This is a genomic window from Pseudomonas sp. PDM24, assembly GCF_019218905.1.
GTDB lineage: Bacteria > Pseudomonadota > Gammaproteobacteria > Pseudomonadales > Pseudomonadaceae > Aquipseudomonas.
Genome location: NZ_JAHUWR010000013.1, coordinates 1 through 56365 on the forward strand (window position 1 = coordinate 1; position 56365 = coordinate 56365).

A 56365-nucleotide genomic window follows, 5' to 3' on the forward strand; every position below is an offset into this window, starting at 1 on the left:
AGTGAAACGATGCATCGCCGATGGTAGTGTGGGGTTTCCCCATGTGAGAGTAGGTCATCGTCAAGATTAAATTCCGAAACCCCTATCTGCGTATGCAGGTAGGGGTTTTGTTTTGTCCGCAGGAAAAGAGCACTCTGGCGACAATACAAAATTGCACAGTTATTTTCGAGTCAGGACACTAGAATAGGTCCAACTTTTTTGGAGCCAGAGCCTTTATGCCAGATCCGGTTGACGCCCCAGGGCTGTCAGATTTACCGCTGGACGACTTGGTAGCGTGTCATGAGTGCGACTTGCTGATGCGCAAGCCTGAGCTTGCTCATGATGAGAAAGCCATCTGTGTACGCTGCGGTTATGAGCTGTATGCCCATCGACACAATGTCGTGCAGCGTAGTCTCGCCTTGGTCATTGCCGCGCTGTTGTTGTTCATCCCGGCGAACTTTTTACCCATCATGCAGCTCCATCTACTCGGACAGTCGTCGCACGATACTGTCTGGAGTGGCGTTGTCGGTCTGTTCGATACCGGTATGCGAGGCGTAGCGGCAGTGGTATTCCTTTGCAGCATGGGGATTCCGCTGCTCAAGCTGCTTTGCCAGCTGTTCGTGCTGCTGAGTATTCGCTTCGATATCGGACGCAGTTATGGCCTGCTGCTCTACCGCATTTATCACCATCTACGGGACTGGGGGATGCTCGAGGTTTACCTCATGGGCGTACTGGTTGCGATCGTCAAATTGGCCGATATGGCGGCGATCACCGTAGGTCTTGGTCTGGCGTGCTTCATCAGTTTGTTGTTGGTTCAGGTCTGGCTGGAAGTAGTGATGTCACCGCACCAGATCTGGCAGGCTCTATCAGGAGAAGATGCCCATGCGGGCGATTGATGCAGGCATTTTGATTTGTGCCGAATGCCACGAGTTGAATAAACAGGAAGCCGATACCGACGAGCAGGTGTGCACTCGCTGCGGTGCGCTGGTTCACGCCCGCCGCCCGAACAGTCTGATGCGTACTTGGGCGTTATTAATCACGGGCGCGATTCTCTACATCCCGGCCAATGTACTACCGATCATGACCGTCAATTCCCTGGGGCAGGGCGATCCGAGCACCATTATGTCCGGTGTGATCCAGCTGGTTCAGCACGGCATGATTCCAATCGCTGCCGTGGTTTTTATCGCCAGCATCCTGGTACCCACGTTCAAGCTGGTGGGCATCGCATTGCTGCTGTTTTCGGTGCAGCGCCGTCAGCCGCTTTCGGCACGCCAGCGCATTCTGATGTACCGCTTTATCGAGTTCATCGGCCGCTGGTCGATGCTGGATATTTTTGTAATCGCCATTCTGGTGGCGGTTGTGAATTTTGGACGGCTTGCCAGCATCGAAGCCAATCTTGGCGCCATCGCCTTCGCCAGTGTGGTGATTCTGACGATGCTTGCCGCAGTAACTTTCGATCCCCGACTGATTTGGGATAACACGGAGTCGGACGACGACCATGACTGATTTGCCTAAAGCGAAAACCCGACCGGCCTCGAACTGGTCAGCTATTTGGGTGTTGCCCCTGATCGCCTTGATCATCGGCGGCTGGCTCGGCTGGCGTGCCTACAGCGAGACGGGCATCGAGATTCAGGTGCGCTTCGAAAGTGGCGAAGGCATTCAGGCCAACAAGACCGAAGTTGTCTACAAAGGCATGTCGGTCGGCAAGGTGAAAGCCCTCAAACTCGATGACGAAGGCAGCTCCAAAGGAGTGATCGCTACCATCGAGATGAATAAAGACGTGGAGCAATACCTGAGGACCAGCACGCGGTTCTGGCTGGTCAAACCGAGCGTGACCCTGGCCGGTATCACGGGCCTGGAGACGCTGGTTTCGGGTAACTACGTGGCCGTTAGCCCAGGCGAAGGCGAGCCGACCCGCAAGTTCAAGGCCCTGGCCCAGGAGCCTCCGCTATCGGACGCGCAACCCGGCCTGCACTTGACCATCAAGGCTGATCGCCTGGGCTCGCTGAATCGGGGCAGCCCGGTGTTCTACAAGCAGATTCAGGTCGGTCAGATCAAAAGCTATGTGCTGTCCGCAGACCAAAGCACTGTCGAACTCAAAGTCTTCATTGAACCGACCTACGCCAGCCTGGTGCGTAAACACACGCGTTTCTGGAATGCCAGCGGCATCAGTATCGACGCCAACCTTTCTGGTGTGAAAGTACGTAGCGAGTCCCTCGCCAGCATCGTCGCTGGTGGTATTGCATTTGCCACTCCGGAAAATCGCAAGGACAGCCCGCCTACCGATCCAAGCCTGCCGTTCCGTCTCTATGAGGATTTCGATGCGGCTGCAGCCGGTATTCGGGTCAAGGTCAAACTCAGCGATTTCGAAGGCCTGCAGTCCGGTCGTACGCCGGTGATGTACAAAGGTATCCAGGTCGGCAATTTGAAAACGCTCAAGGTTGATCCCGACCTGTCCAGTGCGACTGCCGAGTTGACTCTCGACCCGCTGGCCGAGGACTACCTGGTCACCGGCACTCAGTTCTGGGTGGTAAAACCATCGATTTCGCTCGCCGGTATTACAGGCCTGGAAGCGCTGGTCAAAGGCAACTACATTGCCGTGCGCCCAGGCGACAAGGGCGGTGCGCCGCAACGCGAGTTCGAAGCACGGCCCAAGGCCCCGCCGCTGGACCTGCGTTCGCCCGGCCTGCATTTGGTGTTGTTCACCGACAACCTTGGTTCTCTGGAAGTCGGCAGTCCGATTCTCTACAAACAGGTCAAGGTCGGATCGGTTCAAAGCTATCAATTCTCCCGCACCAAAAAGCAGCTGGTGATCGGGGTGCATATCGAGAAGGAATACGAAGGGCTGGTCAACGCCTCGACGCGTTTCTGGAATGCCAGCGGCATTACGCTCACCGGTGGATTAACCGGCGGCATCCAGGTCAAAAGTGAGTCGTTACAGAGCCTGATGGCCGGTGGCATCGCCTTCGAAACCCCGGAAGCCAAAGCGCCGTTGCAAAAGCGTATTCCGCGTTTCCGCCTGCATGCCAACCATGATGAGGCAACGCAGAAAGGCACTATGGTGACAATCAAGGTCGATCGCGCCGATGGCCTGCGCAGTGGCACGCCGGTTCGATTCAAAGGCCTGGACGTTGGCAAGATTGAGGACGTCGACCTCAGTGATGACCTGCAATCAGTACTGCTGACCGCGCGGATCACCGAAGTGCCGGAGCGTATCGCTCGGGTCGGCAGTCAGTTCTGGGTGGTCAAACCTGAGCTCGGTCTGATTAAAACTTCGAACCTCGACACTTTGGTCACAGGGCAATACATCGAAGTACAACCGGCACCGAAGAACCTCGGCCCACAGAAGACTTTCGTGGCCTTGACCAATCCTCCGGAAATCGCCAAGGAAGAGGCTGGTTTAAGCCTGGTGTTGAGCGCTGCTCGTCGGGGTTCGCTGAAGTCAGGCGTCCCTGTCACCTATCGCGAAATCACGGTAGGCAAGGTGACCGGCTATGAACTGGGCCAGACGGCTGATCGAGTGTTGGTGCACATCCTGATCGAGCCGAAGTACGCGCCGCTGGTGCGCAGTGGCACGCGGTTCTGGAACACCAGTGGTTTTGGTTTTGACTACGGCTTGTTCAAAGGCGCGACAATACGTACCGAATCGCTGGAGACGCTGGTCCAGGGCGGCATTGCGTTTGCCACACCGGATGGCGACCGCATGGGGGCTCCGGCGCGGCCCGAGCAAACATTCCCGCTGTTCGACCAGTTCGAAGATGAGTGGCTGACCTGGGCGCCGAAGATTTCGATCGGCAAGTAGTTATTGCGTCTGTGATGACGCCTTCGCGGGCAAGCCTCGCTCCTACAATGAAAAGATAAAAAAGGCCGCGATCCATTGGATCGCGGCCTTTTTATTGGCTTCGATTAAAGCGTCAAACCGCGTCCAGCTCCGGTTCATCCGCCTGCACGTTGATGGTTGCCTTCACTTCATCGTGGCGACGAATGTACTTCCAGTCCGCCTCGTCGATGTAAATGCCGTTCGGGCCGCTGCCGCCTTCCAGGTCGATGGCGACACTGGCGCAAACTTGCGGCTTCACACTCGCCAGAATCGGCACGAAACCCAATTGCAGGCTGGTTTCCAGCAGTGCTGCCTGGTTCTTCTCGTCGATGTCCGCCGCTTCGTCAAGGTAGTACGGCAGGCGCACGCGACCGGCCTGATCGCGGTCCATCAAGTGCAGCAACAAGTACATGTTGGTCAGCGCCTTGATGGTCATGGTGGTGCCGTTGGACGCCGCGCCGTCGATGTCGGTGTGGATCACCGGTTGGCCGTTGACCTTGGTGATCTCGAACGCCAGCTCGAACAGATCCTTGAGGCCGAGCTGGTTGTGGTTCGCCGCCACCAGCCGCGCCAGGTATTCCTTGGCCTCTTCGTTCTTGTTGTCTTGATCGGCGCTTTGGCTCAGGTCGAAGACGGAAAGGGTTTCGCCTTCTTCGTACTGACCGGCGCTGTGGATGATCTGGTCAATGTGCTTGAGCGCTTCCTTGTTCGGCGCGAGCACGATGCGGAAGCTTTGCAGGTTGGAGACCTGACGCTTGTTGATCTCGCGGTTGAACAGCGCCAGTTGATGTTCGAGGCTGTCATAGTCGCTGCGAATGTTACGCAGGGTCCGGGCGATGTCGGTGACGGCTGCACGACGGGCCTTGCCGAGAGTCAGGGCTTCGTCGGTGCGGTGTGCGTACGCGTTGATCAGCAGTTGCAGGCGACGCTCCATATCGTCTTCGCTGTCGAACTTGGCCACGCCCTTGAGGCGAACCTGAGCATAGAGCGCGTCGATCTGCCCGTCGCTGCGCAGCAGGCCTTGCCAGCTGTCCTGATAGTCGTTGAGCAACGGCAGCAGGTTGTCCATGGAGTCGTCGACCGGGTCCATGAACGGCGTGCCAAATGGCAGGTCCGCCGGCAACAGCTGACGACGGCGCAGGGCGTCGTCGAGGGTGCGTTGCTTGGCTTCCATATCGCCGATCTGCCGGCCGACCAGTTGCAGCTTGGCCGACAGTTGCTGGACGCGCTCGGTAAAGGCATCGCTGGAACGCTTCAATTCGTCCTGAGCAGCTTCCATCTGCGCCAACTGCTCAAGCTTGTCGCCTTCCTCGGAGCTCAGGGTTTGCGCGCGGCGGAAATCTTCCAGGGCTTTCTGCGCATCCAGCACTTGCTGGTACAGCGCTTCAGTCTGGGTCTTGCTGGCCGCGCGGTCGGCTGCCACGGCGGCTTGAGTTTTCAGCTGCTTTAGTTCTTTTTCCAGGCGGTCTTTCTGATCGCGCAGCGCCGCGCGGTCAGCCAGGGCTTGCAGGGCTGGAGGCTCAATGTGCGAGATATCGATGGACAGGCCCGGCACTTCGAAGCGCTCGCCTTTGAAGCCATCGAGGATCAGTTCCATGGATTTGACCCACTGACCGTCCTCGTCCAGCGTAATGCCGTGTTCACCCAGCGGGAGGCTGAACAGTGCGCTGTTGAACAGGCGCATCAGGCGCTCGACGTCCTGCTGTGAAAACTCTTCGCGCAAACGGGCGTAGCTGTTGTTGTCGGCGTGATCGAGTTGTTGCTTGACCGACTTCAGGCGTTTTTCCAGATCCCGCAGACGCTCTTCGAGGTCTTCGGCACTGAACTGCCGCGACTGGGCCAGTGCACCGGCCAGTTCGTCGTGCGCGTCTTTGGCGGCGAGCAGTTGCTGCTCGAGGACTTTGACGTCATCGACCAGCGCGAAGCGATGCTTGAGCACCGACAACTCGCCGAGCCAGCGCTGGATGCCGGTGATTTCCCGCTCCAGACGCATCAGCTCCTGAGTGCCGCCGCGCTGATCGTTTTGCAGCGCGTCCTGCTCGTTGCGGTAGTGCTCAGCCTGAATCGTCAGTTCTTCCTTGCGAGCACTGGCGTAGTCCGACCAGGTGCCGAGCAGGGAGTCGAGCAGCGGCGACAGGCGATGCAGTTTGCCGCGCAGGATGTCCCGCTGTTTCACGCCGTTTGCCAAGGCTTCAACCAATGGGCCGGCAGCGACCAGCGAGTTGTAGTCCTGCTCCATGCGGCGAACATCACGGAAGGCTTCCTCGCACGCGGCGATGTAATCGACGCTGCCGGAACGCAGGCTGTGTTCGAAGGCGTCGAGGAACAGCTGCTTGAGTTTGGCCGCGGTGATTTCGCGCATGTGCAACAAGTTGATGAACAGCGCGCGGAAGGTCTTCAGGCTCTGCTCGCTGGTGGAGCGCAGCGGGATCAGCGTCAGGTCCAGCGGAATAGAGGTGTGACCGCCCACCAGCAAACGACGCAGTTCATCCGGCTTGAGTTCATAGGCTTTCAGGCCTTCGCGCTCAAGGTTGGTGAACAGCTCTTTCTGCCGCAGGCAGGTATCGTCTTTCTGGTAATGGGCCAGATCGAGTTTGCCGGCATAGGCAAAGAACTGGTGACCGAAACCGCCGCCCGGGCCGCGTCCGACCACGCCAATCACGTGCGGGCCGTGGGGCAGGGAGACTTCCACCAGGATGTAACTGGTGTCCGAGGCGAAGTAGAAACGCCGGGATTGTTCCAGGCTGTACTTGCCGAAACTCATGTCCGACATGCGTGCAAGAATCGGGAACTGCAAGGCGTTGATCGATGCGGATTTACCGAGGTTGTTCGCCCCGTAAACCGACAGCGGCTCTTCCAGCGGGAACAGGCCGAGGCTGTAACCGGCGGTGTTCAAAAGGGCAAAGCGGCGAATGCCGTAGCGTTCCTTGCTCATGCGTCGGTCTCCTGTTCTTCGGCAATGGCGCGGGCCAGGGCGTCTTCTTCGCTTTCTTCAGCGAAGTCACTCAGATCCAGCGGGTCGTCTGTTTGCAGCAGTTTTTCATCGCTGTCGTCATCGATCAGCACGGGCACCGGCAATGGCAGGACGCTGTGCAGGCTGGCCGCCAGATCACGGTCCTGCTGAACCGACAGGCAAACATCAAGGAAGCGATGCATCGGCGGCAGGAAACGGTAAACGCCGTTTTCTTCGCTGGCGAAACCGAGCTGAGTCATGCGGCGCATGATTTTTTCTTCGAGTTCTTCGACGGTCTGCACTTCTGCCTGGATAAACAGGTCGCGGTATTTCTCCAGCAACGATGGCAACTCATCGCGGCCGAGGCTGCCGCCGTCGAGCACGGCGACCGGGTCACGGCCCTGATCGGCCAGATGCTCGACAAGGATGAAGGTAAACAGCGCCAGACGTTGCGCGGTCTTGTTTACCGCCGCAGCGGCAAGGTCCGGCACAAAGTAGTAGAAACCCCGGGTGTCGCAGACCAGTTCAAAGCCCAGTGCCTTGAACAGCGTGCGGTACTGGTCCTGGAAGTTCGACAATTGCGCGTACAGCTCCGGGTCGCGGCGGCTGACGTGGTAGCCCTTGAACAGCTCGCGAAAGATCGGCGCCAGCTGGGACAGTTCGGATAGATCAAGATGCATGTGGGATGCTCGCAGAATCCTCGGCGGCGGTGTCGCCGGCCGAGAGCAGGGCGAAGGAGCGCAGGCTGACCTGATGCTCGTGAGTGTGGTAATCGCGGCGTTCCAGACGCTCGCGTTTGAAGCGCTTCTCCCGCGACAGGCGCGAGAACCAATAAAGCAATTCGTCGGTAGCACCGTCCGGCTCCTGTTCCAGCAGCCAAGTCATCAGGTCCGGCATTGGCAGGGCGTCTTCGCAACGTTCGAGCATTTCCCGAACCGTGCGTGGCGCGCGCGGGGCTTCGCCTTTCTGGGTCTTGTGCGCCTTGGGGAAACGCGCCGGTTTTGGTTCGAAACGGGCCAAGGCGTACACGTAGGCTTCGACTTGACTGGCGCTGCCGAGGAAGGTGCTTTGCGGCCGGGTGAACATCGGCATCGCGGCTTGCGGTACCGCATCGATGCCTTTACGACGAATGGCCGACAGGGCCAGCGCCGCGCCACGGGTCACGGCGTTGTGGCGGCGGGCTTCTTCACGTAGCGGCAGGAGCAGTTCGCGGGCGTGACGCAAGGTTAGCTGGGCGCTGGTCTGCATTTCGAGGATGCGCGCGTGGGTGCGCAGCAGCATGTCATCGTCAACCAGATGGCCGAGGCGCTGCTGTTCGGAGAGCATCTTCAGCAGGACCGTTTCGACCTTACGCACGCCTTGTTCGAAGGCGCCGTCGGCGTTCACCAGTTCAATCATCGGCTCGACGTATTCGTCCCAGGTCGCCAGCACTTCAGCGTAGCGCTGACGCAGCGGGATCTGCCGATCGCTGGTTTTCGCCCGTTCGGCGACGGCCACCAACGCCTGTTCGTCGTTGTCGAGTTTTTTCAGCACATCGCGCACGCGCATGTCGAGCAGGCGCAATTGACGCGCCAGGTCGTTGCCGTCGCGAATGTCGAAGGCGTCCTGAATGTAACCGGCCAAGCGCTCAAGGTGACGCAAATAGGCTTCGATTTCCAGACACAGGCCCAGACGGTGCTCACGGCGCAGGTAAGCGAGGAAGTCGTGGATCTGCGCATTGAGCTCGAAACGGTTCGGGCTTTTCGCCACGGGAACCAGAATGTCGAGGCGGATCCACACGTCCAGCAGGCTGGTGATGTCCTGCGGCGTACTGTCGAGTTGCTGGGCGGCCAGTTGCGTGCGCAGTTCGTTGAGGCTCAAGGTGCCTTGGTCGAAGTGCTCGCACAGTGGCTCCAGAAGTGCCCAGTGTTCAGCGAGGGCGCGCAAGACGCGCTTGGGTTCGATCATCGGAATGGCCGGCTGGTTGGCGATTAAAAGTCGCGATTGTACTGCATCACGCCCGTTGCGATTCACTCTCGGGACGGACAGTTGGCTTTCTATCGATCAAGCGCGGGCGATCTTGAGCGAAGGGCGGTAGAATCAACGCACTTTAGTTATCCACAAGTGGCCGACCTTTGCTTATCGAGTCCCGTCGCCGCGCTTATTTGACCGCCATGCAGGTGGTCAACTGGCTGCCGCGCACCGAATTGCCCTTTGCTGCGCCCTCGCGCCCCGAACTGCTGGAGATGCCCGAGCCATTGGTCGTCGCCCCGGTTGCGCCGGCTCCCGTGGCCGAGGCACCGATGGAGCCCGTGGTCAAACCGGCCGAACGGGTAAAAATCGAGGTGCCGCGGCCATCGTTGGCCAGCACCCGCACGAACGCCAAGGTCGAAGAAGAGGAGGCCCCGGTCGCGGTCAAGGCGCCGGTCGTGCCGCCACCGCGTTTCGCCCTTCAATTGCTGCGCGCAGGTCGTTGCCTGTTGCTGGTGGAATTACCCACAGGCGAAAGCTTCCAGACCCGCGATCCGGCCTATCTGTTGCTCAAGGACATGCTGCGCGCTGCCGGTCTGCCGGACAGCCCACAGATTGTCGGCGAGCCGGTGCGCTGGCCACTGCTGGCTCGCGGCACCATGGATCAGGGGCCGGAAGCGGCTCGGGATTTCGTACAAGGCTTTCTGTCGGCCCGTCTCGAAGATGCTCCATGCGTCTGCCTGTGGCTGATCGGCTTGCCGGCGGTGCGTTTTGCCGGTGAGGCGAACGCCGAATCCTTCAACCGTGAACTTCAGGTCGAAGGCCTGGGTTCGGTCTGGGCCCTGCCGGGTCTGGAATTATTAATGGAACAGCCACAGCGTAAGGCTGATGTCTGGCAAGCCATGCGTCGGCTGATGGCGCGCTGGAAAGAATCGAATGAGTGACGCTGTATCGTTCCGCCCGATGACCGAGGCGGACTTGGACACTGTACTGAAAATTGAATACGCGGCTTACAGCCACCCCTGGACCCGCGGGATTTTTCTCGATGGCCTGGGCAAGTACCAGATCTGGCTGATGTTTGAAGGGCAGCAGCAGGTCGGTCATGGGGTGGTGCAGATCATTCTCGACGAGGCGCATTTGCTGAACATCACCGTCAAACCGGAAAATCAGGGCCGAGGCCTGGGTTTGACGCTGCTGGAGCACTTGATGTCGATTGCCTGCAAGGCAGAGGCACGGGAATGTTTTCTGGAAGTGCGCGACAGCAACCGGGCGGCATTTCGGTTGTATGAGCGGTATGGGTTCAACGAAATCGGGCGTCGGCGCGATTACTACCCCGCTGTTGGCGGGCGCGAAGATGCCGTGGTCATGGCCTGTACATTAGTGGATTGAGCCTTAAAAGCTTCGCGGGCAAGCCTCGCTCCTACGAGCAGAACACATGAACGGCCCAGAACCCGTAGGAGCGAGGCTTGCCCGCGAAGGTGTCCTCCCCGACGACAACGATCAACGCTTGCCATCCATTGGATCGCGCTGCGCCATCTCTGCTTCGTCCAACCCGTTGCCCCCGCCGATGTCGTCTTCATCGACAATGCTCAAATCCCAATCCGCCTGGCCGCCTTCACCCTCTTCGTGGGCATCCCGTGCGCCGTCTTCATGGATCAGGGTTTCCGGGCTCATGTCATCGTCGGTGGACTCATGGTCATTGGTCGAGCCTCCGGTCATGCCAGCTTCACGGACGCGTTCGTCGGACATCTTCTGCGCACGCTCGCGTTCGGGGATCAGGTCGCCGATTCTGGTGCCCGGTTCTTCCTCGTCGAAATCCAGCTCATGCACTGAGCCCATGCGGTCTTCGTTGTCGTCGATGGGCTCGGGTTGCGCCTTATCGAACGGACGTCGTGAATCAGTCATGGCATTCCCTCATACTGTAGGCCTTACTACAGTTGACCCACTGGGCTTGCGAGAATTCCACCGGCATGGAGCATCGGATAGCCATTAAATGCATCAGGGCATCATGGGGGATCTGCATCTTGCGCGTGACCCGGACAGACGGTTGTCTGTCAAACCAGCGCATCATTATCGAGGCTTCATTGCATGAACGAATTACAAGATCTGATTGATAACAATGAGCGCTGGGCCGACGCGATCACCCAGGAAGATCCTGATTTCTTCGCCAAGCTGGCCCGTCAACAAACCCCGGAATACCTGTGGATCGGTTGCTCCGATGCCCGCGTGCCGGCCAATGAAATCGTCGGCATGCTGCCGGGCGATCTGTTTGTGCACCGCAACGTGGCCAACGTTGTACTGCACACCGACCTCAATTGCCTGTCGGTGATTCAATACGCGGTCGATGTACTCAAGGTCAAACACATCCTGGTCACCGGCCACTACGGTTGCGGCGGTGTACGCGCCTCGATGCAGGACCGTCAGTTGGGCCTGATCGACGGCTGGCTGCGTTCGATTCGCGATCTCTATTATGAAAAGCGCGACGAACTGGCCAAGTTGTCCACCGAAGAGGAGCGGGTCGACCGCCTCTGCGAACTCAATGTGATTCAGCAGGTGGCCAACGTCGGTCATACCAGCATTGTGCAAAACGCCTGGCACCGCGGGCAGAGCTTGTCGATCCATGGTTGCATCTATGGCATCAAGGATGGACGCTGGAAAAGCCTGAACGCCACCATCAGCGGTTTCGAACAGTTACCACCGCAGTACCGTTTGCGTCCGGTCGAGGCGTTGTAAAGCCTTTTAGATGAGACTTCGTCGACGCCAGTGTTGAAAAAACTGTTCTCCATTGGCGTTCGGCGACTCGTCATAGCCGATGATCCAGCCACGGCAGGACGGACAACCGCAGCGGCAGGCGAACTGCCGCAGCAGCTTGTCTTCTGTTGCGGCGAAATCCATCGTCAGCCGGTCACCCTTTTTGATGTCCTTGAGCGCCCATATCCACAGTTCGCTCATGTCGAGAAAGACGTTGGGGTCGCAGGAGTGGTTCAGTAGACCGCAGAAGCGCGGATCGTGGACGTGGATGCCTGGCGCCAGCTGCCGGGTGTGTCGGCAGCGATAGGGCAACAGATGTCCGGAAACCCTGCAGATTCGGCTGATGCGGGGGAACTCGCGCAGTGCCATGACAGCTATTGCCGATCCCTGAGTGTTGCAGATGATTTCAAAGTCGTCTTTGGAGGGGAATCCAAGGCGAAGGGGCAACTCTACAAACGGATAGATGCCATTTGATGGCGGTGGGGGTATTGCCTGTTCTGCATGAGCTCTCATAACAATCCTTGTCAGTCGAGTGCTACGACCGCCGTCTACTGACATCCTGTCAGCCCTGCAGCACATGGGTATGCCCCAAGGCTCTCGCAAATGAAACCATCAGTCTACTGTCAAATATGACAGGCGAAAAAGGCTCTTTCCCGCGTCAGCCATGGCTCACGCGGGAAAGACTTTCATCGTTTACAAGTGTGGGGCAGGAGCAGAGGTCGCAAGAGACGGGCTCTTCAGCTGTTTCAGCTGGGATTTGACCGTCGTTGTTGCGCATTTGGCCACGGCCTGTTCAGGCGTCAGGTTGCGGATCGAGGTGTAGAACAGTTCGCAGGTTTTTTCTTTCTGGGTCACTTGCCAGGACTGAGTACAGCTTTTCAGCTGAACGGTAGGGTCAGTGCCCGGTTTGCTGCCCATCCCGGCCTGCCAGCACGCGGCGCTCAAATCCTGGCCCATGACTTTCAGCCCTGCAGCGTCCGCCTTGGCCTGGGCATCGTTGCCGCTGTAGGCTTCGGGATCGGCGGCGTACCAGATGTAGCTCGGGTGATTGGAACCCAGTACGGGCACCTTCACACCCTCGCTCGGGCTGATGATTGCCAGACCGAGCACGTCCACGGTCGGCCCGTATTGTTGCTTGATCCAGTTACGCACCGGTGCGCCGAAAGCAACCATTGGCAACGCAGCGCCGCTGGCGTTCTGGCTGACTTCCTTGACCATGGTGGTCTGGTAATCCTTGAAGTAGTCGTAGACGCCTTCAAGGTCCTTACCGGCGCTGGATGGCGCGGCAATCGGCGCGATGTCGATGATGGTCTGATAGCCCGGTGTCTGGTCGGCAGGGATGCCATTGGCAGTCAGCAGCGTGGCCCAACGGTCGGTCGTCTTGGACTCCAGGTAGTCCTGGGCCTGGGTCAGCGAGTAATCCGGCGGGAAGTGCAGCAGTTCGACGCTTTTGCGATTTTCCAGCGCCATGCCCAGCGGAAGGAACAAGTACCAGTTGTAGGTCCATTTGCCATCGGCACTCAGTTTGCTGGCGCCGTTGTAAGCCAAATCCCCAGCCTGGAGCAATGCGGTCAGTGGCTTGTCATAGCCTTTGGGCACACCGCTGATAGTGGCGTAGAGCTGCTTGTTGTCGGTTTTGACCACTACTTTTGCGGTGTTGTAGCCATCGCGTTGTACGCTTTGAGTCAGGTAGTGCTCGACGGTCTGTTCCAGTGTCCAGTTGCGATAGCAGATGACGTTGCAGTTGTTGGGATAGGCGAACAGTCGGGTAACACGTTCGGTACTGCCCAGATTCAGATCGACATCGGCGTGAGCGGCGGCACTCAGGGTGAGTGCGGCCAGGGTGAGTCCTGCGAGTTTGAACATGCTCAGATCCTTTTCAGCGTGAGCCCTCGGAGGCAGGGCGGGTACATCTTGAAACTACTTGTGTCGAGCGGTCTAGTGCCCATCTGAAAACATTTCCAGTCCAGGAGTGCCCTTCATACTGGAAGGTACGCGCTAGCAGCGCGGTATGGCATTGGGATTCCAGGGCTAGCGGGTTGTCCACAAGCGCATTTGCGTAGACCATGGGCGCCTTGGTTTTTTGCCTGCCAGAGTTCTTTTCCATGACTGCCAACACAGATGCGCGCCCGGCGCCCTTCACCCGCTCGGACTACAAAACACTGGGGCTAGCAGCCCTTGGCGGCGCGTTGGAAATCTACGATTTCATCATTTTCGTATTTTTCGCGCTGACCCTCAGCCAGCTGTTCTTCCCACCCGAAATGCCTGAGTGGCTGCGTCTGCTACAAAGCTTCGGGATTTTCGTTACCGGCTACCTGGCGCGGCCGTTGGGCGGGATCCTGATGGCACATTTCGCCGATCGACTGGGGCGCAAGAAGGTTTTCAGCCTGAGCATCCTGATGATGGCGTTGCCGTGTCTGCTGATCGGGATCATGCCGACCTACGCCCAGATCGGTTATTTCGCACCGTTGTTGCTATTGGGCCTGAGAGTCCTGCAAGGCGCGGCGGTAGGCGGTGAAGTGCCGAGTGCCTGGGTGTTCGTGGCCGAGCATGCACCGGTCGGGCATCGCGGCTATGCCCTCGGTTTCCTACAGGCGGGGCTGACCTTCGGCTACTTGATCGGAGCCCTGACGGCGACATTTCTGGCACAGACGTTCACCCCGGCGGAAATTCTTGATTACGCCTGGCGCTACCCGTTTCTGTTGGGCGGTGTGTTTGGCGTCATCGGTGTCTGGCTGCGTCGCTGGCTTAGTGAAACCCCGGTATTCATGGCGATGCAGGCCCAGCGCGAGGCTACTGTGGAACTGCCGCTGCGCACGGTCCTGCGGGAGCACCGCCTGGCGATGCTGCCGGCAATGATCCTCACCTGCGTGCTGACCTCGGCCGTGGTGGTATTCGTGGTCATTACCCCGACCATGATGCAAAAAACCTTCGGCATGACCGCCAGTCATACCTTCGCCCTGAGTGCCTTGGGCATCGTGTTTCTGAACATCGGCTGTGTGCTCGCGGGGCTGCTTGTCGATCGCATCGGCGCCTGGCGCACGGTGATGCTGTATAGCCTGCTGCTGCCTCTGGGTATTGGCGTGCTCTATACCTGCCTGATCATTGAAGGCCAGTGGCTCGGTCTGGCCTATGCAGTGGCAGGCCTCTCTTGCGGGGTAGTCGGCGCAGTGCCGTCGGTGATGGTCAGCCTGTTTCCGGCGCGGATTCGCGTCTCGGGGATTTCCTTTACCTACAACATTGCCTACGCCGCCTGGGCCAGCGTCACACCGCTGTTGTTGATCGGTCTGATGCCGTGGAGTCCGTGGATTTGTGTGATTTTCTGCGCAGTGATGGGGGCGGTGGGCATCAGCAGTGCGGCGTACTTTGGCGCGCGAGTACCGCGAATTGGGCGCTGTTCGGTAGCCGGCGCGGTATAAAGATGTTCGTGTTACCACTATTTTTGTAGGACAACCCTGAGACACTCTTCAGAAAATATCCCCAAGGCCGATGGCTAGGCTGTATGCAGCTTTTTATCCCTGTCCATCGGTGCTTCCCATGTTCAACAAACGCTTGAAGCAGGAGCTGTCGGCTCTTCGCGAAGAACTCTCCAGCCTTCAGCAAGTCAAGGAGAGCCTGGACAGCGAGATGCTGGTCCTGACCCTTGATTCCGATGGCAGGATTCAATCGGCCAACCAGAACTTCATGGGTGAAATGCTCTACAAGGGCAACGAGCTGGACGGCCGGCACATCGAAGACATCGTCCCGGCTCATGTGAAGTCGGACGAATTCCACCGCCGCTTCAAGACTGCACTGACCCGTGGCGAGCATTTTGCCGGCACGGTTCGTTTATTGCGGGGCAATGGTGCCGAAGCCTGGTTGCGGTCGATCGTGCAGCCGGTGCGCTCCGCGGATGGCCGGATCAAACACTTCTCGATTTACTCCAGCGACCTGACCCGCACCATCGAGGCGTCTCGTGAACATGAGAACCTGATCGGCGCGCTAGTGCGCTCGACGGCGGTCATCGAGTTCGACCTCAATGGCAACGTGCTGACGGCCAACGAGCGGTTTCTCAACGGCATGGGTTACAGTCTGGCGCAGGTTCAGGGCAAACATCACCGCACCTTCTGTGAATCAGAGGAATACAACAGCCCCGAGTATCAGAACTTCTGGCGCCGCTTGAACGCCGGCGAATTTGTGGCCGATCGTTTCAAGCGTATCGATAGCCACGGTCGCGTGGTCTGGCTGGAGGCTTCCTACAACCCAGTTGTCGACGCCAACAACAAGCTCTACAAAGTGGTCAAGTTCGCTACGGTGATAACCGATCAGGTCAATCAGGAGCAGGCCGTCGCCGAAGCGGCCAACATCGCCTACAGCACCTCGTTGCAAACCGACAGCAGCGCCCAGCGCGGTACCACTGTAGTGACTCAAGCGGTGGACGTCATGCGTGACTTGGCCAAACACATGCAAACTGCTGGCGAAGGCATCGAGGCGCTGAACGAGCAATCACTGGTGATTGGCACCATCGTCAAAACCATCAGTGGCATCGCCGAACAAACCAACCTGCTGGCGCTCAACGCGGCCATCGAAGCCGCTCGCGCCGGTGAGCAGGGTCGAGGTTTTGCCGTGGTGGCTGATGAAGTCCGGCAACTGGCCTCGCGAACCAGCCAGGCGACCGACGAAATTGTCGGCGTTGTGCGCCAGAACCAGGACATGGCGCGCAATGCCGTGGCCCTGATGACCGATGGCAAACTCCAGGCCGAACAGGGGCTGGCGCTGGCAGCGGAGGCGGGCACAGTGATCGTCGAAATCCAGGACGGGGCGCAGAAAGTGGTTAACGCGGTTGGGCAGTTTGCCAATCAGTTATCGACTTGATGCTCGCTGTGCGGCGTGAATAGCCCTAAAAAGGCCAGGCCTGCTTTTGCGGCTTGATCAGACCAGGATTCTTCGCTAACAAAAAAAGGCCTACCTCCCGGTAAGCCTTTTCTTATTCCTGCGTACGACTCAATCCCCCAACGCTTCTCCCTCACGTCGCGGATCGGCCCCGCCGGCCAACGCGGCTTTGCCCTGTGCATCCTTGACCTGAACAATCGCCTGAGTCCCGCTGGTCATGTCGATCTCGTTCACGTTGTGCCCTTTGTCCTTCAGTGCCTGAATCAGCTCTGTGCTGAACTGACCCTGTTCCAGTTCGGTCGGGCCGTTACGGCTGCCGAAATTGGGCAGGCTGATGGCCGCTTGCGGGTCGAGGTTCCAGTCGAGCAGGCCGATGGTGGATTTGACTACGTATTCGATGATCTGCGAGCCGCCGGGGGAGCCGACGGTAGCCAGGAACTCGCCGTTCTGACGGTCGAAGATCAGCGTGGGTGCCATGGACGAGCGCGGGCGTTTACCCGGTTCGACCCGGTTGGCGACTTTTTGCCCGTTTTCTTCGGGAATGAACGAGAAGTCGGTCATCTGGTTGTTGAGCAGGAACCCCTGGACCATCAGGTGCGAGCCAAATGCTGCCTCCACGGTGGTGGTCATGGACACGGCGCCGCCTTCGTCATCGACTGCTACCACTTGCGAGGTGGAGATGCGCAGTGGCGAGCGGTCCGGCGCATAGGCAACCCGAATGCCCGGCGGGGTACCGGGTTTGGCCTGCCCCATGCTGCGATCGCCAATCAAGGAGGCGCGGCTGGTCAGATAAGTCGGGTCGATCAGACCTTTTACCGGCACAGGTACGAAGTCGGTGTCGGCGACGTACTGCGCTCGGTCGGCGTAAGCCAGGCGCTCGGCTTCGGCGATCAGGTGCACCGCTTCTGGGGCGGGTTCGATGCCTGCCGGTTTGCTGGTCTTGAGCGGTTTGAGTGGTGCCAGGGCAAAACGCGGGCCGCGGGATTCCAATGCCTGCAAGGTGCCAAGAATTTGCGCCACGGCGATCCCGCCCGACGACGGTGGCGGCATGCCGCAAACCTGCCAGCGTTTGTAGTCGGTGCATAACGGCGCGCGTTCCTTGGCCTTGTAGCCTTGGAGGTCGCTCAGCGACAGGCTGCCGGGGTTGGCGTGGCCCTGAACCTTGGCGATGATCTCTTTTGCAATTGGCCCTTTATACAGGGCATCGGGACCTTCCTTGGCGATGCGCTTGAACACTGCGGCCAGTGCCGGGTTTTTCAGCTGTGTACCGATGGCTTTCGGGCTGCCATCGGCATTCAGAAAGTAGGCGGCCATGTCTGGTGAACGGTGTATGAACGCGTCTGCCGCGATCAGTTGATGCAGGCGTGGCGAAATGGCGAAGCCTTGTTCCGCCAGTTCGATGGCGGGCTCGAACAACTTCGCCCACGGCAGACGACCGTGCTTTTGATGGGCCAGCTCCAGCGCCCGCAATACACCCGGCGTCCCCACCGAGCGCCCGCCGATCTGTGCCTGGGTGAACGGCATCGGTTTGCCGTCGGCTTGCAGGAACAGTTTCTCGGTGGCGCCGGCCGGAGCGGTTTCGCGCCCGTCATAGGTACGTACAGCCTTGCCATCCCACAGCACAATCAACGCGCCACCGCCGATGCCCGACGATTGCGGTTCGACCAGCGTCAACACCGCTTGCATGGCAATGGCCGCATCAATCGCCGAACCGCCCTGACGCAGCATCTCCCGCCCGGCTTCGGCTGCCAGCGGGTTGGCGGCTGCGGCCATGTGTTTCGAGGCATGCCGGGTCTGCAGCTCGGTGCGATAGCCGGAGGCGATTTCTGGTGCGACCGGCAGGGTCGAGACTGACGGCGAAGAGGGCAGGGTATTACACGCGGCGAGGGTTAAAGCGGTGGCGATCAGCGAAAAAGCTGACAGGCGATAGCGACTCAAGTGGAAGGCTGAGAACACGCGGGGCACTCCGTCCATGGGATAAAATGTCCGGGGACTTTATCGGCCTGGGGGACGCGACGCAAATCAGGTCCGCTGTCCTGAAACAATGCCACTTTTCTCGAGGCATAAAAAAACGGCCTACCTTTCGGTAAGCCGTTTTTAGTACTTGGTGGCTACACAGGGACTTGAACCCCGGACCCCAGCATTATGAATGCTATGCTCTAACCAACTGAGCTATGTAGCCAAGTGGCGCGCATTATTCACCTGGAACGAAGATGCGTCAAGCGTAAATTTAAAATATTTCTCTACACTTTCAACCGCTTATCCCGCAGGCCCGAAAAATCGGGCTGGCGGAGGGCGTCAACTGAGCTGAAATCTGCCGGTATTGGCACTCAAGGCCTTACTGCCCTGGCTCAAGGTGTCTGCCGCAAGGTTCACCGCCCGTGCGCCGTCAAGCAAGCGTACCGCCGCCTGATCGACTTGCTGGATGTTGCCGCTGACTTCATCGGCGGTGCTCGCTTGCTCTTCGACAGCGGTGGCGATCTGCGCCAGGGTGTCGGTGACGCTCTGCACCGCGCTGGCGATTTCCCCCAGGCGCTCGCCGAGACCGGTGACGGCTTGCGCATCCGATTGTGCCTGGCCGCAGGCGGCTTCCATCAGGCTTACCGCTTCATTGACTGTGCTGCGCAAGCTGTCGACGGTACCGGCGATTTGTGCGGTGGAGGATTGGGTGCGTTGCGACAGGCTGCGCACTTCATCGGCCACTACGGCAAAACCACGACCTTGCTCACCGGCCCGTGCGGCCTCGATGGCGGCGTTGAGGGCCAGCAGGTTGGTCTGCTCGGCGACGCCGCGAATGGTATCGACCACCAATTGAATTTGCTGTCCTTGTTCGCTGACCCGACCCAATGCCGCTGCGGTGTCGTTCAAACGCTGATTGAGCTGCTGAATACTCGCTGTCGTGCGTTGGCTGTCACGGCTGCTGTCGGCGGCGATGCGCTGGGTGTGCTGAGCGCTGCCTGAGGCCTGTTCGCAACTCTGGGCGACCCCTTGAGAGGTCGCGGCCAATTGCGTGGCTGCAGCGGCGATCTGGCTGATCTGCAGTTGCTGAGCTTCGACTTCCCCAAGGGCGCCACTCGAGTGATGGTTCAGGGTGCGCACCGCGTTGCTCAGTTGCAGGGTTTCGTGATCGACCCCCAGCAGACTGTTGCGCAGTTGCACCACGGCGACATTCAAGGCGGTGCTGATCGCCGCCAGTTCGTCGCGGCCCTGCACCGGTACTTGCAAGCTCAGGTTGCCGTCACGCAGTGCTTCGGCCAGGAGCGTGATGCCACTGGCGCTGCGACGGATTGAAGCCTGCAGACAGATAAACAGGTACAGCGCGGCCAGCAGCAGGCAGCCAAAAATTATCGCCACCAGAATGAACTGGCGGATGGCCGAGCCGTGGTAATAATCCAGCCGTTGATCCAGAGAAACCAACGATTGCTGACGCAACGAGGCGAGGTCGCCGAGGAGGGCGTCGAGGCTGCGTTCAAAGTCTTCCGGCTTGAGGTTGATGCTGCCGCCGAAGACGCCCTCGTCCAGCACTTTCAAACCGGCGTCCAGGTGTTTGAGGCTGTCGTGGTATTGCCCGGCCCAGATCTGCAAGGCATTGGGCAGGCGCGCCTCCAGCAGGCTGGCGGTTTTCACCAGCTGTTCCCGGGCATCGCCGATGCGACTGCGCAAGTCCCGCAGTTGCAGGCGGCTTTGCAGGGTGAACTGCCCGGATACCACTGAGGCCTGACCGACCGCGGCGAGGCGACCGACCCGTTCGATCAGGTCCGGTGCGTGTTGAGTGGAAATCTGCGTCAGCAGCCAGGTTTCCAGCCAAGGTGCGAGGGTCAGGCGAGTGTCCATGGCAATTTGTTCGCGCAAGGCTTGCAGAGCACTCAAGGCATGGGTGAAGCGATCGTAACCGTCTGGCCACCAACCGACGTTGCTCAGGCTTTTCGAGTCCAGGCCGGTGAGGGCGGTTTGCAGAGCCTGGTAGCGGGTGAGGGTTTGACCCTCGGCGCCCTCGGTTTTCAGGGTATTGCCTAGGTCCGTAATGGCTTGGGCGACGGCCGGCTGAACCGCGTCGAACGCTGCCATCGCCGCAATGGTTGCGGGTGTCGGTTGGCGATTGGTTTCGGTGGCGCGCCAACGAGCGGCGCGGTCACGCTGGGCGGCGAGCAGGTTGTCGAGCGCATCGAGGGCGAGCAATTGCCGAACCCCGGCGCGTTCGCCAGAGATCAGGCTCAACTTGTCACGATAGTCCTGACCGATCATCCACAGGCTGCCTGCAAGTGGCAGGATAAACAGCAGAAACAGCAGCTGAAATTTACGCGCGAAACCGAATCGCCCCAGCAGCCCGATCCCCGGTGATAAAAAAGCCTGCATGCCCCATGACTCCTCTGGACACCACGCACCATTGGCGTGCGTCGAGGTCATTGCGACCGCGACTTGTGCCCTTCTAAAAGGCCTCGAAAGTTCACCCTTGGTCCGCTCTGTAGGCCGACTCTGTAGCGAAACTTCCCATTCTCGGTCCCCTTTGTAAGGGGCCGCGTTGAAGCGGATAAGCAAGGCAAGATTCAGACCATGGCGTTGCGCTATCACCTTTTATTAAGGTCGTTAGCAGGCTAAGGGGATGGCGCAACCGCACTAAAAAATGGCACATTGACCGACCTGCCTGTGCGCACCCCATCCGCAGTACGGAAACTCTCATGGCCATCAGCAACGTTCAGTCCGCCGCGACGTCGGCGCCCGCCACTTCACAAAGCAGTCCGCTGGTCATGCGCATCATCGGCGCGGTGGCGCTGGCGCATTTGATCAACGACCTGATTCAGGCGGTATTGCCGTCGATCTATCCGATGCTCAAGGCCAGCTATGGCCTGACCTTCACCCAGATCGGCCTGATCACCCTGACTTTTCAACTGACGGCGTCGCTCTTGCAACCATGGGTCGGTTACTACACTGATCGTCATCCCAAGCCCTGGCTGTTGCCGGCCGGTACCGTGTGCACATTGATCGGCATTCTGATGATGTCGGTGGTCGGAAGTTTTCCGATGATTCTGCTGGCGGCGGGGTTGATCGGTGTCGGTTCATCGACCTTTCACCCGGAAGCTTCTCGGGTGGCGCGATTGGCTTCGGGTGGGCGTTTCGGCTTGGCGCAGTCGACGTTTCAGGTCGGCGGCAATGCGGGCTCGGCCTTCGGGCCGTTGCTGGCGGCGGCGATCATCATTCCCTACGGTCAGGGTCATGTGGCCTGGTTCGGATTGTTCGCGCTGTTTGCGCTGTTCGTGCTGTATCGGATCAGTCGCTGGTACGCCAACCATCTGAATCTGTTCAAGCTCAAACAAGGTCAGGCAGCGACTCACGGCCTGTCGAAACGACGGGTGATCAGCGCACTGGTAGTGCTCGGGCTGCTGGTGTTTTCCAAGTACTTCTACATGGCCAGCCTGACCAGTTACTTCACGTTCTACCTGATTGAAAAATTCGACCTGTCGGTGGCCAGCTCGCAGCTGCATCTGTTCCTGTTTCTCGGTGCAGTAGCGGCTGGGACCTTCTTCGGCGGGCCGATCGGCGACAAGATCGGGCGCAAGGCGGTAATCTGGTTCTCGATCCTTGGCGTCGCACCGTTCACGCTGCTGCTGCCCCATGTGGACCTGTTCTGGACCAGCATCCTCAGCGTGGTGATCGGTTTCATCCTCGCCTCGGCGTTCTCGGCCATTGTGGTGTATGCCCAGGAGCTGGTGCCAGGGAACGTCGGAATGATTGCCGGCGTGTTCTTCGGACTGATGTTCGGTTTCGGCGGGATTGGCGCGGCATTGCTTGGGCATCTGGCGGATATTCACGGCATTGAATACGTGTACTTCCTGTGCTCGTTCTTGCCGCTGCTGGGGGTGTTGGCGATCTTCTTGCCAAGAACCCGAAAAGTCTGAGGCGGACCGGCAAAGTCAGCCGTTTCGATAGATATAGCTATACGCGTTAATCGCTGGTACCCCGCCAAGATGTGCATAAAGTACCTTCGACCCCGTCGGGAAAAACCCCTGGCGGACGAGATCAGTGAGGCCTTGCATGGATTTTCCCTCGTAGACCGGGTCCGTCATCATGCCTTCCATGCGAGCGCACAAACGGATGGCTGCGTTGGTTTCTTCTGATGGAATGCCGTAGGCCGGATAGGCGTAGTCTTCTTTAAGGACAACATCGTCAGCGGTGATTTCCTGGCCAAGCCCAATAAGCTGCGCCGTATGCTGAGCGATTGCCAATACTTGTGCCCTGGTTTGCTCAGGCGTGGCAGAGGCGTCAATACCAATCACATTGCGAGCACGACCATCCTTGGCGAACCCCACCAGCATGCCCGCATGGGTGGAGCCAGTCACCGTGCAGACGATGATGTAATCAAATTTGATCCCCATCCTGGCTTCTTGCTCGCGTACTTCTTCGGCGAAGCCGACATAGCCCAGACCTCCATATTTGTGCATGGATGCACCGGCGGGAATAGCATAGGGTTTGCCTCCTTTGGCCTTGACGTCCTCCAGCGCCCGCTCCCAGCTCTCGCGGATACCGATATCGAAACCTTCGTCGACGAATTCAATCTCCGCTCCCAGCACGCGGCTCATCAGAATATTCCCAACCCGGTCGTAGACCGCATCCGGGAATGGAACCCAGCTTTCTTGAACGAGACGGCACTTCATACCGAGTTTGGCCGCGACAGCTGCGACCTGGCGCGTGTGGTTCGACTGGACGCCACCGATGGACACTAACGTGTCTGCCTGCGAAGCGATTGCATCGGGAATGATGTATTCCAGCTTTCGGATCTTGTTGCCGCCAAACGCAAGTCCAGAGTTGCAGTCCTCACGTTTGGCATAGAGTTCGATATTGCCACCGAGACAGGCCGATAGACGATTCAGTTTCTCGATCGGTGTTGGGCCAAACATGAGTGGATAGCGTTCAAATTTCTCCAACATGACGGTTTCCAGATCAGGGATGAGCCGTTTTTAGTCTAGCAGAGCACCTGTGAGGGAGTTGCGCGTTAGGCACCGCGATCCCAAAAAGCAAAATCCCCGTATCAGCGAGTGATTACGGGGATTTTCAGCCTATCGAGGTCCGTGTAAATCCACGGTTCCTGTTACACGTTAAAACGGAAGTGCATCACGTCGCCGTCTTTAACGATGTAGTCCTTGCCTTCCAGGCGCCATTTACCAGCTTCTTTGGCGCCGGCTTCGCCCTTGTACTGAATGAAGTCGTCGTAAGCGATGACTTCGGCGCGGATGAAGCCTTTTTCGAAGTCGGTGTGGATCACGCCGGCGGCTTGTGGTGCGGTGGCGCCGACGCGGACGGTCCAGGCGCGGACTTCTTCGACACCGGCGGTGAAGTAGGTCTGCAGGTGCAGCATTTCGTAGCCAGCGCGGATTACGCGGTTCAGGCCAGGCTCTTCGAGACCCAGGGCTTCGAGGAACATGTCTTTCTCTTCACCGTCTTCCAGTTCGGCGATTTCGGCTTCGATCTTGTTGCAGACCGGAACCACCATGGCGCCTTCTTCTTCGGCGATGGCTTTAACGATGTCCAGCAGCGGGTTGTTCTCGAAACCGTCTTCAGCAACGTTGGCGATATACATGACCGGCTTGGTGGTCAGCAGATGGAAGCCACGAATCACCGCTTTGTCGTCGGCGCCCATGCTCTTCATCAGCGTGCGCGCTGGCTTGCCGAGGGTGAAGTGAGCGATCAATTGCTCCAGCAGGCCTTTCTGGACTACGGCGTCCTTGTCACCACCTTTGGCGTTACGGGCGACTTTCTGCAGTTGCTTCTCGCAACTGTCGAGGTCGGCGAAGATCAGTTCCAGGTCGATGATCTCGATGTCGCGTTTCGGGTCGACGCTGTTGGAGACGTGAATCACATTCTCGTCTTCGAAGCAGCGGACCACGTGAGCGATAGCATCGGTCTCGCGGATGTTGGCGAGGAATTTGTTGCCCAGGCCTTCACCTTTCGAGGCACCGGCAACCAGGCCGGCGATGTCGACGAATTCCATGGTAGTCGGCAGGATGCGCTTGGGATTGACGATGACCGCCAGGGCTTCCAGACGCGGATCCGGCATCGGCACGATACCGGTGTTCGGCTCGATGGTGCAGAAGGGGAAGTTCTCGGCCGCGATCCCGGATTTGGTCAGGGCGTTGAATAGGGTGGACTTGCCGACGTTAGGCAGGCCGACGATGCCGCAATTGAATCCCATGGTGTTTTCCCCGAGGAGTGAGTCAGGCCTTCTGGCTGTGCAGGTTTTTCATCGCGCGGTTCCATTCGCCGGCGAGGATATCCGGCAGCACGCCGAGGGCAAAGTCGATGCTGGCATCGAGTTTTTCCTGTTCGGCGCGTGGCGCACGACCCAGGACGAAATTTGAAACCATACTGGCAACGCCCGGGTGGCCAATGCCAAGCCGCAAGCGGTGAAAGGTATTCTGATTGCCCAGTTGCGCGATGATGTCGCGCAACCCGTTGTGACCGCCATGGCCGCCGCCCTGTTTGAGCTTGGCAACGCCCGGAGGCAGATCGAGTTCGTCATGCGCCACCAGGATTTCTTCAGGCTTGATGCGGAAGAAGCCGGCAAGTGCCGCGACGGCCTGGCCGCTGCGGTTCATGTAGGTGGTGGGAATCAGCAGACGAACATCCTGACCCTGATGCGAATAGCGCCCGGTCAGGCCGAAATATTTGCGATCGGCCACAAGGTTGACACCCTGCGCGTGCGCGATGCGCTCAACAAAAAGGGCCCCTGCGTTATGCCGGGTCTGTTCGTATTCAGCGCCTGGATTTCCCAGGCCAACGATCAGTTTGATGGCAGTCACGATAGGGGCCCTTCCTTGAAGTGATGGACAACATCGCCGCGATCAGGGGGTGCGGCGAAAGTGGACGACAAGTGCTCATTTACCATTATGTAAACTCCGCGTTCTCGCCCGCTTTCTCGCTACGCTCTAGTCCGCGATGTTCCGGTCACTCCGGCGAACAGAGTGAAATTACTCTGCTGCGCCTTCAGTAGCTTCTGGAGCAACACGTGGAGCGTGAACGTTGGCAACAGCCAGGTCGTTACCGTGAGCCAGAGCAACAAACTCAACGCCTTTAGGGGCTTTGAGGTCAGACAGGTGAATGATCGCGCCGACTTCGGCATCAGCCAGGTCAACTTCGATGAATTCAGGCAGGTCTTTCGGCAGGCACGAAACTTCGATTTCAGAAACAACGTGCGAAATTTCGCCGCCTTTCTTGATCGGAGCAGCTTCGCCAACGAAGTGTACAGGCACGATAGCGGTCAGTTTCTGGCCAGCTACAACGCGTACGAAGTCGGCGTGCATCACGTGGCCTTTGGCCGGGTGACGCTGCAGGGCTTTGATGATTACGTTTTGCTTGGTGCCACCAACGTTCAGCTCGATGATGTGGCTGTAAGCCGCTTCGTTTTCGAGCAGTTTGGCAACTTCTTTAGCCAGCATGCTGATGGATTCAGGGGCTTTTTCGCCACCGTAAACTACAGCTGGAACCAGGCTTGCGAGACGACGCAGGCGGCGGCTCGCACCTTTCCCCAGGTCGGAACGCACTTCAGCATTCAGAGTAAAATCGTTCATGTTGTATCTCCAAAATAACCACATTCGCCCCAGCGTTTGCGACCAGCGCTAAAGGCGATATGGGCAAAAAAGCCCCGCCCCGACAGGAATGCCGGGGCGGGGCGCTTTTCGTCAACGAGATGTAATGAAAAGGGCAGGGCCCTTAACGGAACATCGCGCTGATCGATTCTTCATTGCTGATGCGGCGGACCGCCTCTGCAACTACCGGCGCGATATCCAGTTGACGGATACGTGCACAGGCTTGTGCTGCAGCGGACAGCGGGATGGTATTTGTTACCACCAGCTCGTCCAGCACGGAATTTTCAATGTTTTCGATCGCTCGACCCGACAGCACAGGGTGCGTGCAGTAGGCGAAAACCTTGGCAGCGCCATGCTCTTTCAAGGCTTTGGCCGCGTGGCACAGAGTGCCGGCGGTATCGACCATGTCATCGACCAGAATACAGGTACGCCCTTCGACATCACCGATGATATGCATCACTTCAGAGTGATTGGCTTTCTCACGGCGTTTGTCGATGATCCCGAGATCCACGCCCAGGGATTTGGCAACAGCCCGTGCACGCACGACGCCACCAATGTCCGGGGACACGATCATCAGGTTTTCGAAGCGCTGATCTTCAATGTCATCCACCAGTACCGGGGAGCCGTAGATGTTATCTACCGGAATATCGAAGAAGCCCTGAATCTGGTCAGCATGCAAATCAACCGTGAGAACACGGTCGATGCCGACTACGGTAAGCATGTCAGCAACAACTTTCGCGCTGATAGCCACACGTGCGGAACGCGGACGGCGATCCTGACGGGCATAACCAAAGTAAGGAATAACAGCAGTGATACGAGTAGCCGAGGAGCGGCGGAAGGCATCAGCCATCACTACCAGTTCCATCAGGTTATCGTTGGTCGGAGCGCAAGTCGGCTGAATAATGAAAACGTCTTTACCGCGAACGTTTTCATTGATCTCGGCAGTAATTTCGCCGTCGGAGAACTTACCGACAGAGATGTCACCGAGAGGGATATGCAGCTGACGTACAACACGCCGAGCCAGATCGGGGTTAGCGTTCCCCGTAAAGACCATCATCTTGGACACGCGCAGTACCTGAAGGCTGAGGGTAACCTGGATGAGTATAGAAAAATGGCAGGGGCGGCTGGATTCGAACCAACGCATGGCAGGATCAAAACCTGCTGCCTTACCGCTTGGCGACGCCCCTGTATCTGTTGCAACGAGTACCCAGTACCCGATTCCTGTTAGAGCAGACTTTGCAGCTTGCGATGCAACATCGAAACGTTGCTTCCTTTTGCTACAAACCCTGTAAGGGTCTCTGTCAGAAGGGCCGAGACTTTATCAGCTTCAGCTTTGCTTGGGAAGCCCCCAAACACACAACTTCCAGTTCCGGTGAGTTTTGCTTCGGTAAATTTACCTAACAAATTCAACGCGTTACGTACATCTGGATAACGCCTTGCTACCACCGGCAAGCAGTCATTTCGACTGTTTCCCTTGGGAACGGGGCGCACTTTAATGGGAGGAGTGTTACGTGTCAACAGTGGATCTGAAAAAATTTCTGCTGTACTTACAGATACTTGCGGCACCAGTACGAGATACCACGGTTCTTCGGGCTCTACAGGGGTGAGTTTTTCCCCCACGCCCTCGGCGAAAGCCGCGTGGCCACGCACGAAAACCGGGACGTCGGCGCCAAGCGTAAGGCCCAGCGCGGCCAGTCGATCCTCATCCCAACCCAGTTGCCAAAGATGATTGAGGCCCAGCAACGTGGTTGCCGCATTCGAACTGCCGCCACCGATTCCACCGCCCATGGGCAGGATTTTTTCGATCCAGATGTCGACGCCCAGCGAACATCCGGATTGCGCCTGAAGTTTTTTTGCGGCTTTGACGATCAGGTTGCTGTCGTGAGGGACGTCGGCGAATTCGGTGTGCAACCGAATCACGCCATCGTCGCGAACGGCGAAGGTGATTTCATCGCCGTAATCGAGGAACTGAAAAATCGTCTGCAACTCGTGGTAACCGTCTTCGCGACGACCGAGGATGTGCAGCATCAAGTTGAGCTTGGCGGGCGAGGGCAATGTCAGGCGTGGCGCAGTCATGTTCACTGCCCCAGTTTGCGTGGTTGCCATTCCTTGATCACCAGCGTGACATCAAGGTCGGTGCCATGCAGTTTGATCCGCTCGGGCAGCCAGTAGCCGTTTTGCTCGGCATAACTGAGGTACTCGACCTGCCAGCCATCCTGTTCGAGATTGGCCAGACGGCTGTCGACGTCGAGGGTCAGGCGACTTTTGCTGTCCGGGGCCGGGAGCCCGCGAACCCACCATGCCAGATGGGATACCGGCAATTTCCAGCCCAGTTGTTCTTCAACCAGGGCTTCCGGGGTCGGCGCGTCATAGCGGCCCTGATTGGCCACTTCCAGCGAGACTTTGCCCGGACGACCGGTCAAACGGGCCGCGCCCCGACCCAGCGGACCGGAAAGGCGGATGTCGTAGTAATCCTGGCGTTGCAGCCAGAACAACGTGCCGCTGCCCGAATCTTTTGGCGCGCGGATGCCGATTTTGCCGTTGATCTGCCAGCCATCGAGGCCGGTCAGTTGCTGTTTGTGCTCGCGCCATTGGGCCTTGTTGCCTTGACCCTGGACCGATTCGCGGGCAACGAAGCCCGCGCAACCGGCGAGCAGGGCGATGAAGCTGAAAATAATGAGGTGGCGCAAAAACATAATTTTAAAGAGTCTCTGATCCGGTCAGGCGTTTGATGGTGCCACGCAGGGTAGGGCTGTCGGGTTGTTCCTTGAGGAACTTGCTCCAGATTTGCTTGGCTTCGCGTTGTTTGCCGTTGGCCCACAGGACTTCGCCCAGGTGCGCGGCAACTTCCTGATCGGGGAAACGCTCCAGCGCCTGGCGCAAATAGCGCTCGGCTTCATCGAGGTTGCCCAGGCGGAAATTGACCCATCCGAGGCTGTCCAGGACGGCCGGGTCTTCAGGGGTGATCTGGTGCGCCTGTTCGATCAAGGCCTTGGCTTCGGCGTAGCGTGTGGTGCGGTCGGACAGGGTGTAGCCGAGGGCGTTCAACGCCATCGCGTTGTTCGGATCGCGCTTGATGATCAGTCGCAGATCTTTTTCCATCTGCGCCAGGTCATTGCGTTTTTCTGCCAGCATGGCCCGGGTATACAGCAGATTCAGATCGTCCGGGTATTGCTGCAGGGCTTGCTGCAAGACTTTCCAGGCCTTGTCGCCCTGTTTGTTGGCGGACAAGGTTTCGGCTTCGATCAGATACAACTGGATCGCGTAATCAGGTTGCTCGCCGCGCTCCGCTGCCAGACGGCTTTGAGCTTCGGCGGTCTTGCCGTTGTTCATCAGAATATCGGCAAGACGCAATTGCGCCGGCAGGTAATCGTTGCCCGGCCCGACCTGGGCGTATTCAATCAATGCGCCCTGCGGGTCGTTACGCTCTTCGGCAATGCGCCCCAGGTTCAAGTGTGCCGAGTCGACATGGCTTTCCCGGGCGATCAAATCTTCCAGGTAGCCTTTGGCTTCGTCCCAGGCTTTGGCTTCCAGGCAGACCAGTGCCAGGGAATAACGCAATTCGTCGTCTTCGGGGTATTGCTGCACCAGGCTCGAGAACTCGACCTTGGCGTCGTCCATGCGGTCCTGTTCAACCAGCATGCGCGCGTAAGTCAGGCGCAGGCGTTTGTCGTCCGGGTACTTCTTGATGCTTTTTTGCAGCAGCGGCAAGGCTTCATCGCCACGGTTGAGCCCTTGCAGCAGGCGCGCGCGCAGCAAGATAGGCGCTATTTCGCCTTCGTCCGGCGGATTGTCTTCGAGCAGGGTCAGGGCGCCCTTGGCATCGCCGTCCTGTTGCAGCAACAAGGCCTTGCCAAAAATCAGCTGGTTGTTGTGCGGATGGCGCTGCAGCAAGCGGTCAAAACCTTTCATCAGACCGTTGCGCGTTTCCTGGTCGGTATCGGCTGCGGACAGGGCGAGAAAATCGAAATGCGTGTCGCCCTTGCCTTGCAGGACTTTCTCCATATAGACCATGGAGTCGTCGTAACGACCGGCGCGGGCGAGTTGCACGGCAGCCGCCCGTTGCGCTTCGAGATCGTCCGGGGCGTTCCTTGCCCAGACCAGTGCGGTGTCGAGGGCAGCCTGATCGGCACCCAGATACTCGGCAATGCGAAATGCCCGCTCGGAGATGCCCGGATCCTGGGTATTGATGGCCTGGGTCACGTAGTTGTCCAGGGCAATGTCGTAACGATTGCGCTGGCCAGCCAGTTCGGCGCTCAACAAGCTGAAGATGGTTTCTTCGCTGAACGAGCTGTAAACCTTGGGCTTTTCAGGGGCCGGAGTGCTGTCTTCGACCGGCGGCGTACCGTCCGATGAAACGGGCGCCAAGGCCTGGCAGCCGCTGAGGAAGACTAAAGCGAGGAGCAACGCGGAAGATCTATTCATATAGGAAAAGGACGACTAACCTGCGGTCGGATCATCATGACACAAGCCTTGAGCCAAACATAACCGCCCGGCCAATTTACCCGCGCGGGCAATCCTCGCAGCCCCGGCGCCCTTGTAAACGAGAACGGATCGCAGCCTTCGGCAGCTCTTGCGGGCGCGATAGATATCGAGTGGTTGTTCTGGCTCTGTCGAAGTAGGACAATTGTCGGCTTCACGTCACCATCAGCGACCTTGAATGGCCTTCCTTGCACTCGGTATTAACCACAAGACTGCTTCAGTAGACGTCCGCGAGCGCGTGGCCTTTACCCCTGAGCAGCTGGTTGAGGCCTTGCAGCAGCTCTGCCGACTCACCGACAGCCGCGAAGCTGCGATCCTCTCCACCTGCAATCGCAGTGAACTGTATATAGAACAGGATCACCTTTCGGCTGACATCATATTGCGCTGGCTGGCCGATTATCATCATTTGAGCCTCGATGAGCTGCGCGCGAGCGCTTATGTGCATGAAGATGATGCGGCAGTTCGTCACATGATGCGGGTTGCCTCCGGGCTCGACTCGCTGGTGTTGGGCGAACCGCAGATTCTCGGTCAGATGAAATCGGCCTACGCTGTTGCTCGCGAGGCCGGCACCATCGGTCCGCTGCTCGGACGGCTGTTCCAGGCCACATTCAATGCGGCCAAACAGGTGCGAACCGACACCGCCATCGGCGAAAACCCGGTATCCGTAGCGTTTGCCGCGGTCAGCCTGGCGAAACAGATTTTCAGTGATTTGCAACGCAGCCAGGCTTTGTTGATTGGCGCCGGTGAGACCATCACCCTGGTCGCCCGCCATCTGCATGAGCTGGGAGTGAAGCGAATCGTGGTTGCCAACCGCACCCTGGAGCGCGCGAGCATTCTGGCCGAACAGTTCGGCGCCCACGCAGTGCTGCTCTCGGACATCCCGGCAGAACTGGTGCGCAGCGACATCGTCATCAGTTCCACCGCCAGCCAGTTGCCGATTCTCGGTAAAGGCGCGGTGGAAAGTGCCTTGAAATTGCGCAAGCACAAGCCGATTTTCATGGTGGATATCGCTGTCCCTCGGGATATCGAGCCGGAAGTCGGCGAGTTGGACGACGTTTACCTATATAGCGTCGACGATCTCCACGAAGTGGTCGCCGAAAACCTCAAGAGCCGTCAGGGCGCAGCCCAGGCCGCCGAAGAGATGGTGTCGGTCGGTGCCGAAGATTTCATGGTTCGCCTGCGCGAACTGGCGGCGGTGGATGTGCTCAAGGCCTATCGTCAACAAAGCGAGCGCATGCGCGACGAAGAATTGCTTAAAGCTCAGCGCATGCTGGCCAATGGCAGCAGCGCCGAAGACGTGCTGGTGCAACTGGCCCGCAGCCTGACCAATAAACTCTTGCATGCACCGAGCGTGCAGTTGAAAAAGCTCTCTGCCGAAGGCCGCCTCGATGCGCTGGCCATGGCCCAGGAACTCTTTGCCCTCGGTGAGGGCTCATCGGATAGCTTTTCGGATAAGAAACCGTAATGAAAGCGTCACTGCTCAATAAGCTGGACATCCTCCAGGACCGTTTCGAGGAATTGACCGCCTTGCTTGGCGACGGCGAGGTCATTTCCGATCAAAACAAGTTCCGTACCTATTCCAAGGAATACGCGGAAGTCGAGCCGATCGTTGGCACCTATAAACAGCTGCTTAAAGTGCAGGGTGACCTCGAAGGGGCTCAGGCGCTGCTCAAGGACAGCGATCCGGACATGCGCGAAATGGCCGTGGAAGAAGTCCGCGAAGCCAAAGAGCAACTGATCGAAATCGAAGCCCAACTGCAACGCATGCTGCTGCCCAAAGACCCGAACGACGGACGCAACGTATTCCTCGAAATCCGTGCCGGCACCGGCGGTGACGAAGCGGCGATTTTCTCCGGCGATCTGTTCCGCATGTATTCGCGTTACGCCGAGCGACGTGGCTGGCGGGTGGAAATTCTCTCGGAGAACGAAGGTGAACACGGCGGCTACAAAGAAGTCATTGCCCGGGTCGAAGGCGAGAACGTTTACGGCAAGCTGAAGTTCGAATCCGGCGCGCATCGCGTACAGCGGGTTCCGGCCACTGAATCCCAAGGCCGCATCCACACCTCGGCCTGCACCGTGGCCGTGTTGCCCGAGCCGGACGAGCAGGAAGCGATCGAGATCAACCCGGCAGACCTGCGGGTCGACACCTATCGCTCCTCCGGTGCCGGTGGTCAGCACGTCAACAAGACCGATTCGGCAATCCGTATCACGCACTTGCCGTCCGGTATTGTCGTCGAGTGCCAGGAAGAACGTTCCCAGCACAAGAACCGCGCCCGTGCGATGTCCTGGCTGTCGGCCAAGCTCAACGACCAGCAGACCAGCGCCGCCGCGAACGCTATCGCGAGCGAGCGTAAATTACTGGTAGGTTCCGGTGACCGTTCCGAGCGTATTCGCACCTATAACTTTGCCCAGGGCCGGGTCACCGACCATCGGGTCAACCTGACGCTGTATTCGCTCGACGAAATTCTCGCCGGTGGCGTGGATGCGGTCATCGAACCGTTGCTGGCCGAATATCAGGCCGACCAATTGGCAGCGATAGGTGAGTAAATGACGATCATTGCCAGTTTGCTGCGCGCCGCTGATTTGCCCGACTCGCCCACCGCGCGTCTGGATGCCGAATTGCTGCTGGCGGCTGCCTTGGGTAAATCCCGCAGTTTTCTGCACACCTGGCCTGAACGTATCGTCCCGAGCGAAGCGGCACTGAAATTTGCCGAGTACCTGCAACGCCGCCGTAGCGGTGAGCCGGTGGCTTACATTCTGGGGCAGCAGGGCTTCTGGAAACTTGACCTGGAAGTCGCGCCCCACACGCTGATTCCGCGTCCCGACACCGAGCTGCTGGTAGAAACCGCGTTGGAGCTGTTGCCGGCGACCCCGGCCAGGGTTCTTGATCTGGGCACCGGCAGCGGCGCCATTGCCCTGGCGCTGGCCAGCGAGCGTCCGGCCTGGAAAGTCACCGCCGTGGATCGCGTGCTGGAGGCCGTGGCCCTGGCTGAGCGCAATCGCCAGCGGCTGCACCTGAACAACGCCACGGTGCTGAGCAGTCATTGGTTCAGCGCTTTGGAAGGCCAGCGCTTTCAATTGATCATCAGCAATCCGCCCTACATTGCTTCGACCGATCCGCATCTGGCGCAGGGTGACGTGCGCTTCGAACCGGCCAGTGCTCTGGTGGCTGGCGTCGATGGGCTCGACGATTTACGTCTGATCGTCGATCAGGCGCCGGATCATCTTGAGGCAGGTGGCTGGTTGATGCTCGAACATGGTTACGATCAAGCCGAGGCCGTGCGCGATTTGCTGCTGACCCGCGGCTTTGAAGAGGTCCACAGCCGCACCGATCTGGGCGGTCACGAACGCATCAGTCTGGGGCGCTTGCCGTGCTGAATGATCAGGAATTACTGCGCTATAGCCGGCAGATTCTGCTGCAACACGTCGACATCGACGGCCAGTTACGGCTAAAGGAAAGCCGTGTGCTGATTGTCGGTCTCGGCGGTCTCGGCTCACCGGTGGCGCTGTACCTGGCGGCGGCCGGTGTCGGTGAGTTGCATCTGGCGGATTTCGACACGGTCGACCTGACCAATCTGCAACGTCAGATCGTTCATGACACCGACAGCGTCGGCTTGAGCAAAGTCGATTCGGCGATCCGTCGCCTGACTGCGATCAATCCCCAGATTCAACTGATCGCCCATCGCACCGCACTCGATGAAGATTCCCTGGCGGCGGCAGTGGCGGCGGTGGATCTGGTGCTGGACTGTTCCGATAATTTTTCCACCCGCGAAACGGTCAACGCTGCGTGTGTGGCTGCGCGCAAACCGCTGGTCAGCGGTGCGGCGATTCGGCTGGAAGGGCAATTGTCGGTCTTCGACTCCCGTCGTCCGGAAAGCCCGTGCTACCACTGTTTATACGGGCACGGCAGCGAAGCCGAGTTGACTTGCAGCGAGGCCGGCGTACTCGGTCCGCTGGTGGGCCTGGTCGGTAGCCTGCAAGCCCTCGAAGCGTTGAAATTGCTGGTGGGTTTCGGCGAACCGCTGGTGGGACGCCTGTTATTGATCGATGCCTTGGGCACGCGCTTCCGTGAATTGCGGGTCAAGCGTGATCCGGGCTGCAGCGTCTGCGGGTCAAGCCATGCGTGAAGCGCCGATTGCTGTATTCGATTCCGGCGTCGGTGGACTTTCCGTGCTGGCCGAGATCCAGCAGTTGCTGCCCAATGAATCTCTGTTGTACCTCGGCGATTGCGGGAACATTCCCTACGGTGAGAAATCCCCGGCATTCATCCGTCAGCGTTGCAGTGTCATGGCGCAGTTCTTTCAGCAGCAGGGCGCCAAGGCGCTGGTGCTCGCTTGCAATACCGCGACCGTCGCGGGTGTTGCGGACTTGCGTCGCGATTTCCCCGAGTGGCCCATCGTCGGCATGGAGCCTGCGGTCAAACCGGCGGCTGCGGCGACGCGTAGCGGTGTCGTTGGCGTACTCGCCACCACCGGCACTTTACAGAGTGCGAAGTTCGCCGCCTTGCTCGACCGTTTCGCCGCCGATGTGCGAGTCATCACCCAGCCATGCCCAGGGCTGGTGGAGCTGATTGAAAATGGCGATTTGCACAGCGAGGCATTGCGTCAGTTGCTGCAAGGGTATGTCGGTCCGCTGCTGGCTGAAGGTGCAGACACAATCATTCTTGGCTGCACGCATTATCCTTTCCTAAAGCCTCTGCTTAAGCAGTTGCTCCCCCAGAACATCAGCCTGATCGATACCGGTGCCGCTGTGGCCCGGCAGCTTCAACGATTGTTGGCAGAGCGTGAGTTGCTGGCCGAGGGGCCTGCTCGCGCTGCCCGGTTCTGGACGAGTGCGGATCCGGAACATTTCAGAAATATCTTGCCGGTTTTGTGGCATTCGACGGGTGTTGTGCAAAGCTTCGACTTGTAGATAAAAAAGAGATGACACGAATAATTGAGCTGAACTTCTGATCAAGCTTCAACTTCTATAGCTTTGTCAGTTGGACAGCATAAAAACCATACGAAATTGTTCGGAAAAGGATGTTTCTAATGAAGCGACTATTCTGCTTGGCCGCGATTGCGACCGCATTGATGGGGCACAGTTTTACCGCGCAGGCAGCAGGGGTGGAATTCGGGGTCGGCCAGACCAGCGATTCGACCATGACTTACCGACTGGGCATGCAATTCGACTGGGACAAGAGTTGGCTGCAGAGTGACATCGGTCGCTTGACCGGCTACTGGAGCGGCGCTTACACCTACTGGGAGGGCGATGAAACGTCGAGCAATCACAGTGTGTCGTTCTCGCCGGTACTGGTGTATGAGTTTGCCGGTGAGACGATCAAACCCTACGTTGAAGCGGGTATCGGTATCGCGGTGTTTGCCAACACTGAAGTCGAAGACAACAAACTTGGCGGGGCCTTTCAGTTCGAAGATCGTTTCGGGTTTGGTCTGCGCTTTACCGGCGGACATGAAGTCGGGATTCGCGCCACGCACTATTCCAATGGCGGGATCAGCAGCCCGAATGATGGCGTAGAGAGTTACTCGCTGCATTACACGATGCCGTTGTAAGCATTACTGCACTTTTAATGTGGGAGCGGGCTTGCTCGCGAATGCGATTTAACATTCAACATTGATGTTGACTGACAATCCGCTTTCGCGAGCAAGCCCGCTCCCACATTGGATCTTCATGGCCTGCTGTATTCGCTCACCGATACGCCGTCGCAATCCCCTGGCGTTCGGTGATGCATTCCGGTGCGCCCATTTCGAACTCCCGGCAAATCAGCGGACGTTTTTCGTAGATGGTGCACATCATGCTGTCGCGATCCAGCGCGGCGCACCAGCCGTCATCCAGCCGCAGCATGACTTCCCCGCCCCAATCATCGGTATCGATAAAACGCTCGGGCACGCCGGTGTCGGTGATCAACATGACTTCAAGCTGGCAGCAGCAGGCTGCGCAGGTCGAGCAGGTGACCGCCGGTTCGGCGATTTGCGTATGGGGAATAGTTTTCATGGCGCGCAGTGTAAGCCAGTGGGCCTACGCTGTGTGAAAGGTCTGACAGACGCTCAGACTTCATGGCAGATCTTCGGTTGGCGGATTGTTTCGCTCCATGCGCTTGCCGATTTCCAGTCCCCTCTGGCCGGGCTTTTGCGGCAGAGGCCAAAGGACAGGCATGAGCAGTTCCGGTAAAGGGAGCTCCAGTGGCCGATGCTTGAGCAGGTCGAAGAGGTAGCGCGCAGCTTTGTCCGCCGACCAATCGAGGTGTTGTGAAACCTCGTTGCTCAGGGGGGGATCGATAAGTCCTGGGCTGACTATAGTCATTTCGATGTTTTCCGGCGCCACGTCGATGCGCAAGGACTCGAAAAGGTGACGCAATCCGGGCTTTGAATCGCCATAGGCTTCGGCCCGTGGCAGGGGCAGGTAGGTCACTGAACTGGCCAGGGCCACCAGATGCGGCGCAGTGCCCGCTCGCAGCAGGGGGCGGGCGGCTTCGATGCAATAGCTGCTGGCAAGCAGGTTGGTGCGCACGATGTGCTCGATGATTGATGAGTCGAACTGATTGACGTCGACGTATTCGCAGGTTCCCGCGTTGAGGATCATGGTATCCAGAGAGCCCCATTCCTTGGCAATCTGCTCGCCGATTTCGCGCACCCGTTGGCTGTTAGTCAAATCACCGGCAACCACCAACACTTGCCCGGGATAACGCTGAGACAAGGCTTTCAATGGCGCCAATGAGCGGGAGCTGACAGCCAGGTGGGCACCGGTTTTCAGTATTTCTTCGGCCAGCGCGGTCCCAATACCGTTGCTGGCGCCAGTCAACCAGTATCGCCTTGCAGGAGTACGACTCATCCCAATCTCCTTATCTTCCCGATTCAATTCCGTGTTCATACGTAAAACTGCGCTATCAAAGTGATTCCGGTGGTGATAAACCCTGTCGCGACGGCAGGTTTTTGAACGCGGCCAAGGCCCGTTCGCGGGAAGTGCTCAGGTTGACAATCGGCGATGGATAATCCGTCACACCGAATAATCCGTCGAGTCTCGCGCGATTGTGCAGGTCTTTTTTATTCATTTCGTTGATCTGCGGCAACCAATGCTTGATGAAAACCCCTTCGGCGTCGAATTTTTCCGATTGGCTCAGGGGGTTGAAAATGCGGAAGTAGGGCGCCGAATCGGTGCCGGTGGACGAGCTCCACTGCCAGCCACCGTTGTTCGCCGCCAGATCGCCATCAATCAGATGCCGCATGAAAAAGCGCTCGCCTTCACGCCAGTCGATCAGCAGGTTTTTGGTCAGGAACATTGCCACGACCATGCGCAGACGGTTGTGCATCCAGCCGGTTTCCAGCAATTGGCGCATGGCGGCATCAATGATCGGCAGGCCGGTACGGCCTTGCTGCCAGGCCTGGAGATCTTCCGGGGCATCACGCCAGGCCAGGGCTTCGGTTTCCGGGCGAAAGGCGCGGTGCCGGGAAACCCGTGGGTAGCCCACCAGAATGTGTTTGTAGAATTCGCGCCACAGCAACTCGTTGATCCAGGTGACAGCACCGACCTTGCCGCTTTCGAATTCCCCCTGATTGCTTTGCAACGCGGCGTGCAGACACTGGCGAGGGGAGATGACCCCGGCGGTGAGATAGGCCGAGAGCTGACTGGTGCCGGGTTTTGCCGGGAAATCACGCTCGCTGTGGTAATAGTCGATCTGTGCGTCGACAAAGGTCTCGAGACGGCGTCGGGCCTCGGTTTCGCCGGCCGGCCAGAGAGCACGCAAACTGTCGCTGGGCGTGTCGAAACCCTCGACACGAGAGGGCGGTTCGTCGCTGGCGATACCCAGCGGCGCCTGGATGGCGGGGGCGGTAACCAATCTCGGCAATGATGCATGCAAGCGTTCGTAGCAGACCTTGCGGAACTGGCTGAAGACCTGGAAATAGGTGCCGGTTCTGGTCAGCACTGTGCCAGGCTTGAACAGCAGTTGATCGAGGTAGCGGTAAAAGTCGATACCTTGGGCTTTCAGGATTTGGGCCACCGCGGCATCACGACGGGTTTCATGAATGCCGTATTCCTCGTTGACGTGCACTGCGTCGATCTTCAATTGCTGGCACAACTCGAGCAGGACCTTTGGTGCTTCATCCCAGCGGGACGCCTTGCGAATCAGCAGCGGGATGTTCAGGGCGCCCAGCGCATGACGTAACTCGCTCAGGTTGCGCAGCCAGAAATCCACTTTGCACGGCGCGTCGTCATGCGCCAACCATTGCTGCGGACTCAGCAAATACACCGCCACACTCGGGCCGCGGGCTGCAGCGGCCGAGAGGGCGGTGTTGTCGTGTAGACGCAAGTCGCTGCGCAGCCAGATCAATTGCATGGTGATATCCGCACAATCATTGAAAAATACGCCATTAAATGAGCCCGCGCTGAATCAGGCCCAGATGAGCCGATAATGGGTCTTCGGCCAGGGACAAGTCAGCAATGGCGGCGGTTCTTGCGGATAACTCGGTGTGGTGAATGCACACCGTTGCCCCGGCAATCATTTTTGGGCAGCTGACGCCATTCAAAAGTTTCGTCAGATGCGCAAGATTCATGGCTTTGCTGGAATACAGCAGTACGCCGCGGGCTTGCAGGTGATCAACCGCCAGCGCAAGTTCGCCAGCGGGGAGCGGCCAGTCGAAGACTTCCACCGGACAATCGACGCTGCTGATCAGCCAGGCGGTGAGCCACAGATAAGGCTCCAGCGGCAGGTCCGAGTAATTGATCAGCAACAGTGGCGCGGTGCGCAACTGACGGTTGTTATGGTAGATCCTCGCGCCGAATTTGCTGCGCAACCAGGAATAAACAAACACCCGCTCCATTTGCGCGCCGAACTGGCCTTGCCAGCGTTGTTCCAGTTCCGCCAGCAATGGCATCAACAATTTTTCACACAAGGTGCGTGGCGGATACAGCGCCATCGCCTGATTCACCATGTCATCGAGGGTGCGTTCGGCCAGCTGAGTGACCGCTTGCAGCAGCGTCTGGCGCAGCACCAGCCAATCGTTCCCGACGGAGTCGGTAAGCCCCTGAGGCGTGTCGAGCAGTTGTTTGACCTGGCTGACAGCCACGCCGCGATTGAGCCAGGTAAGGATCGTCAGGATCCGTTGAACGTGTTCGGCACAGAACAACCGATGCCCCTTGGGCGTGCGCTGAGGCACGATCAACCCATAGCGCCGTTCCCAGGCGCGTAAGGTGACGGCATTGACCCCGGTCTGCCGGGCCACTTCCCGAATGGGCAGCCAACCAACGTCCAGGGCCTTCTTGAAGTCACTGCCAAGGTCTTCGCTGGCGCTGGTATCCGGTGGATTTTTCATTAAATCGCGTTTCGCAGGCTGAGGTTTTCCGGGTGCGGTTGCAGGTAAACCTGTTGCGCAATGTACGGATCCGGGTGTTGGCGAAAGTAGTGTTTGAGCAACATCAATGGCACCACCAGCGGCACGATGCCCCGGCGGTATTGGCCGATGACGTGCTGCACTTCCTGTTTGTCTTCAGGGCTGATGGCCTGTTTGAGATAACCGCTGAGGTGCTGCAGCACGTTGGTGTGGGTGCGGCGTGTGGCGCACTTTTTCAGGGCCGCCATCAGCTCGCTGAAATAGCGTGGGCCGAACACTTGCGGATCGGTTTGCCCCATGTTGCCCAACAAGTTGCCCAGGGTTTTGTATTGCACCGGGTTGTGGGCCATCAGCAGGTATTTGTAGCGCGAGTGAAAGTCAATGAGGCCGCGCCGGGTCAGGCCTGTTTGCAGCAATTGCTGCCAGGCGCTGTAGGCGAACACGCGGGTGAGGAAGTTTTCCCGCAGCACCGGGTCGTTGAGGCGGCCGTCTTCTTCCACCGGTAAATCAGGATGCAATGCACAGAAGGCCTGGGCGTAGATACCACGGCTACCGCCGTCCACTGGCGCGCCGTTGGCGTGGTAGACCTTGACCCGCTCCAGCCCGCACGAAGGGGATTTCTGCATGAAGATATAGCCGCAGATGCCATCCAGCTCCAGCGCCATTTTTTGACCGTATTCGGCCAGAGGTCGAGTGACGTTGATCTCTGGGTGGACGGTGCCGACAGCCTCCGGGTGCTCGGGGTTGCCGACCAGGCGGATCGGTTCGCGAGGGATACCCAGGCCAATGGCGACTTCCGGGCACAGCGGGACGAAATCGAAATACTCAGAGAGGATGCGGCTGCACAGAGGCGACGCCTTGTGCCCACCGTTGTAACGCACCTCGGCCCCCATCAGGCAAGCGCTGATGGCGATTTTGGGTTTCATGGCTGTAGGGGACATGGGAGCGCCTCGAATCCAGACCTGTACAGATTATTGGATCTGTACAACATGTACTTCATCATAGATTCAAAGGTGTACAAGTCAAAATTTTTGTATAAGTTTTTGCAAGGCTGCTGTCCATGTCGACAGCAGCGATTAAATTCATTGCAGGTGTTCGTGCAGCCGGCGGGCTGCTTCCTGACCACTGAGCCAGGCACCTTCGACACGGCCAGACAGGCACCAGTCACCGCACACATACAAGCCCAGATCGGCATCGGCCAACGCGCCCCATTCATGGCTGCTGGCCGGCCGGGCGTACAGCCAGCGGTGAGCGAGGCTGAAGGTCGGAGCAGGCATGGCGTCGTTCAGCAATTCGGCAAAGGCACCGTGCAATTGCTCGATCACGGCATCCTTGGGCAGGTCGATATGCTGCCGGCTCCAGGCACTGGTGGCATGCAGCACCCACGTATCGAGGGTGGTGTCGCGTCCCGGTTTGCTGCGGTTGCGCGCCAGCCAGTCCAGTGGGCTGTCCTGCACGAAGCAACCTTCGATGGCGGTTTCCAGTGGTGTGTCGAACGCCAGGGCGACGGCCCAGGTGGGTTCCATTTTTACCCCGGCGGCGGCGCCGGCGAGTTTCGGTGCGGCCGCCAGCAGCGCGGTTGCCTGAGGGGCTGGCGTGGCGATGACGACATGGCTGAACGGGCCGTGAGTGAAGCCCTCGGCGTCTTGCAGATGCCAATGTTCTTCACCGCGATAGACCTCGGTGATGCGGCAAGCGAAATGCACTTCCAGATCACCGAGCAGGCCGCGCGTGATCGCGCTCATGCGGGGCGTGCCGACCCAGCGTGTCTGTTCATCCGGCGAAGGTCTGAGCTGGCCGCCGTGAAAGGTATAGAGCTGCGGCGTCCATACGGCGACCCAGCCATTGGTTTGCCAGCGCTGGACTTCGGTGACGAAGCGGCGATCGCGGGCAGTGAAATATTGCGCGCCCATGTCCAGAGCACCCGCATCGCTGCGCTTGCTCGACATGCGTCCGCCACTGCCGCGGCTTTTATCGAAAAGCTGAACGACATGCCCGGCCTCCGTCAGGGCCTGGGCGGCTGAGAGTCCGGCAATGCCGGTGCCGATGATTGCGATAGGTACAGTCATAGGGGCCTCGTTTACCTTTCTGTACAGACTACGCCGTGGTTCAAACCTGTACAATATTGTTTTTTGGTATAACTTTTAGCGTCCTCGTTCTGACAGCTTGGCCTATTGTTAAGCACAGAGCCTGCCCAATACCAAAGATCCCTGCTTATAAAAATAGACTAGTGATCAGGGTAAAACGCCACGCGAGGAAGATGTCATGCACATATTGCTGACCGGCGGTACTGGTTTGATAGGACGTCAACTCTGCCAACACTGGTTGAGCCAGGGACATCGCCTGACAGTCTGGAGTCGCACGCCTGCAAAAGTCGCCAAAGTCTGTGGCACTCAGGTACGTGGAATCGCACGGCTTGAGGACCTGGGTCAAGAACCGGTGGATGCAGTTATCAACCTCGCGGGCGCACCGATTGCCGATCGGCTCTGGACGCACAAACGCAAGGCGTTGTTGTGGAGCAGCCGGATCACCCTGACCGAAACCCTGCTGGCTTGGCTCGAAAGCCGCGAGCAGAAACCGCAGGTATTGATTTCTGGCTCCGCGATCGGTTGGTACGGCGACGGTGGTGAGCGGGAGTTGACTGAAGAATCTCCACCGGTCATTGATGATTTCGCCAGCCAGTTGTGCGTCGCCTGGGAGGAAACCGCGCAACGCGCTGAAGCCTTGGGCATTCGCGTGATCCTCATTCGTACCGGGTTGGTGCTGTCCGCAGAGGGCGGCTTTTTGTCGCGGCTGTTGTTGCCGTTCAAACTGGGGCTGGGCGGGCCTCTGGGCAGCGGTCGGCAGTGGATGTCGTGGATTCATATCAAGGATCAAATCGCCCTGATTGATTTTCTTCTGCACCGCAATGAGGCCAGCGGTCCATATAATGCCTGCGCGCCCAAGCCGGTGCGCAATCGCGAATTCGCCCAAACGTTGGGTAGCGTGTTGCATCGTCCGGCGTTCATGCCGATGCCAACCCTCGTGTTGAAGGTGGGCCTGGGCGAGTTGTCATTGTTGCTGCTGGGTGGCCAGAAGGCCATGCCGGCTCGCTTGCTGGAAGCGGGCTTCACTTTCCAGTTCACTGATTTGCGCGCGGCGTTGGACGATGTGTCCAGCCGCCTTAAGAAATAGGACGTTGCATGACCGATCACGCGTTGCTTCTGGTCAACCTGGGTTCACCCGCTTCCACCTCGGTGGCGGATGTGCGCAGCTACCTCAATCAATTTCTGATGGACCCGTATGTGATCGACCTGCCATGGCCGGTGCGGCGTTTGCTGGTGTCGTTGATTCTGATCAAACGCCCGGAGCAATCGGCCCACGCTTATGCGTCGATCTGGTGGGCGGACGGCTCGCCACTGGTGGTGCTCAGCCGTCGTCTGCAACGGGCCATGACCGCGCAGTGGACTCACGGGCCTGTAGAGCTGGCGATGCGCTACGGCGAGCCATCCATTGAGTCGATGCTGGTTCGTCTGGCGACTCAGGGGCACAAAAAAATCACCTTGGCGCCGCTCTATCCGCAGTTCGCCGATAGCACCGTGACCACAGTGATCGAAGAAGCCAAGCGGGTGGTTCGGGAGAAGAAACTCGACGTGCAGTTCTCGATTCTCCAGCCGTTCTACGATCAGCCGGAATACCTCGATGCGTTGGTGGCCAGTGCCAAGCCTTATGTGCAACAGGACTACGATCACCTGCTGCTGAGCTTTCATGGTTTGCCGGAACGGCACCTGACCAAGATCGACCCCACCGGTCATCATTGCTTTAAAAGCGATAATTGCTGTCAGAAGGCTTCGCCGGAAGTATTAGCCACCTGCTACCGCGCCCAATGCCTGCGCACCGCTTCCGAGTTTGCCAAGCGCATGGGCCTGCCGGATGGCAAGTGGTCGGTGTCGTTCCAGTCGCGTCTGGGGCGAGCCAAGTGGATCGAACCCTACACCGAAGCGCGCCTTGATGAGTTGGCCAAAAGTGGTGTGAAGAAAGTCCTGGTGATGTGCCCGGCGTTCGTTGCCGATTGCATCGAAACACTGGAAGAGATCGGTGATCGCGGGAAGGAGCAGTTCCGCGAAGCGGGAGGGGAGGAGTTGGTGCTGGTGCCGTGCCTCAATGATGATCCGCAGTGGGCCAAGGCGTTGAACGCATTGTGTGAGCGGGCGCCGTTGGCGCTTTAAAAGCATCGCGGGCAAGCCTCGCTCCTACAGGATTGCGTCGTTTTAAGAGTCGACACAAATCCTGTAGGAGCGAGGCTTGCCCGCGAAGGCCTTCTTAAGGCTGGCTTACAACAACGGCTCTTCCATCTTCTTGTGCTTCCAGCTGTCATGGCCCGGCAGCAACAGGTTCAACGCAATCGCCACCACCGCGCACAGCGCGATGCCTTTGAGGCCGAAATCGTCCGGGCCGGTACCGGTGCCGACCAGTACGCCGCCAATCCCGAACACCAGCGTCACCGAGACAATCACCAGATTGCGTGCTTCGCCCAGGTCGATTTTGTGGCGAATCATGGTGTTCATCCCCACCGCAGCAATCGAACCGAACAACAGGCAGAGAATCCCGCCCATCACCGGCACCGGGATGCTTTGCAGCAGGGCGCCGAACTTGCCGATGAACGCCAGGCTGATCGCAAAGATTGCGGCCCAGGTCATGATTTTCGGGTTGTAGTTTTTGGTCAGCATCACCGCGCCAGTCACTTCGGCATAGGTGGTGTTGGGCGGGCCGCCGAACAGACCGGCCGCGGTGGTGGCAATGCCATCGCCGAGCAACGTGCGGTGCAGGCCGGGCTTCTTCAAATAATCGCGACCGGTCACGCTACCCACGGCAATCACGCCGCCGATGTGCTCAATGGCCGGGGCCAGGGCTACCGGAACGATGAACAGAATCGCCTGCCAGTTGAATTCCGGCGCCGTAAACTGTGGAATCGCAAACCACGGTGCTGCAGCAATCTTTGCGGTGTCGACCACGCCGAAATAGAACGCCATGGCAAAACCCACCAATACGCCGGAGATGATCGGCACCAGGCGGAAAATGCCTTTGCCGAACACCGCGACGATCAGGGTGGTCAGCAGTGCCGGCATCGAGATCAACATCGCCGTCTGGTAAGGAATCAGCTCGGTGCCGTCGCCGGCCTTGCCCATCGCCATGTTGGCGGCGATCGGCGCCATGGCCAGGCCGATGGAGATGATCACCGGGCCAATCACCACCGGTGGCAACAGGCGATCGATGAACCCGGTGCCTTTGATCTTCACGGCAAGGCCGAGGAAGGTGTAGACGAACCCGGCCGCCATCACACCGCCCATGGTCGCTGCCAGGCCAAACTGGCCCTTGGCGAGAATGATCGGCGTGATGAAGGCGAAGCTCGACGCCAGAAACACCGGCACCTGACGCCCGGTGACGATCTGGAACAGAATCGTCCCAAGGCCTGCGGTGAACAGCGCCACGTTCGGGTCGAGGCCGGTAATCAACGGCATCAACACCAGCGCGCCGAAGGCCACGAACAGCATCTGCGCGCCAGACAGCACCGTGCGCCAGAGCGGATCGTTGAACTCTTGCTGCATGCTCAAGCGTCCTTCTGCTTGGTGCCGAAGATCTTGTCACCGGCATCGCCCAGGCCTGGGATGATGTAACCGTGTTCGTTCAGTTTCTGGTCAATGGAGGCGGTGTAGATGGTCACGTCCGGGTGAGCCTTCTCCACCGCGGCGATGCCTTCAGGGGCAGCCACCAGGACCATCGCGCGGATGTCCTTGCAACCGGCCTTTTTCAGCAGGTCGATAGTGGCGACCATCGAGCCACCAGTGGCGAGCATCGGGTCGATGATCATCGCCAGACGCTCGTCGATTTCCGGCACCAGTTTCTCAAGGTAGGTGTGGGCTTCGAGGGTTTTCTCGTTGCGGGCCACGCCCACGGCGCTGACTTTGGCGCCCGGGATCAGGCTCAGCACGCCTTCGAGCATGCCGATACCGGCGCGCAGGATCGGTACCACGGTAATCTTCTTGCCGGCGATTTTCTCGACCGACACCGTGCCGCACCAGCCTTCGATGTCGTAGCTTTCCAGCGGCAAGTCTTTGGTGGCTTCATAGGTCAGCAGGGCACCGACTTCCTGAGCGAGCTCACGGAAATTCTTCGTGCTAATGTCGGCGCGGCGCATAAGGCCAAGTTTATGACGGATCAGCGGATGGCGGATCTCGAGGATGGGCATGGGAAAGGCTCCGGCGGCGGGCAAAAAAACCGGCCTAGATTAATCTATCCGAGGGTGTTGTCCTATAGACATCCAGAACGTTAGTCCACAAACGCTTGATCTGGCCTCGCTTGATGCGTACCTTTGCCCGCTTTTCCGAATCCGTCCCTCCCCCTAAAACCCCCTTGGAGAGCGCCATGTCCGCTGATCTCGAGCATATCCGTCAAATCATGCGAGAGGCTGACTGCCTGTACACCGAAGCTGAAGTCGAGGCGGCCATCGCCCGCGTCGGTGCACAAATCAACGATCAGCTGGCTGAACGTAACCCGGTGGTGTTCTGCGTGATGAACGGCGGGCTGATTTTCTCCGGCAAGCTGCTGACGCATCTGAACTTCCCGCTGGAAGCGTCCTACCTGCACGCCACCCGTTATCGCAACGAAACCAGCGGCGGCGACCTGTTCTGGAAAGCCAAGCCGGAAGTTTCGTTCATCGACCGAGACGTGCTGATCATCGACGACATCCTCGACGAAGGTCACACCCTGGGCGCGATCATCGACTTCTGCAAACACGCTGGCGCCCGCGCCGTGCACACTGCCGTGCTGATCGACAAGGACCACGACCGTAAGGCTCGCCCGGACCTGAAAGCCGATTTCGTCGGCCTGCCGTGCATCGATCGTTACATCTTCGGTTACGGCATGGACTACAAAGGCTACTGGCGTAACGCCAACGGGATTTTTGCCGTTAAAGGCATGTAAGCGGGGTGACTGTCTGGGGGGCGATTGGCCGCCAGGCACGTTGAAGCTCGAATGCAAGGCCTCATACCTGGATGCGTGCGCAATTCGCTCGAACTGCGCGCTCAATCCTGCCCGGCGAGCCATTGTTCGCTTTTGCGTTGAGCCTGTTCCAGATTATTCACGTAGGCCAACTGTCGCTGTTCCCGATGGATGCCCGCGCGCCTGAGTTTCAGGCGCACCCGTGGAGCGGTCCCGACCAGAATCAGGCCGATACCGTCGGTGCGGTAATCCCTGAGGATATTGTCGAAGGCAGCCAGTGCTGTCATGTCCAGCATGGGCACGGCACTCATCTCGACGATCACTACTTTGACCTCCGGGCTGAATTTACGTAGCACGCCCAAGGCTTTTTCCGCAGCGCCGAAAAACAGCGGCCCGCGTATCGCATAGCAACGAACATGCTCCGGCATATCCTGTAAGGCTTGATGGAACTCGCGAGGCAGTTCGGCGGTGTCCGTGAGGTCGCTCATGCGTTTGATGAACAACCCGGCGGCCAGCAGCAGGCCGACGGCGACGGCCAGCACCATGTCGAACAGCACCGTCAGGCTCAGGCAGGTCAGCAAGACCAGCACATCGCTACGCGGTGCAATGCGCAAGGTGTGCATGACGTGCCGGGCTTCGCTCATGTTCCACGCCACCATCACCAGCAATGCCGCCAGCGCTGCCATGGGCAAATAGCTGAACAGCGGGGCGAGGACGAGTATCGCCAGCAGTACCACAGCACTGTGGATAATTGCCGCCAATGGCGAAAACGCCCCGCTGCGCACGTTGGTGGCGCTACGGGCAATCGCGGCAGTGGCGGTGATGCCCCCGAACAACGGTGCGACCAGATTGCCCAGGCCTTGACCCAGAAGTTCGGCGTTGGGGTCGTGTTTGCTACCCGTCATGCCATCGGCCACCACCGCGCACAACAACGATTCGATGGCGCCGAGCATGGCGATGGCGAACGCTGGCGCCATTAATTGGTGAATCAGGTCATAAGACAAATGCAGCGGCTGACCATTGGGCCCCGGCAGATTCCACGGCCAGTCGAAGCCCGGCAGAAACGGCGGTATGCCGGGATGGCTGACGCCATCGACGATATAGCTGAAGCGCTCCCCCAGCGTCGCAACCGGTAACCCGCCGCTTTCCAGTGCCACCCCCAGCAATGCGCCGACGGCCAGTGCCACCAGATGCCCCGGAATCCTCGGCACAAAGCGCGGCCAGACGATCAGGACTCCCAGGCACATAGCACCGATGATCCCGTCCCCCAGGCGGGCGCTGGGTAACGCCTGGAGCAGCGCACCTAGTTGCTCGATGTAATGTTCGGCATGCCCGGCGGTAGTCAGGCCCAGCAAATCCTTCAATTGGAGGGTGGCGATGACAATGCCGATCCCCGCGGTAAAGCCCAGGGTCACTGGGTAAGGGATGTACTGAATCAGCCGTCCGGCCCGAATCAGCCCCAAGGCAATCAGGATTACCCCGGCAAGCATGGTGCAAAGCAGCAGGCCACCCAGACCATATTGTTGGGTGATCGGCAGCAATATCACCACGAACGCGGCTGTCGGCCCGCTGACGTTGAAGCGCGAGCCTCCCGTCAGGGCGATCAGGGGGGCGGCGATCAGCACTGTATACAGACCTTGCTGGGGCGCTACCCCCACCGCAATCGCCAGGGCCATGGCCAGAGGGATGGCGATAATCCCGACCGTCACCCCGGCGCTGATATCGCCGCGCAAACGTCTGAGGCTATAACCTGCGCGCCAGGTCTGACGCCAGGCGGCGAATAATGGGGGCATGGAGAATGACATGGGGACTCCACAGTAGACGGCGCACCGTCGAAATAGGGCTGAAAGCTCTTTCAGTATGCCCGGCCTTGTGTTCCAGAGTTTTGATCTGGATCGGTTATTTGCCTGATTGATCATCGTGCTAGAGTGCTCGGCCCCGCCTCCGGAGCCTGTCATGAGCCTTTTGATCCGCAGCTGCGTCGTCCTGTTGCTGACCCTCAGCCTGCCCCTGGCCGCAGCCCCGTCGCCAATGCATTCGCAGTTTTTGCCTCCGGACGACTTGACCCTGCGCGACGCCGAGCCCGAGCAGCAGCAACTGTTGCAGGTCACCGACTATTCGGTGGTGATCGGCAGCCAGCGCCAGTCCAACCAACAGCCGATCCCGGTCACATCGCCATTGCTGATCCGCCTCAAGGGCAAATCCTTGAACAAGGGCGCGACCATCAGCCAGGTGCTGGTCAACTTCGATGGCGAAAGCAAAAGCCTGAAGAAGCCTATCTATGACGAAAAAAGCAAAACCTTGACCCTCTATTACCCGCTCGCCCAATACCGGGTGGTGATCGACTTGTTGCGCAACGACACGGTGTATTGCCAGTTCCTCAGCTACGCCAACGGCCATATCTGGGCCGATCTGCACACTGGCAGCGTTCGTCTGCGTTGAGCCTTACGCCCGGGCAGGGGTAAACTGCCCGCCCCGTGAAATGTCTGCGAGCTGGAGTCGGCAATGCGTAAAGATAAGAAGCAAGTGATTGGTGACGAGATCGGCGATGCACAGATCAAGCTGTTCCTCGATTTTGAGCCGGTCGACGCCACTTCACCGTCGCTGCACAAACTGATCAAGGCCTACCGTGGCCTGCGTATCGATGACTTCGAGCGTTTTCTGACGTTCTTTGTTGAAGCTGGTCTGGATCTGGATGGCAAGGATGTGCACGGCAATGACTTCGTTGCCCTGATTCAGGATCAACGCAACGCGGCCGAGTACATCGAGTTGATCGACAAAGCTCGCGGCTAACCCATACCTGTAGGAGCACGGCTTGCCGGCGAAAGCGATCTCAAGGATGCCTTCGCCGGCAAGCCTGGCTCCTACAGACGGCACAAAAAAACGCCCCACCCTCAATGAGGACGGGGCGTTTTTTATGCGGCCGAATCAAGCGTAGCTTTCGGTCTCGTTACTGGCTTCAACCAGTTCCAGCGCGACGTTGTTGTGCGCATTGATCTTGCGATACAGCGCAGCGTCGGTTTCCAGGACTTTTTCCCGAGCCGGGAAGATTTCCGCCAGCTTGGCAGCCCATTCACCGGAGGCTTTGTTCGGGAAGCATTTTTCGATCAGCTCAAGCATGATCGAAACAGTCACCGAAGCGCCTGGGGACGCGCCGAGGAGGGCCGCAAGCGAACCGTCCTTGGCTGCGACCAGTTCGGTACCGAACTGCAGAACGCCGCCTTTCTTCGGGTCTTTCTTGATGATCTGCACCCGTTGGCCAGCCACTTCCAGGCGCCAGTCTTCGGCTTTCGCTTCAGGGTAGAAACGACGCAGGGATTCCAGGCGCTGTTCCATCGACTGCATCACTTCGCTGACCAGGTACTTGGTCAGGTCCATGTTGTTTTTGGCCACGGCCAGCATCGGGCCGATGTTGCCGGCGCGGACCGACATCGGCAGGTCCATGAACGAACCGTGCTTGAGGAACTTGGTGGTGAAACCGGCGTAAGGTCCGAACAGCAGGGACTTCTTGCCATCGACCACACGGGTGTCCAAGTGCGGCACGGACATCGGTGGCGAACCAACGGCGGCCTGGCTGTAGACCTTGGCCTGGTGGTGCTTGACCACTTCCGGGTTGTCGCAACGCAGCCATTGGCCGCTGATCGGGAAGCCGCCGAAGCCTTTGCTTTCTTCGATGCCCGAGGCTTGCAACAGGGGCAATGCCGCACCGCCAGCGCCGAGGAACACGAACTTGGCGTCGACTTCACGGCTGTTGCCGGTATTGACGTCCTTGATGCTGACAGTCCAGCCGCCGTTATTGCGCTTCAGGTCGGTGACACGCTTGCAGTACTTGACCTGGGCATCGGGTGCGCTGGTCAGGTGCGTGAGCAATTGGTTGGTCAAGGCGCCGAAGTTGACGTCGGTACCGTTCATCACGCGGGTGGCGGCGAGGACTTCGTCAGGCGCGCGGCCCGGCATCATCAACGGCATCCACTCGGCCATTTTGGCCTTGTCTTCGGTGTATTCCATGTCCGAGAAGGCGTGATGTTTGCTCAGCGTCTTGAAACGTTCCTTGAGGAAGGAGACGCCGTCGTCGCCCTGCACGAAGCTCAGGTGCGGCACCGGGCTGATGAACGACTTGCACGAGCCGAACGTGCCTTTCTTGGTCAGGTAGGACCAGAACTGCTTCGACACCTCGAACTGGGTGTTGATATGCACGGCTTTCTTGATGTCGACGGTGCCGTCGGCGGCCTGCGGCGTGTAGTTCAGCTCACACAGCCCGGCGTGACCGGTACCGGCGTTGTTCCACGGATTGGAACTCTCCGCAGCACCGGAATCCATCAGCTCGACGACTTCCAGCTTGATCGCGGGGTCGAGCTCTTTGAGCAGTACCGCAAGGGTGGCACTCATGATGCCGGCCCCAACCAGTACTACGTCGACTGCTTCGTTATGCGCCATTTAACGCGTCTCCAAAATCTGCAGCACCAAATTGTCGGCATAGCTGCCAGGCGTTCCGGGGCGATGTCAGTGATGCCCCAGGTACCCATGGCCAGGATCGCCATGTCCGAATCTTCGCAATTTTTTGCAACTTCGACGGATGCATGCGGCCTGGCTTCAAGAGTCACATGAACTCATTTCGGCACGCGGCTGGCAATTCGACTTATGGTCGAGACATCCGTTTGTGCAACCAAATCCGTAGCGGACAGGCTTCAGGCTCCGGTGTTCGAGGAATACTCGGTCCTGTGTCGTTGGGCTGTTGTAGACGCTAATGGTGCATGTTCAGACGCAAAACTATTCATTTGCTCGCCACACTCTTGTGAAGTTGTGAAAACCCGTTTTTTTCACGCTCTTTTGAAGACGTGAACCTCAAAAAAGGGCTGTCCCAGCCGGGCACCGTGCCCGGATGGATTGCCGCCATGGGATACATGACAAGCAAAACGGGCAAACAGCTCAGTAACCGAGCGTAATGACAGCTCTGCAGATTCGCGAAAAGTGGTGTTTTTGCTTAGGGAACAGCAAGCGCGCCAGCTTCACTCGATCTGTGTGGGCGGCTCTCTGTGGGCGGTGCGGGGGTGTCAATACCGAGGCATTGACGATGCTGCGAGGCCCGATCAGGAGACGTCCTTATAATCGGGGGGAGATTGTATCTAAGAAACGCAGGGAAATGGTCGTGTTTAATGACTTTTATTAGGCGTCCGGTCAGGTGGTCAACAGTTGTTGCGCACGCGCACGTGGCTGGCGCTGGCTGACACGGGCGCTGGCGGGCAGGGGATGGTGCAGCCAGTTGAGGCGGATTTCTTCGATTTCGACCCAGCCATCGCCCATGGGCTGCAGGCTGCACTGTTTGAACGCCTGGCAGCGACCATCGCGGTCGAGCAGGGCAAAGCAGCGATGCAGTGGGCGTGGCGCGAACATTGAGATGAGAAAACGCATGGCAAAGTACCTTGTGGGGTGACTGCTATGAAGGTTGCCAGTGAGCGATGACGTGCATGTGTAAGGTCGGTGACAGATGTGTGACAGGAACCGCGCTGGGCCGGGTTTGTCAGAGATTTCAGTAATCGTTGTGCGAAGCTAGTTCGCCGCAGTGGCGCACCGCTATACTGCGAGCCTGTTTGTGCCTGATTCTGGAGAGAAGAGCATGTTGCAACGCCTGTTGTTCGGTTTGATCACTGTGACCAGTTTGACCCTCGTCGGCTGCGCCCACAGCCCGCAACAACTGAACCCGGAACCCAAGCTGACGGCTCAGCTGGCGCCGGTCGGCCGTGGTCAGCCGGTGGTGGTGCGTGTGGTGGATGGTCGTCCATCGCCAACCTTGGGAACTCGTGGTGGCCTGTATCCGGAGACCAGTGCAATCACCGTGCAGGGCGCGCAGATTCTGCCGAAGTTGCAGGCTCAGGCTGAAGCGGCCGTGCGCTTGCTGGGCTTTACCCCGACGGCCAATGCGCTGAATGCACCGCAATTGACCGTAACCCTGGCCGAGCTGAAGTATCAGTCGCCCAAGGAAGGCCTGTATGTGACTGAAGCAACGATTGGCGCGACGTTCCGTTCGGATGTGCAGAATGCCAACCGCCGTTACAGCGGTCGCTACGGTGCGTCGCTGGATCAGCGTTTTGGCATGGCGCCGAATCAGGAAACCAATACCAAGCTGGTCAGTGATGTGTTGAGTGATGCGTTGACCCGCTTGTTCAAGGACCCGACGATTGGTCAGGTGCTTGCCGAGTAACGATTCGCGGCTTGTTTAAAGAACCCGGTGTCAGTGATGGCGCCGGGTTTTTTGTGCCTGCAGATTCATCGTGGGAGCGAACCTGCTCGTGATTTCACCTGTAGGAGCGAGGCTTGCCCGCGAAGACGGCCTGACAGCCAACCAATCTCTCGCAGATGCAAACATTCAATTGTGGGAGCGAGCCTGCTCGCGATGGCGGTGTGTCAGGCAGCATCCACGTTGAATGTGAGAAAGCCTTCGCGGGCAAGCCTCGCTCCTACAGGGCGCGACGCTCAAGCCGCCTGCGAATAAAAATCCAGAACACTCACCCCCGTCAGCAAATCCGTTTCCGGCAAATCCGCATGTTGATGCCCACCCAGCGCGCAATACACCAGCCAATGCCGGTCCTGTACGTTGAAGGCGAGGCTGCCGACTAAGGTTTGTTGTTCGTCGCTTTGGGCAATGAGGTAGAGGCGGTCCTGGTTTTCGGCGTGGAGCATGACGGAGTCCGTGTCGGTTTCGAGGGGCGACAGACTGGCGGATTCAAATGACGGTGCCATGACACAGGACAGCAATCGGCTAAATGGTTTCGTTATTTGTCGGAAAGCCGGGGCAGGTTGGGGCAGTTTCGGTAGAATCCGCGCCGTGGTCGTCGGTCCGGCGTCTGCTACACCGGTTTGCCTGAGGTTTGTGATGTCGCTGCAATTGATTTCGCTTCTTACTGCTCATCCCGCCAAATTGATCAATTTGCTGGCCTTGCTGTTCGCCTTCCCGGGCAGTTGGTTGCTGCACGCCACCCGTCGTCGCGAGCAGCGCGCCATGGCCAGTATCGAGGCGCAGCGCCAAAGTCGTCCCAGCGAAGAGCCAACACTGGATTGGGCGACCCTGCGCATGAACCGGTTTTTCTACCGCTTCGGTTTCGCCTGCCTCGGGATGGCGTTGCTGGTGTCGTGGATCAGTACTCGCGTCTGAAGTTCTGACACAAGACCCTGTGGCGAGGGAGCTTGCTCCCGCTGGGCTGCGAAGCGGCCCCAAACCAGTCACCCTGGTAGTGTCAGATGCACCGCGAGCGCTGACTTTACGACTGCTGCGCAGCCGGGCGGGAGCAAGCTCCCTCGCCACAAGTACAGTGCCTGACTGTCCTGTCGCATCAAGACAAACAAAAACGGCGCCCGAAGGCGCCGTTGTCGTATCCAGCCATTGCCTTACAGCGGCAACCCGGCCTTGACCCGATACTGATTGCGCACCGGTGTCGCATATTGCAACACCAGAAACGGACGATGCTCCTCAGGGCAAGCCTCCAGCCGGCGCTGCCATTCTTCCTGAGCCTTGGCCAGTTCGTCTGCCGCAAACACCTCGGCCGCTTTCGGCACCTGTAGTTGCGGGTCGGCGTCTTTCCACTGCGCATACGCCAGGTAATGCACCGGGAACAACCGATAACCGCTGAGGATTTGCTTGTCCATTTCGATCGCCAATTGCTTGGTATCTTCGAACAATTCGGTGATCGGCGCGGCGAAGTTCACGTGAACCCGGCCTTTGTAACCGGTGATACCTTTGGCGATGCTCACGTCATCCTCGCCCGGCACCTTGGTGTAGCTGCCGGTGGTGGCGCGGATGTACAGCTCGCGCGCCTTGGCCTGGTCGCACGGGTCGTATTCGTAGCTGATCGACACCGGGGTGAGGTTCAGCGAGCGGATGACTTCGCCGAACGGCTCGTCCTTGCGGCTCATGTGGAACATCTTGAGGATCGCCGACTCGGTACGGTCGTCGCCGTCCTTGGCCCGGCCTTCAGCCTGGGCGATCCAGATCGAGGCGCAGTCGTTACGGATTGAGTGGTTGATGTACGCCGACAACAGCTGATACGCCGCCATTTTTTCCCGGCGACCGGTGATCGAACGGTGCACGATGAAGCTCTTGTTCAGGCGCATCAAATCGCTGACAAAAGGCTTTTGCAGCAGGTTGTCGCCAATGGCAATGCGTGGGGTCGGCAGGCCGGCGTGGTACACGGCGTAGTTGACGAAGGCCGGGTCCATCACGATGTCGCGATGGTTGGCGATGAACAGGTAAGCGCTGCCGGATTTGAATTGCTCCACGCCGGTGTAGGTCACCCCGTCCGTGGCGCGCTCGATGGTGTGGTCGACGTAAAACTCGACTTTGTCCTGCAAAGTGGCCACCGACGTAACGCCGGCGAACTCACGGCGCAGCCGATGCGCTATAAGAGGTTTGAGCATCCAGCCGAAGGCACCGGCATAGCGCGGGAAGCGGAAGTGGATGAGGATATCTAGAAACGCCTTGTCGCCGAGCAGCCGGTTCAGCACTGCCGGGACTTCGCTGTCGTCGTAAGGTCGGATGGCATCGAATTCGCCCATCATGCTCTCTTGTTAGAAACGGCTAGGGTAAGTAAAGGTTTTGATCGAAAACCAACGGGGCACGGTCTGAAAAGTTAGCCAGACGAAAATAGCCCTGCAAATAGACCGGCGATTATACGCACAAGTCACTTGGGAGACCGCGATGCTGGAAACCGAGCGCTATGAATGCCCGTATTGCGGTGAAGAGGTCGAGGCTGTTCTGGACTTGTCCGGCGGCGATCAGACCTATATCGAAGATTGTCCTGTGTGTTGCCGTCCCATTACTTTTGTCTTGCAGACTGACGGTCATGAATGGTTGCTCGAAGTTCACAGCGAAAACGAGTGAGGGTCTATGCAGCGTATCTACGAACCGGAAAACCTGATGGAAGGCGAACTGCTTCAAAGCATGCTTGCCAGCGAGGGTGTCGAGGCGCATCTGGTGGGCCGGGATTTGATCGGCGGCACCGGGGAATTGCCGATATTCGGCCTGCTGGGCTTATCGGTCGATAACGATCAGGCCGAATACGCCCGGGAGCTGATCACCGCGTACAATGCCGCGCTGCCGCTGTCCGGCGATGAACCGGAGAGTTTTCCCGGCACGCTGGTCTGTTAGGCTGACGTTCGTTTGATCAAGAGTCGTATTGCCCCATGTGTGGACGTTATGCCCTGTTTCGCTGGAACCCCGCCTTCGCGGCCCTGCCCGGATTCCCCACCGATCAGCAGGCCCAGTGGAATATCTCCCCCAACGATTCGGTGTTGATGCTGCGTGCCGGCGCAGACGGGCAACGTGAGTTGGCCCGCGCTCGCTGGGGCCTGACGCCGCCGTGGCTGACCGACCTGTCCCGCACCCCGGCCCATGCCCGCGCCGAAACCGTTGCCGAACAGCCGATGTTTCGCGAAGCGTTGCGCTTGCGTCGTTGCCTGCTACCGGCCAATGGTTTCTATGAATGGCGCGGCACCACCCGCAAACGTCCGTACTGGCTGACCCCGGGGGAAGGTTCGGCGCTGTTCTTTGCGGCAATCTGGGAGGCGTATCCGGTGCAGGAGCAGGTTTGGTTGAGTACGGCGGTGATCACCCAGCCGGCTTCGAGCCAGCGTCGACCGTTGATTCTCGATGCGGCGGGGCAGCAAGCCTGGCTCG

Annotated in this window: 53 protein-coding genes, 2 tRNA genes and 2 pseudogenes (1 of these 57 cut by a window edge); 26 read left to right on the forward strand and 31 right to left on the reverse strand. The window is 58.9% G+C overall.

Features of this window, described 5'->3' with window-relative positions; translation table 11 throughout:
* Positions 1–215: 215 nt before the first annotated feature.
* From KW837_RS28185 to KW837_RS28195, 3 genes are read left to right on the forward strand one after another with little or no spacing between them, the layout of a single operon-like run.
* Positions 216–875, forward strand: a complete 660-nt coding sequence (locus KW837_RS28185) for a paraquat-inducible protein A (protein WP_218399330.1) — start codon at positions 216–218, stop codon at positions 873–875.
* Positions 862–1485 carry a paraquat-inducible protein A gene (locus KW837_RS28190; protein ID WP_007896874.1) on the forward strand — a complete coding sequence of 208 codons (624 nt, stop codon included), beginning with the start codon at positions 862–864 and terminating at the stop codon, positions 1483–1485. The genes KW837_RS28185 and KW837_RS28190 overlap by 14 nt, the downstream gene beginning before the upstream one ends.
* Complete coding sequence (locus tag KW837_RS28195; protein ID WP_218399331.1) at positions 1478–3781, forward strand: PqiB family protein; 2304 nt, start codon at positions 1478–1480, stop codon at positions 3779–3781. Before KW837_RS28190 ends, KW837_RS28195 begins: the two co-directional genes overlap by 8 nt.
* A gap of 112 nt (positions 3782–3893) precedes the next feature.
* Here the strand turns inward: KW837_RS28195 and mksF are convergent, their stop codons facing one another.
* The 3 genes from mksF to mksB are packed head-to-tail and all read right to left on the reverse strand — an operon-like array spanning position 3894 to position 8699.
* Entirely contained in the window at positions 3894–6734 is a 2841-nt protein-coding gene (mksF, locus tag KW837_RS28200) for an Mks condensin complex protein MksF (protein WP_218399332.1), read from the reverse strand.
* Positions 6731–7432: an Mks condensin complex protein MksE gene (gene mksE / locus KW837_RS28205; protein WP_192345446.1), complete on the reverse strand. Its 702-nt coding sequence runs from the start codon at positions 7430–7432 to the stop codon at positions 6731–6733. Before mksE ends, mksF begins: the two co-directional genes overlap by 4 nt.
* A complete protein-coding gene (gene mksB, locus KW837_RS28210; RefSeq protein ID WP_192345447.1) occupies positions 7422–8699 on the reverse strand; it encodes an Mks condensin complex protein MksB in 1278 nt (425 codons plus the stop codon). Before mksB ends, mksE begins: the two co-directional genes overlap by 11 nt.
* 206 nt (positions 8700–8905) lie before the next feature.
* On the opposite strand from mksB, the gene KW837_RS28215 reads away from it, so the two are divergent.
* On the forward strand, positions 8906–9646 hold the full coding sequence (locus KW837_RS28215) for an energy transducer TonB (protein WP_218399371.1): 741 nt from the start codon (positions 8906–8908) through the stop codon (positions 9644–9646).
* Complete coding sequence (gene rimI / locus KW837_RS28220; protein ID WP_123501339.1) at positions 9639–10091, forward strand: ribosomal protein S18-alanine N-acetyltransferase; 453 nt, start codon at positions 9639–9641, stop codon at positions 10089–10091. Before KW837_RS28215 ends, rimI begins: the two co-directional genes overlap by 8 nt.
* Positions 10092–10202: 111 nt before the next feature.
* Here rimI and KW837_RS28225 read toward each other — a convergent pair whose 3' ends face one another.
* Positions 10203–10607, reverse strand: a complete 405-nt coding sequence (locus KW837_RS28225) for a serine kinase/phosphatase (protein WP_218399333.1) — start codon at positions 10605–10607, stop codon at positions 10203–10205.
* A gap of 183 nt (positions 10608–10790) precedes the next feature.
* On the opposite strand from KW837_RS28225, the gene can reads away from it, so the two are divergent.
* Positions 10791–11435, forward strand: coding sequence for a carbonate dehydratase (gene can, locus KW837_RS28230; RefSeq protein ID WP_052965823.1), 645 nt, complete (start codon positions 10791–10793; stop codon positions 11433–11435).
* A 6-nt stretch (positions 11436–11441) separates the two neighbouring features.
* On the opposite strand, the gene KW837_RS28235 is transcribed toward can, so the two are convergent.
* Together KW837_RS28235 and KW837_RS28240 are read right to left on the reverse strand one after the other, a co-directional pair.
* On the reverse strand, positions 11442–11966 hold the full coding sequence (locus KW837_RS28235; RefSeq protein ID WP_192345449.1) for an SET domain-containing protein-lysine N-methyltransferase: 525 nt from the start codon (positions 11964–11966) through the stop codon (positions 11442–11444).
* Positions 11967–12146: 180 nt separating this feature from the next.
* Complete coding sequence (locus tag KW837_RS28240) at positions 12147–13319, reverse strand: hypothetical protein (protein ID WP_218399334.1); 1173 nt, start codon at positions 13317–13319, stop codon at positions 12147–12149.
* Positions 13320–13558: 239 nt separating this feature from the next.
* Here KW837_RS28240 and KW837_RS28245 point away from each other — a divergent pair, with 239 nt between their 5' ends.
* The 3 genes and pseudogenes from KW837_RS28245 to KW837_RS29210 all read left to right on the forward strand — a co-directional run.
* Positions 13559–14872: an MFS transporter gene (locus KW837_RS28245; RefSeq protein WP_218399335.1), complete on the forward strand. Its 1314-nt coding sequence runs from the start codon at positions 13559–13561 to the stop codon at positions 14870–14872.
* Between the two features lie 208 nt (positions 14873–15080).
* Positions 15081–15767 (forward strand): annotated as a pseudogene (locus tag KW837_RS29205) (PAS domain-containing protein); the annotation flags it as partial.
* A 108-nt stretch (positions 15768–15875) separates the two neighbouring features.
* Positions 15876–16307 (forward strand): annotated as a pseudogene (locus tag KW837_RS29210) (methyl-accepting chemotaxis protein); the annotation flags it as partial.
* A gap of 129 nt (positions 16308–16436) precedes the next feature.
* On the opposite strand, the gene ggt reads toward KW837_RS29210, so the two are convergent.
* From ggt to KW837_RS28265, 3 genes are all read right to left on the reverse strand, one after another.
* Entirely contained in the window at positions 16437–18281 is a 1845-nt protein-coding gene (ggt, locus tag KW837_RS28255) for a gamma-glutamyltransferase (protein ID WP_218399337.1), read from the reverse strand.
* A 149-nt stretch (positions 18282–18430) separates the two neighbouring features.
* Positions 18431–18507, reverse strand: a tRNA-Met gene (locus KW837_RS28260).
* 116 nt (positions 18508–18623) lie between these two features.
* Positions 18624–20681: a methyl-accepting chemotaxis protein gene (locus KW837_RS28265; RefSeq protein ID WP_218399338.1), complete on the reverse strand. Its 2058-nt coding sequence runs from the start codon at positions 20679–20681 to the stop codon at positions 18624–18626.
* 323 nt (positions 20682–21004) lie between these two features.
* Here KW837_RS28265 and KW837_RS28270 point away from each other — a divergent pair, with 323 nt between their 5' ends.
* Entirely contained in the window at positions 21005–22222 is a 1218-nt protein-coding gene (locus tag KW837_RS28270; protein ID WP_218399339.1) for an MFS transporter, read from the forward strand.
* Between the two features lie 15 nt (positions 22223–22237).
* Here the strand turns inward: KW837_RS28270 and KW837_RS28275 are convergent, their stop codons facing one another.
* From KW837_RS28275 to KW837_RS28315, 9 genes are all read right to left on the reverse strand, one after another.
* Complete coding sequence (locus tag KW837_RS28275; RefSeq protein ID WP_218399340.1) at positions 22238–23251, reverse strand: 1-aminocyclopropane-1-carboxylate deaminase; 1014 nt, start codon at positions 23249–23251, stop codon at positions 22238–22240.
* Between the two features lie 161 nt (positions 23252–23412).
* The gene (gene ychF / locus KW837_RS28280; protein ID WP_218399341.1) at positions 23413–24513 is read right to left on the reverse strand and encodes a redox-regulated ATPase YchF; all 1101 of its coding nucleotides are present in this window, start codon (positions 24511–24513) and stop codon (positions 23413–23415) included.
* Positions 24514–24535: 22 nt separating this feature from the next.
* On the reverse strand, positions 24536–25120 hold the full coding sequence (gene pth / locus KW837_RS28285; RefSeq protein WP_007905795.1) for an aminoacyl-tRNA hydrolase: 585 nt from the start codon (positions 25118–25120) through the stop codon (positions 24536–24538).
* A gap of 168 nt (positions 25121–25288) precedes the next feature.
* The gene (locus tag KW837_RS28290; protein WP_123501321.1) at positions 25289–25888 is read right to left on the reverse strand and encodes a 50S ribosomal protein L25/general stress protein Ctc; all 600 of its coding nucleotides are present in this window, start codon (positions 25886–25888) and stop codon (positions 25289–25291) included.
* Between the two features lie 142 nt (positions 25889–26030).
* Positions 26031–26972 carry a ribose-phosphate pyrophosphokinase gene (locus KW837_RS28295; RefSeq protein WP_003171603.1) on the reverse strand — a complete coding sequence of 314 codons (942 nt, stop codon included), beginning with the start codon at positions 26970–26972 and terminating at the stop codon, positions 26031–26033.
* 46 nt (positions 26973–27018) lie between these two features.
* Positions 27019–27093 (reverse strand) — tRNA-Gln (locus tag KW837_RS28300).
* A 37-nt stretch (positions 27094–27130) separates the two neighbouring features.
* Entirely contained in the window at positions 27131–27982 is an 852-nt protein-coding gene (gene ispE / locus KW837_RS28305; protein WP_123501319.1) for a 4-(cytidine 5'-diphospho)-2-C-methyl-D-erythritol kinase, read from the reverse strand.
* Between the two features lie 2 nt (positions 27983–27984).
* Positions 27985–28602, reverse strand: a complete 618-nt coding sequence (lolB, locus tag KW837_RS28310; RefSeq protein WP_008074188.1) for a lipoprotein insertase outer membrane protein LolB — start codon at positions 28600–28602, stop codon at positions 27985–27987.
* A 4-nt stretch (positions 28603–28606) separates the two neighbouring features.
* The gene (locus tag KW837_RS28315) at positions 28607–30331 is read right to left on the reverse strand and encodes a tetratricopeptide repeat protein (RefSeq protein ID WP_192345465.1); all 1725 of its coding nucleotides are present in this window, start codon (positions 30329–30331) and stop codon (positions 28607–28609) included.
* Between the two features lie 235 nt (positions 30332–30566).
* Here KW837_RS28315 and hemA point away from each other — a divergent pair, with 235 nt between their 5' ends.
* The 6 genes from hemA to KW837_RS28345 all read left to right on the forward strand — a co-directional run bounded on the left by hemA (position 30567) and on the right by KW837_RS28345 (position 35937).
* Positions 30567–31853: a glutamyl-tRNA reductase gene (hemA, locus tag KW837_RS28320; RefSeq protein WP_218399342.1), complete on the forward strand. Its 1287-nt coding sequence runs from the start codon at positions 30567–30569 to the stop codon at positions 31851–31853.
* Positions 31853–32935, forward strand: coding sequence for a peptide chain release factor 1 (gene prfA / locus KW837_RS28325; protein WP_095051167.1), 1083 nt, complete (start codon positions 31853–31855; stop codon positions 32933–32935). The genes hemA and prfA overlap by 1 nt, the downstream gene beginning before the upstream one ends.
* Positions 32936–33766 (forward strand): peptide chain release factor N(5)-glutamine methyltransferase, encoded by an 831-nt coding sequence (gene prmC, locus KW837_RS28330; RefSeq protein WP_192345467.1) that lies wholly within the window; start codon positions 32936–32938, stop codon positions 33764–33766.
* Entirely contained in the window at positions 33760–34515 is a 756-nt protein-coding gene (locus KW837_RS28335; protein WP_218399343.1) for a molybdopterin-synthase adenylyltransferase MoeB, read from the forward strand. The genes prmC and KW837_RS28335 overlap by 7 nt, the downstream gene beginning before the upstream one ends.
* The gene (gene murI / locus KW837_RS28340; RefSeq protein WP_218399344.1) at positions 34508–35299 is read left to right on the forward strand and encodes a glutamate racemase; all 792 of its coding nucleotides are present in this window, start codon (positions 34508–34510) and stop codon (positions 35297–35299) included. Before KW837_RS28335 ends, murI begins: the two co-directional genes overlap by 8 nt.
* Before the next feature lie 119 nt (positions 35300–35418).
* Positions 35419–35937: an acyloxyacyl hydrolase gene (locus KW837_RS28345; RefSeq protein ID WP_218399345.1), complete on the forward strand. Its 519-nt coding sequence runs from the start codon at positions 35419–35421 to the stop codon at positions 35935–35937.
* 136 nt (positions 35938–36073) lie between these two features.
* Here KW837_RS28345 and KW837_RS28350 read toward each other — a convergent pair whose 3' ends face one another.
* From KW837_RS28350 to KW837_RS28375, 6 genes are all read right to left on the reverse strand, one after another.
* A complete protein-coding gene (locus KW837_RS28350) occupies positions 36074–36379 on the reverse strand; it encodes a YkgJ family cysteine cluster protein (protein ID WP_063342543.1) in 306 nt (101 codons plus the stop codon).
* 60 nt (positions 36380–36439) lie between these two features.
* On the reverse strand, positions 36440–37216 hold the full coding sequence (locus KW837_RS28355) for an SDR family oxidoreductase (RefSeq protein ID WP_218399346.1): 777 nt from the start codon (positions 37214–37216) through the stop codon (positions 36440–36442).
* A 55-nt stretch (positions 37217–37271) separates the two neighbouring features.
* Positions 37272–38720, reverse strand: coding sequence for a deoxyribodipyrimidine photo-lyase (phrB, locus tag KW837_RS28360; protein ID WP_218399347.1), 1449 nt, complete (start codon positions 38718–38720; stop codon positions 37272–37274).
* Positions 38721–38754: 34 nt separating this feature from the next.
* Positions 38755–39696, reverse strand: coding sequence for a MerR family transcriptional regulator (locus tag KW837_RS28365; RefSeq protein ID WP_218399348.1), 942 nt, complete (start codon positions 39694–39696; stop codon positions 38755–38757).
* A complete protein-coding gene (locus tag KW837_RS28370) occupies positions 39696–40655 on the reverse strand; it encodes a DUF523 and DUF1722 domain-containing protein (protein ID WP_218399349.1) in 960 nt (319 codons plus the stop codon). The genes KW837_RS28365 and KW837_RS28370 overlap by 1 nt, the downstream gene beginning before the upstream one ends.
* A gap of 141 nt (positions 40656–40796) precedes the next feature.
* Positions 40797–41783, reverse strand: coding sequence for an NAD(P)/FAD-dependent oxidoreductase (locus KW837_RS28375; RefSeq protein ID WP_218399350.1), 987 nt, complete (start codon positions 41781–41783; stop codon positions 40797–40799).
* Between the two features lie 196 nt (positions 41784–41979).
* Here KW837_RS28375 and KW837_RS28380 point away from each other — a divergent pair, with 196 nt between their 5' ends.
* Both KW837_RS28380 and hemH read left to right on the forward strand, forming a co-directional pair.
* The gene (locus KW837_RS28380) at positions 41980–42888 is read left to right on the forward strand and encodes a TIGR01777 family oxidoreductase (protein WP_218399351.1); all 909 of its coding nucleotides are present in this window, start codon (positions 41980–41982) and stop codon (positions 42886–42888) included.
* Between the two features lie 8 nt (positions 42889–42896).
* Positions 42897–43922 (forward strand): ferrochelatase, encoded by a 1026-nt coding sequence (gene hemH, locus KW837_RS28385; RefSeq protein ID WP_218399352.1) that lies wholly within the window; start codon positions 42897–42899, stop codon positions 43920–43922.
* A gap of 105 nt (positions 43923–44027) precedes the next feature.
* On the opposite strand, the gene KW837_RS28390 is transcribed toward hemH, so the two are convergent.
* Positions 44028–45302, reverse strand: coding sequence for a uracil-xanthine permease family protein (locus KW837_RS28390; RefSeq protein ID WP_218399353.1), 1275 nt, complete (start codon positions 45300–45302; stop codon positions 44028–44030).
* 2 nt (positions 45303–45304) lie between these two features.
* Entirely contained in the window at positions 45305–45943 is a 639-nt protein-coding gene (gene upp, locus KW837_RS28395) for a uracil phosphoribosyltransferase (protein ID WP_218399354.1), read from the reverse strand.
* 176 nt (positions 45944–46119) lie between these two features.
* Here upp and KW837_RS28400 point away from each other — a divergent pair, with 176 nt between their 5' ends.
* Positions 46120–46677, forward strand: a complete 558-nt coding sequence (locus KW837_RS28400; protein ID WP_052965782.1) for a hypoxanthine-guanine phosphoribosyltransferase — start codon at positions 46120–46122, stop codon at positions 46675–46677.
* Positions 46678–46778: 101 nt separating this feature from the next.
* Here KW837_RS28400 and dauA read toward each other — a convergent pair whose 3' ends face one another.
* Positions 46779–48500: a C4-dicarboxylic acid transporter DauA gene (dauA, locus tag KW837_RS28405; RefSeq protein ID WP_218399355.1), complete on the reverse strand. Its 1722-nt coding sequence runs from the start codon at positions 48498–48500 to the stop codon at positions 46779–46781.
* 151 nt (positions 48501–48651) lie between these two features.
* On the opposite strand from dauA, the gene KW837_RS28410 reads away from it, so the two are divergent.
* A complete protein-coding gene (locus KW837_RS28410) occupies positions 48652–49137 on the forward strand; it encodes a hypothetical protein (protein WP_218399356.1) in 486 nt (161 codons plus the stop codon).
* A gap of 63 nt (positions 49138–49200) precedes the next feature.
* Entirely contained in the window at positions 49201–49488 is a 288-nt protein-coding gene (locus tag KW837_RS28415; RefSeq protein ID WP_218399357.1) for a PA4642 family protein, read from the forward strand.
* Positions 49489–49623: 135 nt separating this feature from the next.
* Here the strand turns inward: KW837_RS28415 and mqo are convergent, their stop codons facing one another.
* On the reverse strand, positions 49624–51132 hold the full coding sequence (gene mqo, locus KW837_RS28420) for a malate dehydrogenase (quinone) (protein WP_218399358.1): 1509 nt from the start codon (positions 51130–51132) through the stop codon (positions 49624–49626).
* 741 nt (positions 51133–51873) lie between these two features.
* Positions 51874–52107, reverse strand: coding sequence for a hypothetical protein (locus tag KW837_RS28425; protein ID WP_008012002.1), 234 nt, complete (start codon positions 52105–52107; stop codon positions 51874–51876).
* Positions 52108–52312: 205 nt separating this feature from the next.
* Between KW837_RS28425 and KW837_RS28430 the strand changes: the two genes are divergently transcribed.
* Positions 52313–52897, forward strand: coding sequence for a YajG family lipoprotein (locus KW837_RS28430; RefSeq protein WP_007905851.1), 585 nt, complete (start codon positions 52313–52315; stop codon positions 52895–52897).
* 272 nt (positions 52898–53169) lie between these two features.
* Here the strand turns inward: KW837_RS28430 and KW837_RS28435 are convergent, their stop codons facing one another.
* Complete coding sequence (locus KW837_RS28435; RefSeq protein ID WP_018929592.1) at positions 53170–53376, reverse strand: hypothetical protein; 207 nt, start codon at positions 53374–53376, stop codon at positions 53170–53172.
* Between the two features lie 193 nt (positions 53377–53569).
* Between KW837_RS28435 and KW837_RS28440 the strand changes: the two genes are divergently transcribed.
* Positions 53570–53848 carry a hypothetical protein gene (locus tag KW837_RS28440; RefSeq protein WP_218399359.1) on the forward strand — a complete coding sequence of 93 codons (279 nt, stop codon included), beginning with the start codon at positions 53570–53572 and terminating at the stop codon, positions 53846–53848.
* 233 nt (positions 53849–54081) lie between these two features.
* Here the strand turns inward: KW837_RS28440 and KW837_RS28445 are convergent, their stop codons facing one another.
* Positions 54082–55245 (reverse strand): 1-acyl-sn-glycerol-3-phosphate acyltransferase, encoded by a 1164-nt coding sequence (locus tag KW837_RS28445; RefSeq protein WP_192345483.1) that lies wholly within the window; start codon positions 55243–55245, stop codon positions 54082–54084.
* 142 nt (positions 55246–55387) lie between these two features.
* Between KW837_RS28445 and KW837_RS28450 the strand changes: the two genes are divergently transcribed.
* The 3 genes in view from KW837_RS28450 to KW837_RS28460 are tightly spaced (at most 35 nt apart) and all read left to right on the forward strand, a layout consistent with a single transcriptional unit that may run on beyond the window.
* Positions 55388–55570 carry a CPXCG motif-containing cysteine-rich protein gene (locus tag KW837_RS28450; RefSeq protein ID WP_052967976.1) on the forward strand — a complete coding sequence of 61 codons (183 nt, stop codon included), beginning with the start codon at positions 55388–55390 and terminating at the stop codon, positions 55568–55570.
* 6 nt (positions 55571–55576) lie between these two features.
* Entirely contained in the window at positions 55577–55837 is a 261-nt protein-coding gene (locus KW837_RS28455; RefSeq protein WP_218399360.1) for a putative signal transducing protein, read from the forward strand.
* A gap of 35 nt (positions 55838–55872) precedes the next feature.
* Positions 55873–56365: the 5' portion of an SOS response-associated peptidase gene (locus KW837_RS28460; RefSeq protein ID WP_218399361.1), read on the forward strand. Its footprint extends 131 nt past the window's final position; only the first 493 of its 624 coding nucleotides appear in the window; it begins with the start codon at positions 55873–55875; its stop codon lies off the right edge, out of view.

Coding starts and splice junctions, on each gene's coding strand:
- KW837_RS28185 (WP_218399330.1), top strand. CDS start 216: ATGCCAGATCCGGTTGACGCCCCAGGGCTGTCAGATTTACCGCTGGAC.
- KW837_RS28190 (WP_007896874.1), top strand. CDS start 862: ATGCGGGCGATTGATGCAGGCATTTTGATTTGTGCCGAATGCCACGAG.
- KW837_RS28195 (WP_218399331.1), top strand. CDS start 1,478: ATGACTGATTTGCCTAAAGCGAAAACCCGACCGGCCTCGAACTGGTCA.
- mksF (WP_218399332.1), bottom strand. CDS start 6,734: ATGAGCAAGGAACGCTACGGCATTCGCCGCTTTGCCCTTTTGAACACC.
- mksE (WP_192345446.1), bottom strand. CDS start 7,432: ATGCATCTTGATCTATCCGAACTGTCCCAGCTGGCGCCGATCTTTCGC.
- mksB (WP_192345447.1), bottom strand. CDS start 8,699: ATGATCGAACCCAAGCGCGTCTTGCGCGCCCTCGCTGAACACTGGGCA.
- KW837_RS28215 (WP_218399371.1), top strand. CDS start 8,906: ATGCAGGTGGTCAACTGGCTGCCGCGCACCGAATTGCCCTTTGCTGCG.
- rimI (WP_123501339.1), top strand. CDS start 9,639: ATGAGTGACGCTGTATCGTTCCGCCCGATGACCGAGGCGGACTTGGAC.
- KW837_RS28225 (WP_218399333.1), bottom strand. CDS start 10,607: ATGACTGATTCACGACGTCCGTTCGATAAGGCGCAACCCGAGCCCATC.
- can (WP_052965823.1), top strand. CDS start 10,791: ATGAACGAATTACAAGATCTGATTGATAACAATGAGCGCTGGGCCGAC.
- KW837_RS28235 (WP_192345449.1), bottom strand. CDS start 11,966: ATGAGAGCTCATGCAGAACAGGCAATACCCCCACCGCCATCAAATGGC.
- KW837_RS28240 (WP_218399334.1), bottom strand. CDS start 13,319: ATGTTCAAACTCGCAGGACTCACCCTGGCCGCACTCACCCTGAGTGCC.
- KW837_RS28245 (WP_218399335.1), top strand. CDS start 13,559: ATGACTGCCAACACAGATGCGCGCCCGGCGCCCTTCACCCGCTCGGAC.
- KW837_RS28265 (WP_218399338.1), bottom strand. CDS start 20,681: ATGCAGGCTTTTTTATCACCGGGGATCGGGCTGCTGGGGCGATTCGGT.
- KW837_RS28270 (WP_218399339.1), top strand. CDS start 21,005: ATGGCCATCAGCAACGTTCAGTCCGCCGCGACGTCGGCGCCCGCCACT.
- KW837_RS28275 (WP_218399340.1), bottom strand. CDS start 23,251: ATGTTGGAGAAATTTGAACGCTATCCACTCATGTTTGGCCCAACACCG.
- ychF (WP_218399341.1), bottom strand. CDS start 24,513: ATGGGATTCAATTGCGGCATCGTCGGCCTGCCTAACGTCGGCAAGTCC.
- KW837_RS28290 (WP_123501321.1), bottom strand. CDS start 25,888: ATGAACGATTTTACTCTGAATGCTGAAGTGCGTTCCGACCTGGGGAAA.
- ispE (WP_123501319.1), bottom strand. CDS start 27,982: ATGACTGCGCCACGCCTGACATTGCCCTCGCCCGCCAAGCTCAACTTG.
- lolB (WP_008074188.1), bottom strand. CDS start 28,602: ATGTTTTTGCGCCACCTCATTATTTTCAGCTTCATCGCCCTGCTCGCC.
- KW837_RS28315 (WP_192345465.1), bottom strand. CDS start 30,331: ATGAATAGATCTTCCGCGTTGCTCCTCGCTTTAGTCTTCCTCAGCGGC.
- hemA (WP_218399342.1), top strand. CDS start 30,567: ATGGCCTTCCTTGCACTCGGTATTAACCACAAGACTGCTTCAGTAGAC.
- prfA (WP_095051167.1), top strand. CDS start 31,853: ATGAAAGCGTCACTGCTCAATAAGCTGGACATCCTCCAGGACCGTTTC.
- prmC (WP_192345467.1), top strand. CDS start 32,936: ATGACGATCATTGCCAGTTTGCTGCGCGCCGCTGATTTGCCCGACTCG.
- murI (WP_218399344.1), top strand. CDS start 34,508: ATGCGTGAAGCGCCGATTGCTGTATTCGATTCCGGCGTCGGTGGACTT.
- KW837_RS28345 (WP_218399345.1), top strand. CDS start 35,419: ATGAAGCGACTATTCTGCTTGGCCGCGATTGCGACCGCATTGATGGGG.
- KW837_RS28350 (WP_063342543.1), bottom strand. CDS start 36,379: ATGAAAACTATTCCCCATACGCAAATCGCCGAACCGGCGGTCACCTGC.
- KW837_RS28355 (WP_218399346.1), bottom strand. CDS start 37,216: ATGAGTCGTACTCCTGCAAGGCGATACTGGTTGACTGGCGCCAGCAAC.
- phrB (WP_218399347.1), bottom strand. CDS start 38,720: ATGCAATTGATCTGGCTGCGCAGCGACTTGCGTCTACACGACAACACC.
- KW837_RS28365 (WP_218399348.1), bottom strand. CDS start 39,696: ATGAAAAATCCACCGGATACCAGCGCCAGCGAAGACCTTGGCAGTGAC.
- KW837_RS28370 (WP_218399349.1), bottom strand. CDS start 40,655: ATGTCCCCTACAGCCATGAAACCCAAAATCGCCATCAGCGCTTGCCTG.
- KW837_RS28375 (WP_218399350.1), bottom strand. CDS start 41,783: ATGACTGTACCTATCGCAATCATCGGCACCGGCATTGCCGGACTCTCA.
- KW837_RS28380 (WP_218399351.1), top strand. CDS start 41,980: ATGCACATATTGCTGACCGGCGGTACTGGTTTGATAGGACGTCAACTC.
- hemH (WP_218399352.1), top strand. CDS start 42,897: ATGACCGATCACGCGTTGCTTCTGGTCAACCTGGGTTCACCCGCTTCC.
- KW837_RS28390 (WP_218399353.1), bottom strand. CDS start 45,302: ATGCAGCAAGAGTTCAACGATCCGCTCTGGCGCACGGTGCTGTCTGGC.
- upp (WP_218399354.1), bottom strand. CDS start 45,943: ATGCCCATCCTCGAGATCCGCCATCCGCTGATCCGTCATAAACTTGGC.
- KW837_RS28400 (WP_052965782.1), top strand. CDS start 46,120: ATGTCCGCTGATCTCGAGCATATCCGTCAAATCATGCGAGAGGCTGAC.
- dauA (WP_218399355.1), bottom strand. CDS start 48,500: ATGTCATTCTCCATGCCCCCATTATTCGCCGCCTGGCGTCAGACCTGG.
- KW837_RS28410 (WP_218399356.1), top strand. CDS start 48,652: ATGAGCCTTTTGATCCGCAGCTGCGTCGTCCTGTTGCTGACCCTCAGC.
- KW837_RS28415 (WP_218399357.1), top strand. CDS start 49,201: ATGCGTAAAGATAAGAAGCAAGTGATTGGTGACGAGATCGGCGATGCA.
- mqo (WP_218399358.1), bottom strand. CDS start 51,132: ATGGCGCATAACGAAGCAGTCGACGTAGTACTGGTTGGGGCCGGCATC.
- KW837_RS28425 (WP_008012002.1), bottom strand. CDS start 52,107: ATGCGTTTTCTCATCTCAATGTTCGCGCCACGCCCACTGCATCGCTGC.
- KW837_RS28430 (WP_007905851.1), top strand. CDS start 52,313: ATGTTGCAACGCCTGTTGTTCGGTTTGATCACTGTGACCAGTTTGACC.
- KW837_RS28435 (WP_018929592.1), bottom strand. CDS start 53,376: ATGCTCCACGCCGAAAACCAGGACCGCCTCTACCTCATTGCCCAAAGC.
- KW837_RS28440 (WP_218399359.1), top strand. CDS start 53,570: ATGTCGCTGCAATTGATTTCGCTTCTTACTGCTCATCCCGCCAAATTG.
- KW837_RS28445 (WP_192345483.1), bottom strand. CDS start 55,245: ATGGGCGAATTCGATGCCATCCGACCTTACGACGACAGCGAAGTCCCG.
- KW837_RS28450 (WP_052967976.1), top strand. CDS start 55,388: ATGCTGGAAACCGAGCGCTATGAATGCCCGTATTGCGGTGAAGAGGTC.
- KW837_RS28455 (WP_218399360.1), top strand. CDS start 55,577: ATGCAGCGTATCTACGAACCGGAAAACCTGATGGAAGGCGAACTGCTT.